25 protein-coding genes (1 of these 25 only partly in view) are annotated in these 56,294 nt (G+C 74.0%); 5 read left to right on the top strand and 20 right to left on the bottom strand.

Features of this window, described 5'->3' with window-relative positions; genetic code table 11:
* Positions 1–96: 96 nt before the first annotated feature.
* The 10 genes from ACIBK9_RS50990 to ACIBK9_RS50945 all read right to left on the bottom strand — a co-directional run bounded on the left by ACIBK9_RS50990 (position 97) and on the right by ACIBK9_RS50945 (position 38,543).
* Complete coding sequence (locus tag ACIBK9_RS50990; RefSeq protein ID WP_397166614.1) at positions 97–636, bottom strand: DUF1697 domain-containing protein; 540 nt, start codon at positions 634–636, stop codon at positions 97–99.
* Between the two features lie 5 nt (positions 637–641).
* Positions 642–1,703, bottom strand: a complete 1,062-nt coding sequence (locus tag ACIBK9_RS50985) for an NAD(P)/FAD-dependent oxidoreductase (RefSeq protein WP_358298241.1) — start codon at positions 1,701–1,703, stop codon at positions 642–644.
* A 108-nt stretch (positions 1,704–1,811) separates the two neighbouring features.
* Entirely contained in the window at positions 1,812–2,210 is a 399-nt protein-coding gene (locus ACIBK9_RS50980) for a DUF3224 domain-containing protein (protein WP_352327373.1), read from the bottom strand.
* A gap of 66 nt (positions 2,211–2,276) precedes the next feature.
* Positions 2,277–3,530 (bottom strand): beta-ketoacyl synthase N-terminal-like domain-containing protein, encoded by a 1,254-nt coding sequence (locus tag ACIBK9_RS50975; RefSeq protein ID WP_387665472.1) that lies wholly within the window; start codon positions 3,528–3,530, stop codon positions 2,277–2,279.
* On the bottom strand, positions 3,527–3,766 hold the full coding sequence (locus tag ACIBK9_RS50970) for a phosphopantetheine-binding protein (RefSeq protein WP_358298245.1): 240 nt from the start codon (positions 3,764–3,766) through the stop codon (positions 3,527–3,529). Before ACIBK9_RS50970 ends, ACIBK9_RS50975 begins: the two co-directional genes overlap by 4 nt.
* Positions 3,763–4,980: a hydroxymethylglutaryl-CoA synthase gene (locus ACIBK9_RS50965; RefSeq protein WP_358298247.1), complete on the bottom strand. Its 1,218-nt coding sequence runs from the start codon at positions 4,978–4,980 to the stop codon at positions 3,763–3,765. Before ACIBK9_RS50965 ends, ACIBK9_RS50970 begins: the two co-directional genes overlap by 4 nt.
* Complete coding sequence (locus ACIBK9_RS50960; RefSeq protein ID WP_352327369.1) at positions 4,977–5,213, bottom strand: phosphopantetheine-binding protein; 237 nt, start codon at positions 5,211–5,213, stop codon at positions 4,977–4,979. The genes ACIBK9_RS50965 and ACIBK9_RS50960 overlap by 4 nt, the downstream gene beginning before the upstream one ends.
* The gene (locus ACIBK9_RS50955; protein WP_364337106.1) at positions 5,200–6,123 is read right to left on the bottom strand and encodes an LnmK family bifunctional acyltransferase/decarboxylase; all 924 of its coding nucleotides are present in this window, start codon (positions 6,121–6,123) and stop codon (positions 5,200–5,202) included. The genes ACIBK9_RS50960 and ACIBK9_RS50955 overlap by 14 nt, the downstream gene beginning before the upstream one ends.
* Positions 6,107–26,320, bottom strand: coding sequence for an SDR family NAD(P)-dependent oxidoreductase (locus tag ACIBK9_RS50950; RefSeq protein ID WP_397166611.1), 20,214 nt, complete (start codon positions 26,318–26,320; stop codon positions 6,107–6,109). Before ACIBK9_RS50950 ends, ACIBK9_RS50955 begins: the two co-directional genes overlap by 17 nt.
* Positions 26,321–26,324: 4 nt before the next feature.
* Positions 26,325–38,543 (bottom strand): amino acid adenylation domain-containing protein, encoded by a 12,219-nt coding sequence (locus ACIBK9_RS50945; protein WP_397166609.1) that lies wholly within the window; start codon positions 38,541–38,543, stop codon positions 26,325–26,327.
* A gap of 98 nt (positions 38,544–38,641) precedes the next feature.
* Here ACIBK9_RS50945 and ACIBK9_RS50940 point away from each other — a divergent pair, with 98 nt between their 5' ends.
* Positions 38,642–39,376, top strand: a complete 735-nt coding sequence (locus ACIBK9_RS50940) for a thioesterase II family protein (RefSeq protein ID WP_397166607.1) — start codon at positions 38,642–38,644, stop codon at positions 39,374–39,376.
* Between the two features lie 13 nt (positions 39,377–39,389).
* Here the strand turns inward: ACIBK9_RS50940 and fabD are convergent, their stop codons facing one another.
* The 4 genes from fabD to ACIBK9_RS50920 are packed head-to-tail and all read right to left on the bottom strand — an operon-like array spanning position 39,390 to position 44,422.
* Positions 39,390–41,639, bottom strand: coding sequence for an ACP S-malonyltransferase (gene fabD, locus ACIBK9_RS50935; protein ID WP_397166605.1), 2,250 nt, complete (start codon positions 41,637–41,639; stop codon positions 39,390–39,392).
* A gap of 15 nt (positions 41,640–41,654) precedes the next feature.
* Positions 41,655–42,377, bottom strand: a complete 723-nt coding sequence (locus ACIBK9_RS50930) for an enoyl-CoA hydratase-related protein (protein ID WP_358298259.1) — start codon at positions 42,375–42,377, stop codon at positions 41,655–41,657.
* Positions 42,368–43,585: a hydroxymethylglutaryl-CoA synthase family protein gene (locus ACIBK9_RS50925; RefSeq protein WP_397166603.1), complete on the bottom strand. Its 1,218-nt coding sequence runs from the start codon at positions 43,583–43,585 to the stop codon at positions 42,368–42,370. Before ACIBK9_RS50925 ends, ACIBK9_RS50930 begins: the two co-directional genes overlap by 10 nt.
* Positions 43,586–43,588: 3 nt before the next feature.
* Positions 43,589–44,422 carry a DUF6039 family protein gene (locus tag ACIBK9_RS50920; protein WP_397166601.1) on the bottom strand — a complete coding sequence of 278 codons (834 nt, stop codon included), beginning with the start codon at positions 44,420–44,422 and terminating at the stop codon, positions 43,589–43,591.
* Positions 44,423–44,556: 134 nt separating this feature from the next.
* Between ACIBK9_RS50920 and ACIBK9_RS50915 the strand changes: the two genes are divergently transcribed.
* Complete coding sequence (locus tag ACIBK9_RS50915) at positions 44,557–45,840, top strand: cation:proton antiporter (protein ID WP_397166599.1); 1,284 nt, start codon at positions 44,557–44,559, stop codon at positions 45,838–45,840.
* Position 45,841: 1 nt separating this feature from the next.
* On the opposite strand, the gene ACIBK9_RS50910 is transcribed toward ACIBK9_RS50915, so the two are convergent.
* Both ACIBK9_RS50910 and ACIBK9_RS50905 read right to left on the bottom strand, forming a co-directional pair.
* On the bottom strand, positions 45,842–46,480 hold the full coding sequence (locus ACIBK9_RS50910) for a 4'-phosphopantetheinyl transferase (RefSeq protein WP_397166597.1): 639 nt from the start codon (positions 46,478–46,480) through the stop codon (positions 45,842–45,844).
* A 59-nt stretch (positions 46,481–46,539) separates the two neighbouring features.
* Positions 46,540–47,460, bottom strand: coding sequence for a nitroreductase/quinone reductase family protein (locus ACIBK9_RS50905; RefSeq protein ID WP_397166595.1), 921 nt, complete (start codon positions 47,458–47,460; stop codon positions 46,540–46,542).
* A gap of 160 nt (positions 47,461–47,620) precedes the next feature.
* Here ACIBK9_RS50905 and ACIBK9_RS50900 point away from each other — a divergent pair, with 160 nt between their 5' ends.
* The 3 genes from ACIBK9_RS50900 to ACIBK9_RS50890 all read left to right on the top strand — a co-directional run bounded on the left by ACIBK9_RS50900 (position 47,621) and on the right by ACIBK9_RS50890 (position 51,338).
* Positions 47,621–49,018, top strand: coding sequence for an MFS transporter (locus ACIBK9_RS50900; RefSeq protein ID WP_397166593.1), 1,398 nt, complete (start codon positions 47,621–47,623; stop codon positions 49,016–49,018).
* A gap of 32 nt (positions 49,019–49,050) precedes the next feature.
* Positions 49,051–50,115: an alkene reductase gene (locus ACIBK9_RS50895; protein ID WP_397166592.1), complete on the top strand. Its 1,065-nt coding sequence runs from the start codon at positions 49,051–49,053 to the stop codon at positions 50,113–50,115.
* A 488-nt stretch (positions 50,116–50,603) separates the two neighbouring features.
* Complete coding sequence (locus ACIBK9_RS50890; protein WP_397166590.1) at positions 50,604–51,338, top strand: glyoxalase; 735 nt, start codon at positions 50,604–50,606, stop codon at positions 51,336–51,338.
* 42 nt (positions 51,339–51,380) lie between these two features.
* Here the strand turns inward: ACIBK9_RS50890 and ACIBK9_RS50885 are convergent, their stop codons facing one another.
* The 4 genes in view from ACIBK9_RS50885 to ACIBK9_RS50870 are tightly spaced (each overlapping or abutting the next) and all read right to left on the bottom strand, a layout consistent with a single transcriptional unit that may run on beyond the window.
* The gene (locus ACIBK9_RS50885) at positions 51,381–52,679 is read right to left on the bottom strand and encodes a phenylacetate--CoA ligase family protein (protein ID WP_387665436.1); all 1,299 of its coding nucleotides are present in this window, start codon (positions 52,677–52,679) and stop codon (positions 51,381–51,383) included.
* Entirely contained in the window at positions 52,676–53,887 is a 1,212-nt protein-coding gene (locus ACIBK9_RS50880; protein ID WP_397166588.1) for a hypothetical protein, read from the bottom strand. Before ACIBK9_RS50880 ends, ACIBK9_RS50885 begins: the two co-directional genes overlap by 4 nt.
* The gene (locus ACIBK9_RS50875; protein WP_397166587.1) at positions 53,884–55,167 is read right to left on the bottom strand and encodes a phenylacetate--CoA ligase family protein; all 1,284 of its coding nucleotides are present in this window, start codon (positions 55,165–55,167) and stop codon (positions 53,884–53,886) included. The genes ACIBK9_RS50880 and ACIBK9_RS50875 overlap by 4 nt, the downstream gene beginning before the upstream one ends.
* A protein-coding gene (locus tag ACIBK9_RS50870) for an ATP-grasp domain-containing protein (protein ID WP_397166585.1) crosses the window boundary here: on the bottom strand, positions 55,164–56,294 show its 3' portion. Its footprint extends 72 nt past the window's final position; the window shows 1,131 of its 1,203 coding nt (coding positions 73–1,203); its start codon lies off the right edge, out of view; it ends in the stop codon at positions 55,164–55,166. The genes ACIBK9_RS50875 and ACIBK9_RS50870 overlap by 4 nt, the downstream gene beginning before the upstream one ends.

Here is a 56,294-nt window from a genome sequence, read left to right as displayed (position 1 = left end):
TCGACCGCACCAACCACCGCGCGAGCACCACCATCAACATCCTCACCGAACACCAGTTGACAGCAGCCCAAAGCCCTTAACTTCCCGGCATTGGGGCTAACCGGCGGTGGCCAGCTCGTGCAGCTTGGAGACGGTCTTCCAGTTGCGGGCGGTGGCGGTGACGCCGAGCTTCTTCTCCCAGAAGGAGTAGGACAGCTTGGTGTTGCGCACCCCGTCGGGGCACCAGACGTAGATCTCCTTGCCGACGTGCTTGAAGACGTCGGGCTTGAAGGCGTCGGGGTCGAGCGCCTTGATCGGCCCTGCGTCGGGCTCGTCCGACAGGAACGTGACGAGGTGCAGGGCGTCGTCGGCGGCGACGTCCCCGAGCGGGTTGGCCTTGAGGATCTCGCCCAGCTCGGCGCCCGTCCTGGCCAGGACGGGCACCGAGACGCCGAGGTCGCGGGCGAGCGCGGCCTGGATCTCGGCCGCCGCCGCCTCGGGGCTCTTCCCGCTGGTGTAGACGACGTTGCCGCTCTGCAGGTGCGTCTTGACGTCCTCGAAGCCGAGGCCCTCCAGCAGCTTGCGGAGCTCGGCCATGCTCACCATGTTCCGGCCGCCGACGTTCACTCCGCGCAGCAGCGCCACCTGCCTGGACATGTCGCTCAACCCCTTCTGCCCGCCACCGCCTGGGGACGGAACTGCCTGATGCGCTCGACCAGATAAGCCGCGTCGTCCTTTACCCACCAGATGAGCGCCGAACCGTAGGAGTGCTGGCACTGCATGCCGAGGACGTAGAGTCCGGGGGACGCGGTCACACCGCGGTCCTGCGTGATGCCGCCGCCCTCGTCCTGGACGGGCGCGTGCACCCAGGAGTAGTCGTAGCGGAAGCCGGTCGCCCAGACGACGGCGTCGACGTCGGCCGAGCGGCCGTCCTCGAAGCGCATCGTGCGGCCCTCGGCGTCGACCGTGCGGCCCACGAGCTCGAAGCGGTGCCGTTTGGCCAGCTTCTTCAGGCTCGGCCCGACCAGGATCGTCTTCTTGTGCAGCCGGTCGCGCTCGCCCATCAGCGGCTTGGCGATCAGCCCGAACTTGTCGCCCCACCAGTGCAGGCCCTTGCCCAGGAACCGGCGGCCGAAGTGCGGCAGCGGCGAGCCCTGCGACAGCAGCACGCGGCGGCCGGCGGCCAGCTCGGGCGCGATCTGGGCGCCGGAGTTCGCGGCGCCGACCACGACGACGGTCCCGCCCGGCACCTGGGACGGGTTGCGGTAGCGGCCGGTGTGCACCTGGTAGACCTCGGGGTCCAGCCTGCCCGCGAGCTCGGGCACCTTCGGCACCCGGTAGGCGCCGGTCGCGATGATCACCTGCGGCGCCTCGTACGTGCCCTTCGTGGTCTCCAGCCGGTAGCCGCCCTCGATCGGCTCCAGGGAGGTGACGCGGGTGCCGAGCCTGACCGGCAGGTCGAACTCCTTGCCGTACGCCTCGACGTAGTCGGCCATCTCCTCCTTGGTGGGGAAGCGGTTCTTCCGGCCGGGGAAGCGCAGGCCGGGCAGGGCACAGTACTCGGCGATCGTGAACAGCTCCAGGGAGTCCCAGCGCTGCCGCCACGCCTCGCCGAGCCGCGGTTCCTCGTCGAGGATGACGAAGGGGATGCCGGCCTGTTTCAGGTAGTAGCCCGCGACGAGCCCGCTCTGGCCGCCACCGACGACGATCACTTCAGTGTCCATGCGGCCATCGTCGCGCGCGGGCGCGAGGCGGTCTGCTCAACACTGAGCAGTTCCTGACATGCGAGTACGCGGAGCCCCCGGCCCCGCGTACCCGACTGCGTGCAGCGCCTACTTGAGGTTGAAGTTGAGGGTGACCTCCGCCGAGCCGTCGGTCTTGGAGACGTACCCTCCCTTGCCGCTCAGCCCCTTCAGCTCCTCCGTGCCGGAGTTCGGCACGACGGACCAGTCGGCCTTGGCCACGCCGCCGTCGAAGGTGCCCGTCGCCTGCAGCACGAAGGAGCCCTTCTTGCCGCGGACGCTCCCGACGACCTTCTGCAGGCCGACGAAGCTGGCCTCGGTGTCGCTGGCGTAGGCCATCAGGTACTCGGCCTGCCCCTCGCCTTCGATGTCGCCGGTCCAGGCATTGGTGACGTGGGCCTGAGTGAGCTTGGGCTGGCCCTTCTTCTCCTCGTAGGGCTTCTCGTCCCAACCGGTGATCTGGTACGAGCCCTTACCTTGGGTAGTCATGTCAGCTCCCTTTTTTGCTCTCTTTTTCGCTACCCCTGACCCTGGGCGCTATGCGTCGGCCGTCGGTCAACGCTCGCGTCCGAGGACGATGCAGGTGTTGAAGCCGCCGAACCCGAAGCTGTTGGACAGCGCGTAACGGATGTCGGCGGCCCGCAGCCTGCCGGGTGCGAGCCGGCAGTCGCGGTTGATCGGATGGCGCAGGTTCAGGTTGGGATGGACGAAGCCGCGGCGCATCTGCACCACGGTCGCGATCGCCTCCACCACGCCGGCCGCGCACATGCAGTGGCCGACCAGCCCCTTGGTGGAGTTGACCCACGGCCGGCCGAAGCTGTCGCCCAGCGCCCTGCGCAGCGCGGCCAGCTCGGCCACGTCGCCGCTGGGCGTCGCCGTGGCGTGGGCGTTGACGTAGTCGATGTCGCGCGGCCCGACGCCCGCGTTGGCCATGGCGTTGACCATCACCTTGGCCTCGCCCTCCTCGCGCGGGTCGGGCAGGCTGTTGGCGTCCAGCTTCAGGTCGTAGCCGCACAGCTCGGCCAGCGCCGTCGCGCCGCGCGCGGCGGCCGAGCGGGCGCTCTCCAGCACGACGCAGCCGGCGCCCTGGCCGGGCACGAACCCCTCGTGCTCCTCGTCGAACGGCCGGCACCTGGCCTGCTGCGGCTCCTCGACGCCGGCGACCGCCCCGAGCGTGGCCAGGCCGCGCTTCTCCATCGGCGACAGGTCGGTCATGGCGCCCACCACCAGGCAGACGTCCACCGCCCCCGACTCCACCAGCCGGCTGCCGTTGATGATGCCGACGTTGCCGCTGGCCGAGGCGCCGCCCACGGTGTAGCCCTCGCCCCTGATGCCGAACACCTGGCTGAGCGTGCCCACCCGGTCGGTGTCCATGAAGTGCAGCGCGAACCTGGCCGGAAGGTGGGCGGGGTTGTCCTCGTACTTGGGGTGCAGGTCGTGGGCGTAGCCGGAGCTGAGGTTGTGCCCGGCCACGACCAGGCCCATCCGCTCGGGGTCGGCGCGCGCCTCGTGCAGCCCGGCCTGCTCGTACGCCTGCATGGCGGCGACCAGGTCCATCTGCAGCGGCTGCGGCGAGCGGTTGGCCGCCCGCAGCGCGTTGCGCACGATCTCCTCGGGCAGGCGGCGGCGGGCCGCCACCGCCTCCCGGAAGCGGAAGCCCTTGACCAGGGCGGCCAGGCGCGGCCCGCCGTCGCCGGGGTCGGGCACCGGCCCGATCCCGCACCGTCCGGCCCGCAGCGCCCTGGTGAACGACGGGACGGTGGAGGCGATCGAGCAGACGATGCCCATGCCGGTGACGACGACCTTCATGAATGCCTCGCCAGCAGGTCCACCAGGGACCGGATGTCGTGCACCTCCTGGAACTCCGACACCGGCACGGTCAGCCCGAGGTCCTCCATGCTCATGGTGACCACGTCGGCCCGGTCGACGCTGTTCGCGCCCAGGTCGGTCAGGGTGCCCTCGGTCGTCACGTCGCCGGGCCGCAGGTCCGGCAGCACCCTCAGGACGTTCTGCTTGACGGTCTCGAAAATCTCCGCGTTTGTCATGGTGCCAGCCATTCGTAGGTTCGGTGGTAGTCCTTCGTCCCGGTGTTCACCAGGAGATCGCGGTCGAAGCGGGCGCGGGCGAGCAGGTGCTCGTACGCGCCCACGTCGACCTGCCTGTCCCGCTCCGGCACGAGGCAGGTCAGGGTCTCGGGCAGCAGCGCCGCGTACTCGTCGAAGCCGAGCTCGCAGCGGCCGTCCAGGTGCTCGCCGATCCGCATCGCGGCCAGCGTGCTCGCCGACTCCTCGTCCACCAGGCCGCTGAAGAACTCCGACGAGCAGCCCGAGCCGTAGGAGTAGAGGCCGACCCGGGCCGGTCCGTCCAGGGTGGCGTGGTCGATCAGGCTGGCCAGGGCCAGGTAGACCGAGCCGGAGCAGAGGTTGCCCACCCGTCTGGGGTAGGCGAGCGAGGGCAGCACCCGCCGCTCGAAGTCCTCCTCGACCGACGCCGTGCCGCCGCCCGACTCGCGCATCAGCTTGCGGTGCGCGGCCTTGACCATCCCGGCGAACGGGGTGTGCATGGCCAGATGGTCGAAGGTGGTGGCGAAGTCGGCGTCCTCGACCCTGGACCGGTAGCCGGCCAGGCAGCTCGTCAGGCAGTCGAGGTAGGCGAACAGCGAGCGGTCGGAGTCGGCGATGTCGAACGTCGGCCCCGGCCGGGCCGAGTCCATCGTCTCGTAGCTGTGGTTGCCGAACGCCCCCAGATCCAGGTCCAGGACGCGCGGCCGGTCGCTGATCAGCACGGCGGCCGCCCCTGCGCCCATGGCGGGCTCGGCGTAGGCGGCTCGCTCGTCCACCAGCGCCACGTCCGTCGCGATCACCAGCGCCTTCGCGCCGGGCGACACGCCCGAGGCGACGTACGCGGCGGCGAGCTGGACGGCCGCCGTGGCCGCGTAGCACGCCTGCTTGACCTCCACGACCCGGCAGCTCCTCGGCAGCCCCAGGTACTCGTGCACGTAGGAGGCCACCGACTTGCTGTAGTCGAGGCCGGACTCGGTGGAGGTGATCAGGATCTCGATCCGGTCGTCGCCGGCGATCGGCCGGGCGGCGTTGACGGCGTTGGTCACCGGGTCCTCGAAGGGCAGGCCGACCGAGCGGTTGCGCATCATCAGGTTGCCCAGGCGCTCGGCGTCGAGCCCGCGCCCCTCGAACAGCTCCGGCACCGGGATCTGGGCCAGGCCGCAGTAGACGTTGAGTGCCTCGATTCCGACGTTCACCTCACACGCTCCCACAGGAAGTCGACCAGGGCGTCGATGCTGGGCACGCCGCCGAAGGAGGACAGCGGCTCGCGCACGCCGAGCCGGTCGAGCACGGCCAGGATGATCTCGACCCGGTCCACGGAGTCCGCGCCCAGGTCCTTCAGGTGCGCCCGGCCGTCGATCTCGACGCCGGGCAGGATCTCGTCGATCGTCTTGTGCACGACGCCCTCGACGTGTTCACGCGTCGTCATCGGTGTCTCCCCTCCTGAGAACGCGCAGGGTGCTGACCGCGATCGTGCGGCCCCGGTCCTCCATGACGAGGTTGACGATCTCCTCGTTCTCGTCCTCCGGCGCCGGCCAGCACTCCAGGCTCACCCGCAGCACCGAGTCGGCGTTCGCGTTGCCCAGGTAGCACAGCCGCTGGTCGAGCACGACCCGCCGGAGGAAGTCGGCGACGCCGATCCCCCGGCTGCGCCAGAAGCGCAGCAGCACCCAGTCGACGATCGCGAAGTAGGAGGCGAAGTAGAGCAGGCCCACCCCGTTGAGGTCCCTGGACGGCTCCACCGGGTAGTCGGCGGTGAACGTGACCGGGTCGTCCGGTTTGCGGGCCAGGAACGTGCCGGTGCTCCGCGCGTGGCCGTAGATCTTCCGCGGCGAGTACGCGCCGGGCAGCGTCGGCAGGTGCTCGTGCCTGAAGTCCACCGGCGACGACTTGACCAGCCCTTCGTTGCTGCCGGGCGCGCTGCGCGAGATCCAGCGGTTGAAGGTCTCGACGTAGATGCAGCCGGGGTCGTCGAAGGCGTAGAAGCGGTCGGGGTCGAGCTCGCCCGTCCGGCCGCCGCCGCGGCCGATCCGGTGCAGGGCCAGCACCGACTCGCTGCCGAAGCCGAACAGCCGGGAGGTGACCTCCAGCTCGTCGCCGAACGTCAGCGCGTTGACGTGCAGGTCGCGGCTGCCCCTGACGTGGAAGTAGTAGAACGACAGGTACGTCGGGTCGCCGGCGGCGTTGCGCGCGTCGAAGGCGTTCGTGCCGCACAGCGCGCTGACCGTGTCCCAGGTCCAGTCGCCGACCTCGCCCATGAACAGCGAGCTGGGCCCGCACATCCCTGGCTTGACCAGCTCGGTCCTGGTCACGGTGCTGTCGTCAATTCTGTTCATCATGGAACTCGCAGATCAGCCGGTTGACGTGGTCGGGGCTGGTGAGCTGCGGGAAGTGACCCGCGTCGGGGATCTCCTCGTACCGGGAGTCGGGGATCAGGGCGTGCAGCAGGTGCGCGGTCTTGGCCGGGATGACGGTGTCGTACCGGCCCTGGACGATCAGCGTGCGCGCCCGGATCTCCGGCAGCCGGTCGTCCAGGTCCGGGCGTTCGGCGAACACGTCCAGGTAGCGCAGGCCGACCTGCGGGGCCATGCTCTCGGCGCGCAGCAGCAGCCGCATCAGGGCGTCCCGCCGCTTGCGCAGCCGCTTGGACCCGCTGCCCTCGATGACCCGGTCGAAGTCCTGGGTGGCCACCACCTCCAGCTTGTCGATGTCGCCGACCCGGTTGCCGATGCGGCAGGAGCTGCCGATCAGGATCAGCGACTCGGTGTCGTCGGGATGGTCGAGCGCGTACGCCAGGGCGACCAGCCCGCCGAACGACGCCCCGGCCACGTGCGCCGGGCCGCCCGCCACGTCGTGGCAGAGCCGGGCCAGGCCGCTGAGCGACAGGTCGGCGGCGGCCGTGGTCGCGCCGACCCCCGGGTGGTGCACGCTCGTCACCCGGTAGCGGTGGGCCAGGCCCTCGAACTGGCGGGCGTAGACGCCGGCGCCGATGTTGAACGGGTGCATGAGCAGCAGGGCCGGTCCTGAGCCGGCGCTGAACAGCTCGACGTCGCCGTCCGCGGTGGTGACGATCTCGTGCTCGACGTCGGGGTGGTGTTCGCGGAGGATCGCCAGGTTGGGGTTGTCGGGGTTGCTCGTCTTGGCAGCCCGGGTTTCGCTCTTCCGGCCTTTGGGACGGGCGGCCTGCGGGGCGTCGGCGCCGAGGAGGGCGCCCAGGCGGGCGGCGGCGTCCTTGGCCTCCTCGACGCTCAGGCCGACCGGCACCGCCAGGCGCACCACGCCCTCGCGGCCGAAGTGCGGAGCGCCCCTGATGCCCGTCTCACGGAAGATGCGCACGTGGTCGGCGTCCTTCAGCAGCACGCAGTGACCGCCGGGCGGGCCCTCCAGCGCGACGCCCGCCTCCGACAGGCCCTGCCGGAGCGCCGCCACCGCGTCCGTCCGGGCGCGGACCTGGTCGGCCACCGTCTCGCGGTCCTCCAGGGCGGCCGCCATGATCCGGCGGTTGGCCAGGCCGACGTCGCTGCCCCAGGTCTCCAGCCGCTCGGCGACCCGCTCGCGCAGGGCGTCGTCGCGGGTGGCGAGCAGGCCGCCGAACGGCACCCCGAAGTCCTTGGACAGGCTGATCGTGGCGCTGTCGGCCAGTTCGAGCAGCTCGCCGACGACCTCCCACACGTCCCGGCCGTCCGCCACCGCCACCGCGTTGTCCACCACGCGGGCGCCGTCGATCACCAGCGGGACGCCTCTTTCCGCCGCGGCCTCCTTGACCGCGCGCAGGTTGGCCAGCGAGGTCGGCGCGCCGCCGGCCGCGTTGTTGGCCACCTCCACGCAGACGAACGACACCGGCTCGTCCCCGGCCAGCTCCGCCTCCAGCGCCTCGACGTCGATCTCCGGGCCGCCGGGCAGCTCGACCGGCTTGAAGCCGTTGTCGGCCAGGCTCAGGAACCAGGTCGGGAACAGGCCGTTGTGCAGCACCCGCCCGCGCCGGCCCGGCCACGACCGGCACAGCAGCGCCTCGGCCGCCCGGCCGGAGCCCGTCGGGACGACGAAGGGGAACGGCAGGCCGTCGATCTCGGTGTCCGGGCGGGCGGCCGACCGTTCCGTCAGGCGCCGCAGCCGCTCGGCGATCCAGGGGGCGTCCAGCTCGGCCCAGGAATCGGTGATCAGGTCGGTGGTGACGTGGTGGGCGGGGACGCGGGCCGGCTCGCCGCCGTACCGGTTCAGCAGTCCGGCCATGTCCGGCATGTCCGCTGTCGGCTTGGCTTCGGGCTTGGCTTCGGGCTTGGCTTCGGGCTTGGCTTCGGCCGGCTCCTCGGTGGTGGCGGGGCGCAGGTCCGGGTCGGCGATCATGAGGATGATCTCCGAGACCGGCGTGCGGTCCTCCCCCTCCGGCTGGCACAGGTAGATGGGCACGTTCACCGGCCGGAACTTGTTCTTGAACTGGAAGTTCCCCTCGCCGAAGATGCCCGCCGAACGCAGCTCGTCCAGCGCCTGGCGCACGTCCGGGGCGGCGTTGGCCGACTCCTCCGTCTCCACGCCGAAGCTGGCACCGAAGCTGAACATCGTGCAGCCCTCCTCCACGAGCCGCTCGATGATCTGCACGATCGTGAACTCCAGCCCGCCGAGCGGCATGCCCTTGGGGTAGAACTCGACGTCCAGCAGGTAGCCGTTCTCCGACGGGATCTTCGTGATGACGACGGCGTTGGCCACCTCGTCGTCCAGGTAGGTGACGAAGACGCGGTGCCTGCCGTCCAGGCGGCCCTCCTCGATCTCCCGCCGGACGACCGACACGTACGGGTTGACCATCTGCTTGCGGCCGGCCCACTCGTCCACCAGCCCGGCCAGCCTGCGGTCCATCGCGGGGTCCTCGCCCGAGCGGTACTCGACCGTCCGGCACTCGCCGGCCTTGCAGAAGCGCCGCACCATGTAGCGCAGGCGTTCCATCCGGCCGCCCTTCAGCGTGAAGGAGCCCAGGTCGTCGAGCCGCTGCACGGCCCCGAACGGCGTCGCGCTGTACGGCTCCCCGGCCACCTCGCGCACCGGGAGGAGGGACAGGAAGTTCGGCCGCAGGCCGCGCGCCCGCGCGTAGGCGGTGTACTCCTCGACCAGCTCCTGGAAGTACTCCTCGGAGCCGGCGTAGCTCCAGGCCAGCAGGTTGCCGCCGTTCTCGGAGACGTGCAGGTAGCCCTTGCGCGCCGAGCCGATGAAGGCCAGCGGCGCGATGTCGCGTCCGGCCAGGCCGCCCTCCTTGGCGTGGCGGCGGTCGATGTCCGCGACCAGGTCCCGCAGGTCCGGGTGCCGGTGCAGGTCCCGCTTCAGCAGCACGGCCGGCTCGCCGTCGCGCGTCCTCGTCTCGAACGGGGCCGGTCCGTCCGGCTGCTCCGGGGGCTGTACGAACTCTGTGCCGCGCTCGTCGCGCAGGTGGGCGGCCAGGTCGGCGGGCGTGGGGTGGTCGAACAGGAGGGTCTTGCGCAGCGCGCCGACCTGCTTCTCCAGGACGCTCACCACGCGCAGCATCTCGAAGGAGGTCAGGCCGTTGTCGGCGAAGCTGCGGGCGGGGTCGAGCGGGCGTTCGATGATCGCGCCGACCAGGTCCGCGAGCTGGTCCTCCAGGGTGCCTGCCTTCCCTCGCGCCTGCCGCGGGGCCTTGGCTCGCGCTGGGCCGGGCTCCTGCGCCTGCTCGGGCGTGCGGGGGCGCTTCGGGGCCGGTTCTGCGGCCTTTTGCGCGGGTTTCGGGGCCGGTCTGGGGGCCGGTTCGGTGGTGCGCTTCGACGTCGGTTCGGTGGCGGGCTTCGGGGCGGGTTTCGGTTGCGGTTCTTGGGTGGGGGCGGAGTCGGTGATGGCTGATTCGACGGCGCGGGCCAGCCGGTCCACCGTGTCGTACTCGTACAGCTCGGCTGCCTGGAGGTCGAGGGAGAAGGCGGTGTTGATCGCCTTGACCAGTTCCATCCGGAAGATGGAGTCGAGTCCCAGCTCCTCGAAGGGAGTGTCCACGTCCACGCCGGCGGGGTCGGCGTCCAGGATCGTGGAGAGCCGTTCGCGCAGCATCTCCTCCACCCCGGCGGGCCCGCCGGCGCTTCCGGCGGGCGCGACCGGCGTCTCGTCCAGCCGCGCGGCCTCCGCCCGCTCGGCGGCGGGGGCCGGAGCGGGGGCGTCCGGCGTGCGGCCGCCCTTGGCGGCGCGCAGGCGCACCCTCCCGTCGCTGGTCCGCCGCACGACCGCGCCGTCCGAAGGCGCGGCGGACGGCACGGTGGAGGGCGCAGCGGCCGGGGCGGCGGCGCGGGACGGCTCGGGTGCGGTGAACCAGTGCTCGACGCGGGCGAAGGGCGGGCCGGGCAGCGAGACCCGCACCGGGCGCGGCCCCTGCCACAACCCCTGCCAGTCCACCTCGCTGCCGGAGACCCACGCCTCGGCGAGGTCCTCCGGCCCGGTGCCCCACGGCGCCGGGGCGTCCCTGCGGGCGGTGCCCCTGTGCACGCCCGCCGGTTCGCCGCTCAGCGCCCGTACCGCCTGCTCGCGATCGCTGACCACCACGGCGAGCCGTTCGGACAGGTGGCGGCGTCCGTTCTGGAGGGTCCAGGCGATGCGGTCGAGGCCGATCTCCGGATGTTCCCGGATGTACCGGGCGACGTTCCGCGCGTACTCCTCCAGGGCCTCCCGGCGGGCCGCCGACAGCACCAGCACCCGCGGCTCCCCCGCCTTCTCCGGCGGGGCCTGCTGCCGGTACGCCTCCAGCACCACGTGCGCGTTCGTGCCGCCGAAGCCGAACGAGCTGACCCCCGCCACCCGGTCCGGCCCGTCCCACGGCGTGAGCCGCGTGTTGATGGTGAACGGGCTGCCCTCCAGCCGCACGTACGGGTTGGGGCGCTCGTAGTGGATCGTCGGCGGCAGCGCCCCATGACGCATGCAGAGCAGCACCTTGAGCAGCCCGGCGATGCCGGCCGCCGCCTCCAGGTGGCCGATGTTGGTCTTCACGGTGGCGAGCGCGACGTGCGGGACGTCCGGCGCGGGCCGCCCCCGGTCGGCGTACAGCCGGGCGAACGCCTTCTTCATGCCCTCGATCTCGATCGGGTCGCCGAGCCTGGTGCCGGTGCCGTGCGCCTCGATGTAGCTGACGCGGGCGGGATCGACGTCCGCCTTGCGGTAGGCGTCGACCAGCACGCGCGCCTGCGCCTCGGGGTTGGGCGCGGTGAGCGAGCTGGCCCGCCCCCCGTGGTTGACCGCGCTGCCCCTGATCACGGCGAGGATCTGGTCGCCGTCCGCCAGCGCCGTCCGCAGCGGCTTGAGCAGGACGGCTCCGCAGCCCTCGCCCCGGCCGTAGCCGTCGGCGCGCTCGTCGAACGTCTTGCAGACGCCGTCCTCGCTGATCATCCCGGACTTGGCGAAGGCGATGTAGAGCCCCGGGCTGAGCGTCAGGTTGACGCCGCCGGCGATGGCCGCGTCGCACTCGCCGTCCTCGATGGCGCGTACCGCGTGGTGCAGGGCGACGAGGGAGCTGGAGCAGGCCGTGTCGACCGCCTCGCTCGGGCCGCGCAGGTCCAGCAGGTGGGAGACGCGGTTGGCCAGGATGCAGTCGGCCACGCCGCTGGCCGTGTGGGCCTCGACCGGCACGCCGTGCTCGCGCAGCAGGTCGTCGTAGTCGCACGCGGACACGCCCGCGAACAGGCCGGTCCTGGTGCCGGCCAGGTCGGCGGGGCGGTAACCGGCGTCCTCGACGGCCCGCCAGACGGTCTGCAGGAACAGCCGCTGCTGCGGGTCCATCATCGCCGCCTCCTTGGGCGAGATGCCGAACAGCGCGGCGTCGAAGGAGCGCACGTCGTCGAGGAAGCCGGCGCGGACGTTCGCCGTCTCGGGGTTCTCGCGCAGCTCGCGCCGGTCCTCGGGGACCGGGCGGGTCAGGTCGCGGCCCTCGGTCAGGTGGCGCCAGAAGTCGTCCAGGTCGGCGGAGCCGGGCAGCATGCCCGCCATGCCGATGATCGCGATGCCACCCGTCGCGGGCTTTTCCGTCGCACTCCCAGCCGTCGTGCCGGTCCCTGTGCTGGTCCCTGTGGTCGGTGGGTTGTCGGGGGCGGTCGGGGAGGCCCCGGCGCCGGGCCGTGGGGGCGAGGTCACGGTCTCCGGCGCCGGGCCTGGCTCGGCGTCCTCCTGCCGCCCGGCGGGGGCGGCGGGAGGTTCTGCGGCGGGGGCGGATGGGGTGGCGGGGGCGGGCGAGGTGGTGGCGGGGGCGGGTGGGGTGTGGGCGGCGGCGATCTCGGCCGGGTGCTCGGCGAGCAGGTGGTCGCAGAAGGTGTTCAGGTCGGTGGCCTCGAAGAGCACGGTCGGCAGCAGGTCGAGCTTGTACCGCTCGTTGACCTGGTCCACCAGCTCGGCCATGGAGATCGAGTCGAACCCCATGTCCATCAGCTCGGCGTCGAGGTCCACGTGCTCCTCGCCCACCAGCAGGAATCCGGCCGCCGCGCGACGCAGCTCCGCCCGGACCGCCTCGATCAGATGGTCGTCGGACCCGGTCGTCTCCGTCGCGGACATGGGCTCACTCATCTCCATAACCTCGGATTCGGGGTTCGCGGGCGGCTGGGACCGTTCGGGGGCGGGCTCGGCGGGGCCTTCGACCACGGCGAAGCTCGTCTCGGCTCCGGCCAGCCCTCGGGCGAAGGCGGCGAGCCCGGCGGCGGTGCTCATCGGGACGCTGCCCCAGCGGCGTTCGAACAGCCGGCGGGTGGCGTCGTCCACCTTCATGCCGCCCTCCTCCCACAGCGGCCAGCCGACGGCGAGCGTCCTGCCGTGCCCGAGCCGCGCGCGCCGCTCGGCGAAGTGGTTGAGGAAGGCGTTGGCGTAGGCGTAGTCGATCTGCCCGATGTTGCCGGTCTCGGCGGCCACCGACGAGAACAGCGCCAGGAAGTCCAGCGGCTGGCCGCGCAGGGCCTCGTCCAGCAGGACGGTGCCCAGGATCTTGGGCTCCAGCACGGCCCGCGTGTCCTCGGGACGTTTGCGCACGGCCCGCGCGTCCCGGTGGATCCCGGCGGCGTGGATGACGCCGTGGAAGGGGCCGTACCGGTCGCGCAGGTCACGCAGGTCGGCGGCCGAGCACACGTCGGCGCGCACGTAGACGGCGGGCAGTCCGGCGATCCGGCGCTCGATGTCGTCGCCGGGCTCGGAGCGTCCGGTCAGGACCAGCTTCGCCGCCCCGCGCCCGGCGAGGAAGCGGGCGAACGCCAGCCCGATGGCCCCGGCGCCGCCGGTGATCAGGTACGTGCCGTCCGGCCGGACGTCCAGCCCGGGCGGCGGCGGCTCGTACGGCTCCATGCCCTTCACCAGGCGGACGCCGTCGCGGTAGGCGACCTCGGAGACCCGCTGCTCGGGAGCGGTTCCGGCGGCGGGCGCCCGCAGCTCGGCCGCGACCTGCGCCGGTGTGGCGCCGGTGACGCACACGCCGCTGAACGCCGTGTGCTCCAGGGCCAGCGTCCTCAGGGCGGCGGCCAGGGCGGTGTGGTGCGGCTCGCCGGTCGCGGCGGACACCACCACCCTGAGCGGGCCCCCGTCGCGCAGGACGGCGGTGGCCGTGCGCAGCAGGGCGTCGAAGGCGGCGGTCCCGGGGAACGCGTCCGAGGGGGCGATCACGATGGCGTCGGGCGTCCGGCCCAGGTCGCCGAACTGTCGGGCGGCGTGTTCGGGGGGATCGTCCGGTGGGAAGGCGTCGCCGGGGCGGAGTTGGGCGCCGCCGAGCGCTTCGGCCAGCCGGTCGTCGTCGGTGATCACCAGAAGGGCTTCCGGTCCCCTGGGTCCTTCGGGGAGTGCGGCGGGTGTCCAGCGGGGCCGCAGGTAGGTGCAACGCCCGTCGGCGGCCTCCCCCGCTCCCTGATCGGACACCGGCCCGGCGGCGAGCTCGGAGCCCGTCTGAGAGGCGGCCGCGTCGGCGGGCATCGGCTGAGGGGCCGGAGGCCGGGGCATGGGGCTGGGTCGGTCGGCAGGGGTGGTGGGGAGCCAGTAGGGGCGGCGGTCGAAGGGGTAGGGCGGGAGGGTCACGCGGCGCGGGTGGGGGGTGGGCCAGTTGGCGGCCCAGTCCACCCGGGCCCCCGCGACCCATCCGGCCCCGAGCCCCTCCGCGCCGTCCTCCGGCGGAGCCTGGCCTGCGCCGGGCTCCGCCGTCCCCACGAGGACGCCCTCGGCCTCGCCGTCGCCCGCGAACGAACGCAGCCGGGCGGCCAGCTCGTCCAGGGTGGCAGCCCGGACGGCGAGCCGTTCGGGCAGCTCGGCGCGGCCCACCTGAGTGGTGTACGCGAGCTCCGCCAGCCCCGCCCGCCCGCTCGCCGCGACGTCGGCGACCTGGCCCGCCATGGCGCGGAGCTGGTCGCGGGTACGCGCCGAGAGCAGGATCACCTGCTCCCCCGCGTCGGCGGGCTCCGGCGGCGTCCCGGCGGTGGGCACGTACTCCTCCAGGACGACGTGCACGTTGGCCCCGCCGGCGCCGAACGAGCTGACCCCGGCCCGGCGCGGGAACGTCTCGCCGTCCAGGAAGGGCCGCTGCCAGTCGGTCAGCCGGTCCGGCGGCCGGAAGGGGGACGCGGTGAAGTCGATCTTGGGGTTGGGCGTCTCCAGGTTCGCGCAGGGAGCCACCTGGCCGTGCTGGAACTGCAGCAGCACCTTGGTCAGCCCGGCGATGCCCGCCGCCCCCTCCAGGTGCCCGATGTTGGCCTTGACGGAGCCGACCATCCGGTCCACGCGGTCCCCGTCCGCGAAGCCCTGGGAGGCGAAGGCCCGGGTCAGGCTGGCGATCTCGATGGGGTCGCCGAGCGCGGTGCCGGTGCCGTGGGCCTCGACGTACGAGATGGTCCGCGGGTCCAGCCCGGCCCGCCGGACCGCCTCGGTGACCAGGTCGGCCTGGGCGCTCGGATTGGGCACGGTGTACCCGGCGGTCTTCCCTCCGGCGTTGGCGAAGGCGCCCTTGATGACGCCGTAGATCCGGTCGCCGTCCCGCTCGGCGTCGGCCAGGGGCTTGAGCAGCACCGCCCCGACGCCCTCCCCCGGCACGAACCCGTCCGCCGCCTCGTCGAACACCTTGCAGGCGCCGTCGGCGGCGAGCATGTTCAGCGAGCAGAGCGCCACGAAGTGGGCGGGGTGCAGGATCAGGTTCACGCCGCCCGCGATGGCCTGCGCGCACTCGCCGCGCCGCAGGCTCTCGCAGGCGAGCTGGACCGCGGTCAGCGACGACGAGCAGGCCGAGTCGACGGCGAGGCTCGGCCCGCGCAGGTCGAAGAAGTACGACACCCGGTTGGCGATCGACCAGTACGCCGAGTGCGCCCCCGCGAACCTGCCCTCCGGCCAGCCCTCGGCCGCCGCCATGCGCCCGTAGGAGCCGTACATGGTGCCGACGAAGACGCCGGTGCTCGGCTGCCTGGTGTGCTCGCTCAGGTAGCCGGCGTCTTCGAGCAGGGTCCAGGCGGTCTCCAGGAACAGGCGTTCCTGCGGGTCGGTGATCTCGGCGTCGCGCGGCAGGATGCCGAAGAAGGGCGCGTCGAACTGCTCCACGCCCTCGATGAAGCCGCCCCACTTGCTGTAGGTGCGCTGCTTGCGTCCGCGTTTGGGGTCGTACAGGGCGTCCAGGTCGAAGCGGTCCGCCTCGGTGATGCAGTTCGCGCCCTTCGCCAGGTTGCTCCAGAAGGCGTCCAGGTCGGGGGAGGCCGGGTAGCGGCCGGTCACCGCGACCACGGCGATGTCGAGGGCCTGCGCGGCGGGCTCGCGGCGCGGCGCGGGCCGCGCCGGCTCCTCCGGCGCGGGTTCCTGGCCGAGGGCCGCGCGCAGGCGCTCGCCGTGCTCGTTCTCCAGGTACGCGGCCAGCTCCTCGATCGTCAGGTTCTCGAACAGCAGGGTGGACGGCAGCGGCCCCAGGTCCTGCTCGAACCGGTGGATGACGTTCTGGCTCACCAGCGAGTCGATGCCGAACGTCTCGAAGGTGGCGCGCTCGTCCAGATCGGTGCTCCCGTACTTGAGCACCTCGGCGAACACCCGCTTGACGTAGCCGCGGGCGCCGGTGCCGGGAGCTGTGGCGGCCGCCGTCTCGCCCACCAGGACGCACTGGTCGAGCTCCGCGACGGGCGTGCCGGGGATGCCCAGGGTGCGGGCGGGGGTGAGACCGGCGTCCCGGAACGCCCGCTGCCATTGCGGCGCGCCGAGCAGCGGGCTGTGCGGCAGGCGCAGCTCCTCGTCGGTGAAGCGCCACCAGCCCGGGGTCAGCCCGAACGTGAGGGTCAGGAAGTCGGCCGCCCTGGTCACCTCGTTGACCAGCAACCGTCCGCCGGGACGCAGCAGCGCGGCGGCGTTGCGCAGCGTCCGGCCGACGTCGGCGGTGGCGTGCAGGACGTTCGTGGCCAGCACGACGTCGTAGGTCCCGGGTTCGAAGCCCTGCTCGGCCGGGTCGCGTTCCACGTCGAAGAGGGCGAGCACGAGGTCCGGGCGGCGCGCGCCGAACTCCCGCTCGCCGTGGCGCAGGAACCCGGGCGAGACGTCGGTGTAGGTGTACTCGACGTCCTGGCCTTCGAGGGCGTCCAGCACGAAGCCGGTGCTCGCGCCCGTACCGGCGCCGATCTCCAGGACGCGGCGGGGGCCGCCGCGGGCGACCTCACCGGCCAGCAGCCGGTTGAAGTGGTCCGAGACCGCCTGCCCCTTGTAGACCTGCTCGACCAGGCTCATCGAGCCGCCGGGGAACAGCACCTCCATGGGGTCGCGCTCGCCCGCCAGCACGCCGGGCAGCGCCTCGACGCAGGCGGTCAGCAGCTTGACGTGCGGCTCCAGGTCGGGGAAGCGGGCCAGCACGTCCGCCGGCGACGTCTGCGGCGCGGGCCCGTCCAGCAGGTCGAACACGGCGGCGCGCAGCCGTCCGCGGTCCGCGCGCACGTTCTCGACGGCCCTCACCCGGTCGGCCGACCGGTGCAGCAGCCCGCGGGCCAGGTCGTCCAGAGCGGCGAACGCCGTCCGCGCCCGTTCCAGCTCACCGGGCTCGCCGGTCCGGCCGGGCTCAGCGGCGGCGTCCGGGGTGCGGACGCCGATGTGGGCCAGGCCCTTCGGCTCCGCCTTGACGACGAGCGCCTGCCGCGCGCCCGAGCCCAGGACGGACGCCAGCGCCGCCATGCCCTCCTCCGGCTCGATCGAGCCGATGCCCAGCTCGGCGAACCGGCCGTCGTAGCCGCCGCCGGAGACCGCGCCGACGCTGCCCCAGTAACCCCAGTTGATCACGCTGACCGGCCGGTCGGACAGGCTCAGCGCGTAGGCGTCCTCGAACGTGCTGGCGGCCGCGTAGTTCGCCTGCCCGCCCACCTCGACGAACGAGGCCGCCGAGGAGAAGTAGGCCAGGAAGTCGAGCGGCAGGCCCGCCAGCGCCTCGGCGAAGACGGCGGCACCGGCGACCTTGGGCGCGAGCACCTGGGCGAACGCGTCGTCGTCCATGTTGGCGAGCGTCATGTCGCGCAGCACCAGAGCGGCGTGGAAGGCGCCGTGGAGCTCGCCGAACCGCTGCCGCGCCGCCTCGACGGCCCTGCCGAACGCGGCCCGGTCGGCCACGTCGGCCCGCAGGTACACGGCCTGGCCGCCGAGCGACTCGATCTCGGCCAGCTGCTCGCGGATCTCGGGGCTGATCTCGCGCCGCCCGACCAGGGCCAGCCGCGCCCCCGCGGTGGCGGCCAGATGCCTGCTCAGGGTGCGTCCGAGGCCGCCGGTCCCGCCCACGATCAGGTAGGCCCCGCCGTCCCGGTACGGACTGCGTCCGGCGGTCAGGGGCAGGGGTTCCAGGGCGCGGAGGTGGCGGTGGCCGTCGCGGAGGGCGACCAGCTCGTCGGCGCAGCTCTCGGCGCGTACCAGGCGGGCGAGGTCGGCGGGCGGCTGCGGCGCGGCGCCGACGTCGATGACGGCGACGGTCCAGTGCGGGTGCTCGGCGGCCACCGCCCTGGTCAGTCCGATCACACCGGCCGCGTGCGGGACGATCTCCTCGTCCCCGACCCGCACGGCTCCGGCGACGACCACCTTCACCGTGGGGCTCCAGCCGCCGCGCCCCTGCTCGGAAAGCCGCTTGACCAGGCGGAACACGTCATGGGTGGTGGGGTCGTCGGCGGGCGGGCCGCTGCGGTCGGGCAGGGCGAGGACGTACACGGTGTCGTACCGTTCCTCCGGCGTCGCGGGCGAGGCGAGCGGGGCCAGGCGGCCGTCCTCGTGGGTGTCCAGGAGGGCGCGGGCCAGCGGCTCGGCGGCGGGGGTGTGCAGCACGAGAGCCCGGCCGCCGCCCGCACCGGGCTCGGTGGCGGCCTCGGTCCGGCGCCAGACGGGGGCGAAGATCATGCTGTCCGCCGGGCGGCTCGGCCGGGTCCGCAGGACGACCCCCCGGAACTCGGCCCTGACCCGCCCTGCGGCGTCGGCGAGGCGGACCGTGTACCCGTCCCGGCCCTCGTCGGTCACGTGGGCGTGGGCGGGGCCGGTGATCGGGCCGTCCAGCTCGGCCGACTCCACGCTGAACGGCATCGCGGGCTCACCGCCCTCGGGACGCAGCGCCGCGACGGTCTGGAGCGCGCCGTCCAGCAGCGCCTCCCAGCGCGCGCCGTCGCGCAGGACGCCGAGCGCCTCGCCGTCGCCGACGCGGACCTCGCGCAGCACCCGGAACCCGGGCCCGTAGTGCAGCCCGGCGCGGTCGAAGGCGCGGTAGAGGTCGTCGGCCGGACGGCTGTCCGCGCAACGGGCCTCGACCTGGGCGACGTCCAGCCGCCCGAGTGCGCCGTCGCCGGTCCGCAGGGTGCCGCGGGCGTGCCCGTCCAGCTCGAAGCCGCCGTCGTCGCGCACGACCACGTCCAGGGCGCGGGCCTCGCGCACCTCGAACGGGCGCAGCCACCGTACCCGCTCGAAGCGCACCGGACCGGACAGCCCGCCGCGCTCGGCGGCGATCGTCAGGAAGGCCACGCCGGGCAGCACGGGGGTGCCGCCGATCCGGTGGTCGGCGACCAGCCGGTCGTCGGGGCGGATCCACGTCCCGGGGGCGGGCCCGGCGAGGTGGTCGTCGCCGGGCCCGGCGGGGTGGTCGTCGCCGCCGATCCAGTGGCGCCGGTCGTCCGCGAACGGGTATCCCGGCAGCGGCACCCGCCGCCCGCCCGCCGTCAGGTCGTCCCAGGGGAGGTCGTCGCCGCCGGTGTACCGCTCGGCGAGGCGTCCCGCCTCACCGCGTGCCGGGCGGGCGCCGTCGCGCAGCTGGCCGCGCAGGTCGGCGAGGTCCCCGGCCACGTACGCGCACCGGGCCCCGGCCAGGTGCGGCCTGCCCACGGCGAGCGTGCGGGCGACGTCGCGCACGTCGAGCTCCGGGTGGGCGTCGAGGTGGCCGGCCAGTCCGGCGCGCAGCCGGGCCAGGGCCTGCTCGTCCGAGGCCGACAGGGGGACGACGACGTCCTCGCGGCCGCCGGCCCGCGGTTCGCGGGAGGGCGGCTCGGCGACCACGACGTGGCAGTTCGTCCCGCTGAAGCCGAAGCTGCTCACCGCCGCGACCCGCTCGCCGGAGCGGCCGGGCGTCCAGGGCGACAGCTCCGTGACCACTTCGAGCGCGCCGTCCGCGAAGTCGATCTTCGGGTTGGCCCGGACGAACCCCGGCGACGGCGGCAACTGCCGATGCCGCAACGCCAGCAGGGTCTTGAGCAGCCCGCCGATCCCCGCCGCCATAGTGGTGTGGCCGACGTTCGCCTTGAGCGAGCCGATGCGGCACGGGCGCTCGCGGTCCGCGCCGAACACCTTCGCCAGCGCCTTGACCTCGATCGGGTCGCCCAGCTCGGTCCCGGTGCCGTGCGTCTCGACGTAGTCCACCGCGCCGGGACGGATCCCGGCCCGCCGGTGCACCTCGGTCAGCAGTTCCGCCTGGGAGGAGGCGCTGGGCGCGGTGATGCCGTTGCTCGCGCCGTCGCCGTTGACGCCGCTGGCCCGGATCACGCCGTGGACGTGGTCGCCGTCCGCCAGCGCCCGGTCCAGCCGCTTCAGCACGACCACGCCGACGCCCTCGCCCAGCACGATGCCGTCGGCCGACTCGTCGAAGGGCGCGCAGGTGCCGGTGGGCGAGAGCATCCCGGCCTTGCTGCACCAGATGTGCATCCTCGGGGTGTTCATCACCGCCACCCCACCCGCGACCGCCGCCTCGCACTCGCCGCGCCGGATGCTCTCGCAGGCCAGGTGCACGGCCACCAGCGAGGACGAGCACGCGGTGTCCACGGCCATGGTCGGCCCGCCGAAGTCCAGCAGGTACGCGATCCGCGCGGGCAGCACCGAGGAGGCGTTGCCGAGGAAGGCGTGCCCGGTGTCGTCGCGTCCGGCCGCCGCCAGCAGGCCGGCGTAGTCGCCCGCGCCGCAGCCGACGAAGCACCCCCACGGTCTGCGGCCGGACCTGGCGGCGTAGCCGGCGTCCTCCAGGGCGTGCCACGCCTCCTGGAGGAACAGCCGCTGCTGCGGGTCCATCGTCTCGGCCTCCAGGGGCGAGATGTTGAAGAAGGCCGCGTCGAAGGCGTCGACGTCGGTGAGCATGGCGGCCCACTTGCTGTACGTCCGGCCCGGCGCCATGCGGTCGGCGTCGTACACCCGCGAGACGTCGAACCGCTCGGGGGGCACCTCGCGGATGCTGCACCGGCCGTCCGCCAGGTTCCGCCAGAACGTCCGGAGGTCGGGCGCGTCCGGGAACCGCCCGGCCATGCCGATGACGGCGATGTCCCCCTCCCGGACAGGCGCCTTCTCTCGTGCGGGGGTGGGCTCCTCACGGGCGGGGGGCTCTTCGGTGGGCCTCACCGCCTCCAGGGTGACCGTGCCGGTGTTCGCGGGAGGCTCGGCGGTCGTGGTGTCCGGCTCGGCGCGGTCGCCGTCGAGCGAGGGCAGCCGGACCTGGCCCGCCCGCTCCTCCGGATCGCCCGGTTCGGGCGTCTCGTCCCGCTCGGCGGGCGTGGGTTGCCTCGGTACGGAAGGTCGCTCCTCCGGGACCGGCTGCTCGGGGGCGGGACGTGGCGGAGGCACGGTCAGCCCGTCGGCGGCCACGGCCTCCCGTACGGCGTCCACCAGAGCGGGGACGGTCGGGTGGTCGTAGACGGCGACGGAGTCCAGGTCGAGCCCGAAGCTCCGGTTCAGGTCCCGGACGATCTCCACGGCCCCGATCGAGTCCAGCCCCATCTCGCTGAAGCTCAGCGAGTCGTCCACCTCGTGGGCCTGAAGGTAGAGGTGGCTCATGAGCGTGCCCTCGATGACCCGCCGCACCTCCCCCGGCTCAGGCCCGCCCCTCGCAGAACCCCCCTTCACGGGACGGGCCTTCGGTGACGCGCTTCTGCCCGTGTCCGCCTTCGGGGCGTCGCCTCTGAAGGTGTCCACCTTGGCGAAGTAGTCGTCGACGCGGGCCAGCGACTCCTCCCCCAGCACGCGCTCGTGCATCCCCGACTCCCCCGCGATGACGGCGGTCAGCCGGTCGAGCACCCGTCCGGCCAGCTCGGACTTGAGCGCCCGCAGGGCGGGCAGCGGCAGCGCGGCGATCGAGCGGGCGTGCCTGAGCGCCGCCTTCAGCACGGCGTCCTGCGGCAGGACGGTCACCCCGGCCCCCCGCCGGGCCAGCTCCTCACCCGTCACGGACCGGCCGGTGTAGAGCATCTCGTGCGCCGCCGACCGGCCGAGCCGCTCCTCCAGGATGTACGTCGCGCCCATCCCGGGCGTGAAGCCGAACTTCATGAAGTTGGCGCTGTAGACCCCCTCGGCCGCCATGATGACGAGGTCGGCGAAGAGCCCGAAGGCCAGCCCGCCGCCCGACGCGTGCCCCTGGACGGCGGCGACGACCGGCCGGTCGCACCGCAGCAGCCCCTCGTACAGGAAGGGCACGTCCGTGAAACGTCCTTCGCCGCCCGCGAGGGTGCGCAGGGCCTCCGGGGTGGCGCCCATGCTGAAGACGTTGCCGCTGCCGGTGAGCACGACCGCCTTGACGTCCTCGCGCCCGGCGATCTCGGCGAACGCGGCCTGGAGGTCGTCGATCAGCTCCCTGGTGAACATGGACGCGCCGGCCCCCATCACCACCAGCGCCACCCCGTCGGGCAGCACCTCGAACCGCAGCCCTTCCCCGTCCGGCACGAGCTCCACGGCCTGCTCCTCCGGCGTCTCCACGGCGGGCGGCCCGGTGGGTGACTCGAACAACGGCTCGGCAGGCGGCTCGGAGGTCGTGGTGGCGCGCTGCCAGCGGCCGAGCCAGCAGCTCTCCTCCTGGAACGGGTAGACCGGCAGCGAGACCAGCCGCCCGCCGTCGTGGCACTCGCGCCACGGCACCTCGGCTCCTCCGGCCCAGGCGGCCGCCACCTCTTCCAGCCGTCCGGCCCGGAACAGCCGGACGCAGTCCGCCGCCGACGGCGTGCCGTCCTCGCCGCCGGAGCCGGTGAAGACGCCGGGGCCGGGGTTCGCGCCCGCCGCGTACGCCTCCAGCCCGTCCCGCAGCTCGGCCGCGTCGCGCACGACGAGCGCCAGCCGCTCGGCCATGCCGGTCCGTCCGACCTGCGAGGTGTAGGCGAGGTCGGCCAGAGCCGTGCCGGGCCCGGCCAGGTCGGCGACGGTGTCGTCCAGCGAGAGGCCCTGTCCGAGCTGGATCAGCGCGGCCGGGTCGAGGCCGAGGTCGCCCAGCGAGTCGGCCGGGTCGAGCTGGTCGGCGGGGATGCCGAGCAGCGCGGCCACCCGTTCGACGGCGCCCCGGGAGCTTGAGAGGGAGCCGTCCGCCGTGGCGGTCTCCGCCAGGAAGCGGGTCCAGGCGCGGGCGTAGTCGCGCAGCGCCTCGGGCGTACGGGCGGAGAGCACGACCAGGCAGGGCCCGTCCGCGCCCGGCCCGGGAGCGGGCTCCGGCGCCTCCTCGACCAGGACGTGCGCGTTCGTGCCGCCCGCGCCGAACGCGCTGACCCCGGCCCGCCGGGGCGTGCCGTCCGCGCGGGGCCAGGGTTCGAGCGCGCGCTGCACGTGGAAGGGCGTGGCGGCGAAGTCGATCTTCGGGTTGAGCTCGTCGGCGTGCAGGGACGGCACGAGTTGCCCGTGCTGGAGCTGGAGCAGCACCTTGGTCAGCCCGGCGATCCCGGCCGCGCCCTCCAGGTGGCCGATGTTGGACTTGACCGAGCCGATCGCGCAGTCCGCGCCCTCCGGCAGGGCCTGGCGCATGCCCTCGACCTCGATCGGGTCGCCGAGCGAGGTGCCGGTGCCGTGCGCCTCGATGTAGCCGATGCTCGCCGGGTCCCAGCCGGACCTGCGGATCGCCGTGCCGATGAGCTGGGCCTGCGAGCGCGGGCTCGGGACCGTGGCGCCGCTGGTCCGGCCGGTGTGGTTGACGGCGGTGGCGGCGATGACGCCGTAGACGTGGTCGCCGTCCGCCAGGGCCCGCGAGAGCGGCCTGAGCAGGACGGCCCCGACGCCCTCGCCGGGCACGTACCCGCTGCCGCCGGCGCCGAAGGCGCGGCACCGGCCGTCCTCCGACAGCCAGTGTCCCTGGGCGAGTTGCAGGTACTTCTGCGGGTGGACGGTCGCGTTCACGCCGCCGGCCAGGGCGAGGTCGCACTCGCCGCGCCGCAGGCTCTCGACGGCCAGGTGCACGGCGGTCAGCGAGGAGGAGCAGGCGGTGTCCAGCGCGATGCTCGGGCCGTGCAGGTCGAGGGTGTAGGAGACGCGGTTGGCGATGGAGGCGTGCATGGCCGTGGGGGCGACGCCGCCCTCCCCGCCCTCGACGAGCTGGTAGTGGTTCCACATCACGCCCGCGAACACGCCGACGTTCTGCGCCGACAGCGACTCCGGCGGGTGGCCGGCGTCCTCCAGCGCGTGCCAGCAGGTCTGGAGGAACAGCCGTTCCTGCGGGTCCATGCGTTCGGCGTCGCGGCGGGAGATGCCGAAGAAGGCGGGGTCGAAGCGGTCGACGCCGTCGAGGAAGCCGCCCCACTTGCCGTACGTCCTGCCACGGGCGCCCTTCTCGGGGTCGTAGATCTCGTCGTGGTTCCAGCGGTCGTCCGGGATCTCCTCGATGCAGTCGCGTCCCTCGGCCAGGTTGCGCCAGAAGGCGCGCAGGTCGGGGGCCTGCGGGTACCGTCCGGCCAGCCCGACGACCGCGATGGGCTCGTCGCCGCGCACTTCGCCGGGCTCGCCGCCGCCCGCCGCCCGCGCCTCCGCGCGGGGCGTGGCGGCCGCGGGCCGGGAGGCCGGGCGGGGCGAGGGTTGCGGCGGGGCGGGCGGCAGCAGCGTGGGGACGCGGTCCGCGTCGCCGTGCAGCACCGTCAGGACGTCCTCGCTGCCGCTCAGGGCGCGGTCGAACACGTCGAGGGCGGCCTCGGTGGGCAGCGGGACCATCCCGGTGGCCGTGCGGGCGCGCTCGACCGTCTCCGGCCCGACCCGCATCCCGCCCTCGGCCCAGTACGGCCACGCGATCGCCAGGGTCCGGCCCGGCCGGTCCCGTCGCGCCGCCCGCCGCCGGGCGAACTCCTCCAGGTACGCGTTCGCGAAGGCGTAGTCGGCCTGCCCCGGGTTGGCCAGCGACGCCGACACCGACGAGAACACCACGAAGCAGTCCAGGTCGTCGTCCTTGGTCGCGGCGTCCAGGTGGCGCACGCTCAGGGCCTTGGCCGCCACCACGGCCTCGATGTCGGCGGCCCGTTTGCCCGGGTAGAGCCCGTCGCGGTTGACGCCCGCGCAGTGGACGACGCCGTCGATGCGGCCGTGGCGCGCCCGGACCGTGGCGAGGGCGCGCTCGACCTGGTCCGGGTCGGTCAGGTCGGCGGAGATCTCGGCGTTCCTGCTGATCGGCACGGCCGTGGCCTGGTGGCGGCGTGCCAGGTGCTCGGCGAGGAGGCGGCCGATGCCGCCCGTCCCGCCGGCGATCACGTACACGCCGCCCTTCCTGATCGGGACGCGCCCGCCGGGCTCGGGCTGCTCGGGCGGCTCGACCGGGAGCCAGCGGCGCACCAGGCGTTCGCCGTGCTCGTAGCGGATCTCGGGCTCGGCGGAGGCGTCCCGCAGCACGTCGGCGGAGGCGGAGACGTCGGAGGAGGCAGGGGCGTCAGCGGAGGCGGGGGCGGGGGCGAGGGCGTCGGCGGGGTCCAGGCGGATGCTGCGGCAGCGGATCAGCGGGGTCTCGGCGGTGATCGTCCTGGCCAGCGCGCCGACGGCCTCGTGGGCGGGGTCGTCGCCGGCGTGGGCGTAGGTGAGGGTGACCGGCCGCTCCGGCTTCGCGGCGAGGACGGCCTTCGCGGTCTCCCAGACGGCCAGGCACGGGTCGGCGGGCTCACCCGGCGTGGCCCGGATCACCAGGTGCCGCGAACCGTCGTACCGGGCGCCGGGGGTGATCTCGCGGTACTCGCCGGGGTCGTCGCCGTCCTCGGGTTGCGGCACCCACACCTCGCGGAAGCAGCGCGTCTCGCCCGGCTCGGGCTCCGGCTCCCCCGGGGTGAGGTCGTAGGCGGAGGAGAGGTGGGCGGCGAGGCTGTCGATGTCGCCGTACTCGAACAGCAGGGTCGGGTAGAGCCGCCGCCCGACGATCTTCTCCAGCCGTTCGCTGATGTCCACGAGCGTGACCGAGTCCAGGCCGAGGTCGTAGAAGCCGGTCCCGGTGGGCACCTCGCCGGGCGGGCGGCCGAGCGGCCCGGCGACGAGCTCGCGCAGGCGGCCGACCAGGTCGCCGGAGCCGTTGTGGCCGGTGGCGGACGGCTGCTCCGGGCGGGCCGGGTCGTCGAGCAGCCGCTCGATCAGACGCGGCGACCTGATGCGCTTGCACGACAGCCCGCCGAACCCGGCGACGAAGCGCCCCCGCTCGTCGTAGAGGCCGAAGTCGTTGGTGATCACGTCGCCGGACGGCGCGATGCTCTCCGGGCGCGGCGCGTACACGTGGAAGGCCGGGCCGAGCCGCCGGGGCGCGCGGAACTCGGCGATGTAGACGGGGATGAACGGCTCCCGCCCCGACGCCTGGGTCTGGCCCAGCCCGGCCAGGGTGGCCGCGTCCAGCCGGGCGGGGTGCAGGTGGAAGCCCTCGTGGCCGGGGGCGGGCGCGTCCTGCCGCAGCTCGGCGAGCAGGTAGCCGTCGCCGTGGTGCAGCCGTCCTGCGCATTTCATCGGGGCGCCGTGGCTGATGTCCTCGGCCCTGGCGCGGGCGTACAGGTCCTCCATGTCGCCGTGCCGCCGGGCGCCGCGGCGGAGGGCGTCCAGGTCGATCGGGCCGGGCTCGGGGCCGGTCGGCGTGCCCACCTTGCCGGTGAAGTTCCGCCGCCAGCCGGACAGCGGCGTCCCGTCCCTGCTCCAGCGGCTCTCCGCCCGCACGTCGGCGCCGTCGACGGTGACGCGGATCTCCCGGTCGGCCTCCGGCTTGGTGACGATCGCCTCGGTGAACAGCACCTCGCGCAGGACGATCTCCCCGGGGTCGCGCCCGGTCGCCATCAGCGTGCGGAACACCAGATCGAGGAACGTCACCCCGGGCATGACGGACACGTCGTGCACCCGGTGGTTCCGCATGATGAAGTCGGTGTGCTTCAGCGTGGTGTGACACTCGATCGCGGGCATGGAGTCAGCGCCTCCCCGTGGTGATGTTCAGGTCGAGCAGCGAGCTGGCGTCGTCCGGCGGACCGGGATCGCGACCGGGACCGGTGCCGGTGCCGGAGGCGCCAGCCGGAACCGTGTCACGGGCCGGGGCCGGGTCGCGTTCCAGCCACAGGCGCCTGCGCCGGAAGACGGGTGCGGGGGCGGGCTCGCGTTCCGGCCGCACGCCCGGCGGCGGGTCCGGCTCGCTCAGCACGAGGTGCGCGTTGGTGCCGCCGAGCCCGAACGAGCTCACGCCCGCGACCCTGGGCGAGGGCCAGTCCCGCGGCTCGGTGGCGGGCTCGAAGGGCGAGGCGGCGAAGTCGAAGCGCGGGTTGGGCCGCTCGCAGGACAACGTCGGCGGGATCCGCCCGTGCTCGACGGCCAGCGCCGCCTTGATCAACCCGGCGATCCCGGCCGCGCTGAGCGTGTGCCCGATGTTGGTCTTCACGCTGCCGATCGCGCACGTTCCCGGGTCGCCGCCGCCCTCGGCGAACACCCGCGTCAGGGCGCGCAGCTCGATGGGGTCGCCGATGAGCGTGCCGGTGCCGTGCGCCTCGATCAGGCCGATCTCGCCCGGCGTGCGGCCGGCCGCCTCCAGGGCCCGGCGGACCACGTCGGCCTGGGCCTCGGGGTTGGGCGTGGTGACGCCCATGGTGCGGCCGTCGTTGTTCACCGCGACCGCCTCGATGACCGCGTGCACCCGGTCGCCGTCGGCCAGCGCCGCGCGCAGCGGCTTGAGCAGGACGACCCCGCACCCCTCCCCCGGCACGAACCCGTCGGCGCGCTCGTCGAACGTGTGACACCGTCCGGTGGGCGACAGCGCCTTGGCCGCGCTGAGCTGGAGGTAGTCGTTCTCGTCCAGGAGCACCTCCACCCCGCCCGCCAGGGCGACCTCGGCCTCCCCGGCGAGCAGGCTCTGCGCGGCGAGCTGCACGCCGACCAGCGAGGAGGAGCAGGCGCTGTCCACCACGAGGTTGGGGCCGCGCAGGTCGAAGTGGTGGGCGACCCTGGCCGCGATGAAGTTCTGGTCGGAGGCCAGCCCGCCCGGCCGGACGCCGACCCGGCGCCCGTAGTCGGACATGCGGGCTCCGGCGAACACGCCGGCCCGGCGTCCGCGCAGTTCGGCGGGGTCGTAACCGGCGTCGGCCAGGCAGGCCGCGCAGCACTCCAGGAACATGCGGATGGCCGGGTCGAGGGCGCGGGCCTCGTCCTCGCCCAGGCCGAAGTAGTCGTTGTCGAAGTCCTCGATGCCGTCGACGAAGCCGCCCCACTTGCTGATGCTGCGGCCGAGGGCCGGTTCGGGCGAGTACAGCTCGCGGTGGTCCCAGCGGGAGGCGGGCACCTCGCGCACGTCGCACCGGCCCTCGGTGAGGTTCCGCCAGAACGCGGCCACGTCCGGGGCGCCGGGGAACCGGCAGGCCATGCCGATGATCGCGATCCTGCGATCCTCGGCGCCCGGAAGGGCAGACCCGGAGGCGCCGCCCGGCGCACTCTCCCGGCCCTCCCTCCACGCGCTCGTCTCGGGGGCATCCGGGAGAACGGCGGTCGGCTCGGGAACGTCCGGACGGTCGGCGTCCGGCTCGGGGACGTCCACGCGGTCGGCGGCCGGCTCGGGGACGTCCACGCGGTCGGCGGCCGGCTCCGGAACGCCGAGGCGGTCGCGGAGCTGCTCCAGCGTCGGATGGTCGAGCAGCAGCGACGGCTCCAGGCTCTCCCCGAGCCGTTCCTCGATGCGCTGCACCAGCTCGGCCAGCATCACCGACTCGACGCCGAGGTCCCCGAACTCCGCCGTCGGGTCCAGGGCGTCCACGGGGATGCCGATCGTCTCGGAGAACAGCACGGCCAGCCAGTCGGGTCCACCGGTCCACGCCGGCTCGGGAGCCGGGCGGGCGGTGGCCGGGCGGGCGGTGGCCGGGCGGGCGGTGGCCGGGTGGCGGTCCGCCCGCTCGGGGAGCCGGATCAGCGCCGGGACGTCCACGGACGCGCCGGACGGCGGGCACGGCAGCACGGTCGCGCCGCGCGGCAACCCGATCACCCGGTCCAGCACCCGCAGCCCCTCCCGGTCGCCGAGGGACGCGAGCCCGACGGCCTCGCCGACGTTCGGCTTGCCGCGCGCCCCGCCGGACTCCCGCCACTGCGGCCAGTCGACCGACCGGAACTCGGTCCGCCCGGACCGCCGCCTGACCCCGGTGCAGTAGTCGAGGAAGGCGTTGGCGGCCGCGTAGTCGGCCACCCCGGCGGCCAGCGCGGGCACGGCGGCGCACACGGAGGAGAAGGTGACGAAGAAGGCCGGACGGTCCCCGGCGCACGCCTCGTCCAGCGCCTCCAGGAGGTCGGCCTTGGGCGTGAGCACGGCCCGCAGGTCGTCCTCGGACTTGTGGGCCAGCGACGGACGGCCCTGGCTGGAGCGTCCCGCGCAGTGGACGACGCCGCCGATCGGGCCCAGCTCGCGCCGCACGCCGTCCAGGAAGGCGGCCACCCCGGACGGCGGCCCGGTGTGCACGACCACCCGGGCGCCCGCGCGTTCCAGGTCGAGGACGGTGGCGACGGCCTCCTCGCCGGAGCCGTCCCACTGCTCGCGCGGCGGCAGCGGACGCGCGCCGAGCAGGGCGAGCCGGCGCGCGCCGCGATCGGCCAGGTGGCGGGCCACCAGCGCGCCCAGCCCCCTGGTGCCGCCGCTCACGACGTAGACGGCCGCGGGGTCGAGCCGCGGCTCGGCGTACGGCGCGGACAACTCCCGCAGATCGGGACGGAACCGCTCACCGTCGCGGTAACAGACCTCCCCGTACGGCTCGGCGGCCGCCCATTCGGCGCCGATCTGCGCGGCCGTGGGCCGGTCGCTGTCCAGCACGGTGGCCGTGACCGCCGGGTACTCGGCGGCGAGCATCCGCACGAACCCCGCCATCCGCGCCCCCGCCAGGCTCGGCGACGCGCCGCCGAGGTCCAGCAGGCCGCTGGTGACGTGCAGGATCCGGAGCGGGCGGCGCCGGGCCAGGGCGTCCCGCAGGACGGCGAGCCGGTCCAGCTCGCCCGCCGGGTCGGCCTCGCCCAGGTCGCGCAGGTCGATCCAGCCGGTGAACTCCTCCGGGACGGGGTCGCCCGCGCCCACGGGCACGACCTGGTCGCCGAGCGAGCGCGCCAGCTCCTCGGAGGCGTCGCCGAACAGGCACACCACGGTCCCGCCGCCGAGCGTCCCGGGGTCACGGGCAGGCTCCCCGGACGGCGCCCAGGTCCGTTCGAAGAGCGGCGTCTCGGCGACGGCCGGTTCCGGGGCGCCGGAGGCGGGTTCGAAGGGCCAGCACCGCATCCGGTCGAACGGGTACGACGGCAGGCCCACCAGCCGCGCGCCCGGCGGCGGCGTCCAGTCCACGTGGCCGCCGTCCACCCAGTGCCGCCCCAGCTCCAGCAGGTCGCCGGGCCGTCCGGACAGCTGGTCGCCGGACCACCCGGACGGCGGGGCGCCGGGACGGGTCCGGCCGCGCAGCACGTCGGCGGGCTCCGACCGGGCGAAGCGCTCCAGCCGTTCGCACAGCTCCGCCACGTCCGCGACGACCAGCGCGAGCCGTTCGCGCAGCGGTTCCCGTCCGATGCGGAGGGTGTGGGCGACGTCGGCGAGACTCTCGGGCGTCGCGCGCAGGTGGCCGGCCAGCCGGCCCGCCATGGCCCGCAGCCGCCGCTCGTCGTGGGCCGACAGCACGATGAGCTGCGGTCCGTCGTCGGGCGTGCCGGTCACGGTGGGCGTGCCGGTCGCGGCGAGCGTGCCGGTCACGGTGGGCAGGGCGGTCGCGGTGGGCGGGGCCTCTTCGATCACCGCGTGGGCGATCGTCCCGCCGGCGCCGAACGAGCTGAGGCCCGCCCGCCGGGGCGCGCCGCCGGGCCCCTCGGGCCAGTCGGCCGCCTCGCGCTGCACGCGGAAGGGGATCTCGTCCCAGGCGATGTCCGGGTTGAGCTCGTCGGCGTGCAGGGAGGGCACCAGCCGCCGGTGCCGGAGCTGGAGCACGATCTTGGTGAGCCCCGCGATGCCGGCGCCCGACTCGACGTGCCCGAGGTTGGACTTGACCGACCCGATCGGGATGCTGCCCGGCGCGGCCCCCACCTGCCCGAACACCCGCATGAGGGCGTTGATCTCGATGGGGTCGCCGAGCGCGGTGCCCGCGCCGTGGCATTCGAGGTAGCCGATCCCGGCGGGGTCCACGCCCGCGTCGGCGAGCGCGCGGGCGACGAGCTCGCCCTCCTCGACGGGGCTCGGCACCACCCAGCCGTTCGTCCGGCCCGAGTGCACGACGGCGGTTCCCCTGATCACGGCGTGGATGCGGTCGCCGTCCGCCTTGGCCCCGGACAGCGGCTTGAGCAGGACGACCCCGGCGCCCTCGGCGGGCACGAAGCCGTCGCCGCCCGCCCCGAAGCTGTGGCAGCGCCGGTCACCGGCGGTGAGCCGCATGCGCGCGTGCTGGACGAACTTGTTCGGATGCAGGTTGAGGTTGACGCCGCCGGCGATCGCCAGCTCGCACTCCCCCTGGCGCAGCGACCGGACCGCGAGGTGCAGCGCGGCCAGCGACGACGAGCACATCGTGTCGACCGACATGCTGGGCCCCTTGAGGTCCAGGTGGTAGGAGACGCGGTTGGCCACGCCGCCGAGCGTCGCGCCCGTGTCCTGGGGCTTGCCGCGCAGGCTCTGCTCGACGCCGAAGAAGGGGTACTCGTTGTACATCACACCCGCGTAGACGGCGACGTTCGAACCGTGCCGGTCGCGCAGGCGGGTGCGGGGGTAGCCGGCGTCCTCCAGGGCCTCCCAGGTGACCTCCAGGAAGACGCGCTCCTGCGGGTCCATGAGGGCCGCGTCGCGCGGGGTGATGCCGAACAGCAGCGGGTCGAAGTCGGTGACGCCGTCGAGGAAGCCGCCCCACATGAGGTCCACGGGCCAGCCCTCGCGGGTCCTGTCGGCGGGGACGCGGGAGAGCGAGTGCCGCCCGGCGGCCAAATTCTCCCAGAACGTGCCCAGGTCGGGGGCGTCGGGGTAACGCCCGGCGATCCCGATGACGGCGATCACGCCGTCATCGGCGGTGTCGGCGGCTTTGTCAGGGTTGTCGGTGGATCGGTGGGGCTGGGGCGTCGGCGGGGCGGGGGTTCTGGCGGACAGGGCGGCGGCGACCCCCGCCAGGTCCTTGTGCTCGAAGAAGAGCGTGCGCGACCGCTCGCCCAGGTCCCGCTCCAGCCGCGCGTTGAGCTCCACGATCTGGGACGACGTCAGCCCGTACTGCTCCAGCGGCACCCGCGTCCCCAGCCGGTCGGCGTCGATGCCCGAGACCTCGGCGTAGACGCCCTTGAGGTAGTCCTCCATGTCCCCGGCGGCGGCCTCCGACGCGACCGGCTCCGCCCGTTCGATCCAGTACGGCTCGGCCTCGAACGGGTAGGCGGGCAGCGCGACCCGTCCGGGCGGCTCCGGCCAGAACCGGGCCCAGTCGACGTCCTGACCGGCCACCCAGGCGGCCGCCGCCTCGGCCTCCGCGCCGGTCGGACGCCCGCCGGAGCCTCCGGCGAGCACGGACGGATGCGCCCTGCCCGCCGCGAACGCCTCCAGCCCCTCCCGCAGCCCGGCCGCGTCACGGCAGACGACGGCGAGCCGGTGCGCGAGGGCGGCGCGCCCGGTCTGGGTGGTGTAGGCGATGCGGCGCACGTCCCGCTCCCCGGTCTCGGCCAGGCGGCGGGCGGCGGCCACCAGCCGTTCCGGGGTCGCGGCGGACACCAGGACGGCGTGCTCCCGTCCGTCCTCGGCCGCGCTGCCCGGGGTCTCCTCGGGAAGGGGCGCGCGGACGACGGCATGGGCGTGCGTGCCGGTCGCCCCGAAGGCGTTGATCAGCGCCCGCCGCTCGCCGGTCCACGGCTGCGGCTGCTCCGGCACGGTGACCGCGTCGGTGGGCGGCTCGGCGAGCAGAGTGGGCGCCAGCCGTCCGTGCCGGAGCTGCAGCAGCACCTTGGCGAGCTGGGAGGCGCCGGACGCGGCTTCGAGATGGCCGATGTTCGGCTTGAGCGTGCCCGCCGCGACGGGCTCGGCCCGCTCGCCGAAGACCTCGGCCAGCGCCTCGGCCTCGGCCGCGTCGGCCAGGGCGGCTCCGGCCGCCGCGCACTCGACGTAGGAGACGTCGCCGGGACCGGCGCCGGCCCGCTCCAGGGCGCGGCGCATGGACGCCGCCATGGCGTCGGCGCTCGGCGCGGTGAACCGCCCGGTACGCCCGGTGTGCGCCACCCAGGTGGCCTCGACCACGCCGTGGACGGCGTCCCCCGCCCGGACGGCGTCCGCGACGGGCCGCAGCAGGAAGGAGCCGACGCCCTCGCCGACCGTCCAGCCGGGCCGGTCGGGGTCGAAGGCGGCGGCGCCGGCCTCCTCGGCCAGCAGGCCGAGGCCGGCCAGCAGCCCGGCGTGGTAGGGGTCGGCGAGCAGGTTGACGCCCGCGACCACGGCCGCGTCGCAGTCGCCCGTACGGATGGCCTGGGCGGCCAGGTGCAGGGCGGTCAGCGTGGACGAGCACGACGTGTCCACGGCGATGCTCGGCCCGGTGAAGCCGAAGAAGTACGAGACGCGGTTGACCATGTCGGACGCGGTCGCCGAGACCACGGCCGGGCCGCCCGCGCGCCAGGCGGCGGCGCCCGCGTGCTGGTAGTCGTGCCACATCGAGCCGACGAAGACGCCCACCCTGGGGGCGGTCGCGTGCAGCGAGGCGGGGGTGTGACCGGCGTGCTCCAGGCACTCCCAGACGCTGTGCAGCAGGAGCCGGAGCTGCGGGTCGAGCGTCGCGGCCTCCTTCGGCGAGACGTGGAAGAGCAGGCTGTCGAAGCGGTCGATGTGCTCCAGGTAGCCGCCGGGACGCTCGCCCCTGGGGCTCGGGCCCAGGCTGCGGGTGCCGGTGCTGAGGTTGCGCCAGAAGCCGTCCAGGTCGTCGGCGCCGGGGTAGCGTCCGGCCATGCCGATCACAGCGAGCCCGGCCTGCCGCTCCTCAGGCGCCGGGTCCTCGTGCCGGGCGGGCTCGGCGCGGAGGGCCGGTTCCGTCTCCGGGGTGGAGAGCACGGGGGTGGAGAGCACGGGGGCGGAGAGCACGGGGGTGGCGAACACGGGGGTGGCGTCGCCGGTCGCGTACTCGGCGGGGCCGCCCAGGAACGCCTGGAGGAAGCGGTGGCCGTCGTCCAGGTCGAACTGGTCGCGCACCTGGTCGAAGGCGACCTCGCCGATGGGACAGAGCCCGATGCCGCAGGCCGCCTGGCCGGTCATCAGGAGCTGGCCGAGGTAGCCGGCCTCCAGGGTCAGGTAGCGCAGGCTCTGCTCGCCGTACAGGGGCTCGATGCCCTTGGTCTGGCCGATGAGGTAGAGGCTGAAGCCGGCGCGGTCGTACAGGTCGCGGTTGTAGACGAAGTGGGCCGTACGGTCGAGCTGCGGGCGGCCGTTCACGAGCTGGAGCGCGTGCTCGACCGGGTTGTAGTAGTAGATCCCCTCGGCGACGCCGCTGATCGCGCCCTTGGCGACGTGCAGGTACGCCTGCACGGCGTAGGTGTCCCCGGCCGACGGGTACAGGTGGCGCGCGCGGTCGCCGAGCCGCCGTTCGCACAGCAGCCCGAGCAGCCGGCACAACGACCGGTACGGCAGCGAGCCGGGCGCGAAGTCGCGCACGCTGGCCCGCCAGGCGTAGTGCTCCTCGGGCACGTCCAGGCGGTCGAGGCGGATGAGGCTGGCGTCGGGCTCCAGCGGGCGCAGGTTCCATCGGCCCGCCTTGAACGCCTCCCGATCCTCGGGCGAGAAGAAGTCCACCTCCCCCGGCCCGTCCGCCTCGATGTCGGCCCGCACAGGCTGCTCGACGGGCTTCTCGGTGGCGGGCTTCTCCGTGGTGGGCTTCTTCGGCGCGGGCTCGTCGGTGGGGGCGCCGACGACGGCGGCGATGCCGGTGACGGTCGGGTTCTCCAGCAGCAGCGCCACCGGCACCCGCCTGCCGTACCGCTTCCGCAGCGCCTTGGAGACCTGGACCATGGTGAAGGAGGTGACGCCCTGGTCCCACAGGTCCTGGCCGGGATCGACCTCCTCGACCCCGATCAGCTCGGCGAACAGCTCGGCGATCTCCGTCACCGTCCGCCCCGCCACCGCGGGCTCGGGCTCGGGTTCCGGCTCGGGCTCGGGGGCGCGGTCGGTGGGCGGCCACGGGAGCGCGTCCCGGTCCAGCTTGCCGTTGGCGGTGGCCGGGAACGTGCTGACGAACGCCACGTGGTTGGGCACCATGTACGCCGGCAGCGTCCCGGCCGCGTGCGCCCGCAGCTCCCCGACGTCCGGCTCCGCGCCCTCGGCCATCACGTACGCGACCAGCTTCCGCTCCCCCGACCGGTCGTCGCGGGCCAGGACGACGACGTCCCGCACGCCCGGATGCTGCCGCAGCCGGTGCTCGATCTCGCCGAGCTCCACCCGGAACCCGCGGATCTTCACCTGGTTGTCGGCCCGCCCGAGGAACGTGATGTTCCCGTCGGGCAGCAGCGCGGCCCGGTCGCCGGTCAGGTACATGCGCCCGCCCGCGAACGGGTCCGGCACGAACCGCTCGGCGGTCAGCTCGGGCTGGTTGCGGTAGCCGAGGCTCAGGCACCTGCCGCCGATGTACAGGTCGCCCTCCTCGCCTTCGGGGCAGGGCCGCCGGTCCTCGTCGAGGATGTAGTAGAGGGCGTCGTCGATCGGCCGCCCGTACGGGATGCTCCGCCACGACGGGTCGACCTCGCCCACCTCGAACCAGTTCGACCAGACGGTGGCCTCGGTGGCCCCGCCCAGGCTGACCACCCGCGCCCGCGGGAAGGTCGCGCGCACGGCGTCCGGCAGCGGCAGCGGCGTGTAGTCGCCGCTGAGGAAGACCAGCCGCAGGTCGCCGGTGCCCTCCCCGCCCTGCCGCTCGGCCAGCAGCGGGGCGAGCTGGTTGAGCGTGGTGGGCGCGGAGTTCCAGAACGTGATCGGCTCGTCGATGAGCACGTCCAGCAGCAGTTCGGGGTCGCGCTGCTGGCCCTCGTCGGCGATGTAGAGCGAGGCGCCCCGGCCGAGCAGGCCGAAGATGTCGAACACCGACAGGTCGAAGCCGAGCGAGGTGACGCAGAGCCCCACGTCGGAGGCGTCGAAGTCGAAGGTGCGGTAGCACCAGTCGAGCAGGTTGAGCAGCGGCCGGTGGCTGACCTCGACGCCCTTGGGCTTGCCGGTGCTGCCCGAGGTGAAGATCACGTATGCGAGGTCGTCCACGGTGCCGGCGAGGGGCGGGTCGCCGCGGTCGTCGCCGTCGGCGTCCAGCTCGACGGCGCGCACGCCCTCGGGCACGGCCCAGCCGGGCGTCTGCGCGCAGGTGAGGACGATCCCGGCGGCGGCGTCGTCCAGCATGACGGCGGCCCGCTCGTCGGGCAGGGACGGCTCCACCGGCAGGTAGGCGCCGCCCGCCTTGTGTATCCCGAGGACGGCGGCCACCATGTCGGGCCCGCGGCACAGGCGCACGGCGACCACCGTCCCCGGCCCCACGTCCAGCTCCTTCAGCCGCCAGGCGACGGCGTTGGCGCGCCGGTTCAGCTCCCCGTACGTCATGGTGCCGCCGGCGTGCCGCAGCGCGACCGCGTCGGGACGGGCGGCGGCCTGCCGCTCAAACAGCCGGTGCGCGGGGCGCAGCCGGTCCTCGAAGGCCGCGAACAGCTCGGCGAGGTCGGGGAACTCCGGCTCCAGCGCGTCCCAGTGGTAGTGCAGCCGGTCGCCCTCCCTGATGACGATGCAGTCGAGCGCGACGTCCGGGGTGTAGGTCATCCAGGGCCCGGCCTCGACGCCGTCCGGCAGGGAGTGGTCGGTCAGGTCGAGGGTGCTGGTGTAGACGACGGGGAAGGCGTAGGCGCGGCGGCGGCGCTCCTTCATGACGTGGCCGCGCAGCGTGGCCAGGCCGGTCAGGGCGCCGTTCGCGGCGTCGGCGGCGATCCGGTCGGGGTAGGACTCCGCGTCGGTGACCCAGCTCAGGGCGGTGTGCTCGCCGGGTCGCCGCGGCTCGGACTCGGCGGTCCAGCGCACCACGGACACGCTGAACGGATCGGCGAAGCGCCCGCGCAGCGCGCCGGCCAGGGCGGCGAAGACGGTCTCGTCGGACACCGCGGCGACGCTGCCGCTCAGCCGGACGCGGCGCGCGGGCGTGGTGGCCAGCTCGGGCCCCGGCGGCAGGTCGCGGAACCGCTCGTCCCAGTAGCCCCCTTCGCGCGGACGCTCCAGGGCGGCCGGGGCCTCGGCGGGCGGCCGCGGCTCGGCGGACGGGTCGGCGTACAGCCTGAACAGCTCGCGCAGCACGATGTGGATGCTCCGGCCGTCCAGCACGGCGAGGTCGACGGCCGCGTGCACCGTCTCGCCGCTGACCCGCAGCTCCCAGTGCGGCCAGCGGCCCAGCGGGAACGCCCGCCCGGCCATCTCCGCGGCCGTCTCCCCCGCCGTCTCCCCCGTCTCGGCGCCGGGGATCTCGGGGATGTCCCAGTTCTCCGGCGCGTGCGGCCTGACCCGCAGCGTCCCGTCGTGGGTGACCTCCGAGCGCAGCGCGTCGTGCGCGGCAACCAGGCGCAGCCAGGCCCGTTCGAGCCGGTCCCGGTCCAGGTCGCGGACGTGGAAGCTGTGGTGGACCTGGCAGCCGTCGTAGGGGTGCGAGCCGCCCGCGCGGGCCACGTAGTACGCCTTCTGCAGCTCGTTGAGCGGCCGGATCTCCTCCTCGCCGGTGTCGGCGGCCAGGGCGCGCAGCGCGTTGGTGAAGCGGGCGAACAGGGTCTCCGGCTCGCCGGGCGCGAAGCAGCCGGGCACCAGGTCCCAGCGCACCCGCAGCTCGCCGTCGTGCTCCCACATCTGGTGGTCGAGCGCGACGCCGGAGGTCTGGCTCAGCGCGTACGTCACCGGCGGCACGGCCTCGTCGGGCCGGGCGTCCAGCAGGCTGGTGAAGACGACGGGCAGCGCCGTGCGCTCGCGCAGCTCCCGCATGACGGTCACGCCGGGGACGCCCGCGTGGCCGAGGTCGCGCCACAGCCGCCGGTGCACCTCCTGGACCGCCTCCGGGAGCGGCTCGCCGAGCGTGCTCTCGGCGGCGAACACGGCGGTGCCGGTGAACGGCCCGACCACCTCGTCCACCTCGCGCGGCAGCCAGGCCCGGCCGGTCGTGGTCACGGCCAGGGAGCAGTCCTCGCCCCTGCCGACCGTCTCGGCGAACAGGGTCAGCACCAGGGCGGTCGGCGAGACGTCCAGCTCGGCGGCCCTGGCGCGCAGGGCGCCCCACTGGGCGGCGGTCAGCGAGCCGGTCAGCGCGGAGCGCGGCGACCCGTCGGGCACGCCGGCGGCGGGGCCGGGCGGCAGGTCGGCCAGGCGTTCCCGCCAGTAGTCCAGGTCCTCCTGGTGGCGGGGGCCGCGCCGCTGGGCGTCCAGCGCCAGCAGGCAGTCGCGGACGGACAGCCCGCTCTCCTCCAGCGTGTGGCCGGGGTCGCGGTAGCAGCGCCACCAGTCGCGCAGCAGCACGTCGAGCCCGCGGCCGTCGGTCACGCTCGCGTCGATGCCGAAGTGCACGGTCCCGGGCGTGGTGACCTCGACGGCGAACGGCGGCCAGACGCCGGGCTCGTGACGCCGGTGCGCGAGGCGTTCGCGGGCGCCGGGCTCGTCCACCGGCAGGTCCCAGGAGGGGGCCCGTTCCAGGATCCGCTGGGTGCCGTCCTCGCCCAGCTCCAGGCGCAGGGCGTCGTGGTGGTCGACGACGCGCTGCCAGGCCGCGCGCAGGCGGTCGGGGTCCACGCCGGGCACCTCGAACTCGCGGTAGACCTGGCAGCCGACCGGGTCGGGGGTGGCGTCCTCGTCCGCGCCCATGACGTACGCCTGTTGCAGGGGCGTCAGGGGGAACGGCTCGTGCCGGTCGCCGGGGGCCGGGCTGATCTCCGCCACGGTCACGGGGGTGTCGCGCTCCGCCGTCCCGGCCAGCTCGGCGATCCGCGCGGCCAGCTCGGCCGGCGTCGCGCAGCCGCCCAGCCGCTCGACGGGGAGGTCCAGCGAGAACTCCCGCTGGATCTCGAACCACACCCGTACCGCGGAGATCGAGTCGAGTCCGCTGTCCTTGAGTGAAGCGTCGGGGGTCAGCTCCGCACCGCCGGGCAGCACCTCGGCCAGCAGGCGGATGACCGTCTCCGTCACGCGCTCGTCGTGCTCCATGGGCCTCCTCCCTCACTGCGACGCTAGTGAGGACGACGGGCGCTGCCTGCTCAAGACTGAGCAGGCGGCGCAAGGCGATCGGCCGTAGCTTTCTGACCATGCCTGGTTCCTGGATAGCGGGCGGCGAGCCCCGAGCCGACGCCCGCATCAGACTGTTCTGCTTCGCGCACGCGGGAGGCGGCTCGGCGCTGTTCCGCAAATGGGACGACCACCTGTCGCCGGACGTCGACGTCTGCCCGGTGGTGCTGCCGGGGCGCGAGTCACGCCTGCGCGAGCGGCCCTACAACCGCATGGAGCAGCTCGCAGGGCCGCTGTCGGAGGCCATCGAGCCGTACACCGACCGGCCGTTCGCGCTGTTCGGGCACAGCATGGGGGCCGTGGTGGCCTGGGAGACGGCCCGCCGCTTCCCGCCCGCGGTGCTGTTCGTGTCCGGACGCCGCGCGCCGCACCTGCCGACCCGCCGCCGCCGCTTCACCGACCTGTCGGAGGACGAGCTGCTGAGCGAGCTCGGCAAGCTGAACGGCACGCCGTCGGAGGTGATGGACCAGCGCAGCCTGCTGGAGGTGTTCCTGCCGGGCCTGCGCGCCGACTTCGAGCTGAACGAGTCGTACACGCCGCTGCCCGGCCCGCGTCCGGACTGCCCGATCTCGGCGCTGACCGGCGACGCCGACCCGGAGGTCGACCCGGACGAGATCAGCGCCTGGGCCGAGGCCACCGGCGGCGGTTTCACGTTGCGCGTGTTCGGCGGCGACCACTTCTACCTCAAGGGCCCGCGGCCCGAGGTGCTGACGGCGGTCCAGGAGGACCTGAACCGCCATCTGCTCAACGTCTAGCCGTCCTCAGCGTCTAAGCGTCCTTGGACAGGTCGCGCAGCCGGGCTTCGAGCAGCCCGGCTGCGGCCTCCATCAGCCGGTCGGCGATGACGTCCACGTGCCTGGCCCGCCAGTCGGCCAGCTCCGTGCCCGCCACCCACCGGTTGAACGCGCCCATCGCCGGCCCGCAGTGGACCTGGTAGTCCACCTGCCGCCCGGCCTCGCCGCGCAGCGCCAGCCTGATCGTGTGCACGAAGTACCAGCGGAAGACGAGCGCCATCCGGTGCTTGGGGTCGCGCTCGGCGCGGGCCAGCTCGGCCGGCCGGCGCGCGGCCAGGAACGCCCGGGTCTCCTCCCACACCTCCTCGAAGGAGCGGCGGAAGAACTTGTCCTGGATCGTCCGCCTGGTCCGCTCGTCGATCTCCTCCAGCGAGCCGTGCTGGCGGTAGAGCTGGTAGAGCTTGTTGGCGCGGGCCGGGAACAGCGTGCCCTTCCTGGCGACCTGCACCTGCGCGCCCATCTCGAACATGTCGCCGGCCGGGGCGTAGGCGGTGTCCTGCACGTCGAGCCCGGCCAGCAGGTCCTTGACGGCGTCGGACGTCCCGGCCTGCGGGGTGCACTGGTTGACGCTGCCGGTGACGATGAAGTCCGCGCCGAGCACGAACGCCGCGGCGGCCGCCTCCGGTGCGCCGATGCCGCCGGACGCGCCGACCCTGATGCGCCGGGCGTAGCCGTGGGCGGCCATCTCCTCGTCGCGCAGCCGCAGGATCGCCGGCATCAGCGCGTACGGCGAGCGCCCGTCGGTGTGCCCGGCCGAGTCGGCCTCGACGCAGACGTCCGCGCTGACCGGCAGCTCGGCGGCGACCTCCGCCTCGGTCGCGCTCAGCGCCCCCTCCCGGACGAGCCGGTCCAGGACGGACTGCGGGGCGGGCCGCATGAAGGCGGCGGCGACCTCCGGCCTGGACACCTTGGCCACCACGTGCCGGACGGCGACCGGCCGCCCGGCCGGGTCGCGGTGCGCGCCGCTGTAGCGGTAGCGGACGAGGGGCGCGGTGATGTGCGGGTAGGCGGCGGCCTCGACGTACCGGACGTCGCGGCGGAGCAGCAGGTCCACCGTCTCGCGCTCCAGGCCCTCCTCGTCGAAGCCGTAGAGCAGGTTCACGCCGTAGGGGCCGTCCGGGCCGAGGGCGGACTGGACTGTGTCGAGCGCGTCGGAGATCTGGTCCAGGGTGAGGCCGCCCGCGCCGAGGAAGCCCATCAGCCCGGCCCGGCCCATCCTGATCACCAGCTCGGCCGAGGCGATGCCCTTGAACATCGACCCGGCCAGGTAGGCGTGGCGGACGCGGTAGTCGGCGCGGAACTCGGCCGAGCCGAGCACGATCCCGGCCTCCCGGACGGCGGGCGCCTCGACCGGTTCCCGGACGGGGGGCTTCTCGACCGGCTCCTGCTCGGCAGAGGGCTCGGGCGGGTGGCGGCGGGTGACCGTCCACAGCTTGGTGAGCACGTCGCCGGGGCCGATCTCCTCCAGTTCGGAGACGCCCTGGGCCATCAGGTAGCGCAGCCCGTCCACCCACCGCACCGGGTTGCAGATCTGGCGGCGCAGCAGCTCGGCCGCCTCGCCGGCCCGGTACGGGCGTCCGGTCACGTTGGAGACGACGGGCACCCGCGGCTCCTCGATGCGGACGCCCTCCAGCGCCTCGGCGAAGGCGTCGGCGGCCGGTTCCATGTAGCGCGAGTGCGAGGGCACGCTCACGCTCAGCGGCACCCACTTGCCGGGGCCGCCGCGGCTGAGCGCGTCCAGCTCTTCCTTGGGCCCGGCCAGGACGACCTGTTCCGGGGAGTTGTAGTTGGCGATGTCGACGCCGGTGCCCGCCACCAGCTCCTCCAGCCGTTCGCGGTCGGCGCCGAGCACCGCCGCCATGGCGCCGCCGCCCGCCGCGGACATCAGCTCGCCGCGCCGCTTGACCAGGCCGAGCGCGGTCTCGAAGTCGAAGCAGCCGGCCGCGAACAGCGCCGCGTACTCGCCCAGGCTGTGCCCGGCCAGGTAGTCGGGCCGGCCGCCCTCGTCCTGCCGGGCGAGGAAGCTCAGCGCGTTGACCGTGAACAGGGCGGGCTGCACGTAGCGGGTCTCCCGCAGCCGCTTGGGGTCGTCGCACAGCTCGGCGACGGAGTAGCCGAGGATCTCGTCGGCGCGGGCGCACAGGTCGGGGTACCGCTCCAGGACGCCCGCGCCCATGCCCTTGCGCTGCGACCCCTGCCCGGGGAAAACCCACACGACGGACATCTGGCGCGTTCCTCTCTAGCGTTCCCAGGGGAATCTCTTCTCGGTCGCGTAGTCGACGAGCCTGCGGCGCACCTCGGGGCTGGACATGAGCCGGCCGAACTCCTTGACCGCCACCTGCTCGGTCTCGTCCGACAGGATCCACAGCTCGCGGAAGTAGCGCTTCATGTCCGTGACGATCGACCGGTCCAGCTTGGTCAGCCGGTAGGCCAGCCGCCGCACGAGCGCCTCCGGGTCGTCCGACACCTCGTCCACCAGGTGGAAGGCGGCGGCCTCCGCGGCGCTCACCGGCTGGGTGCTGAGCGTCATCGCGTACGCCTTCTGAAAGCCCGTGCGCCGGATCAGGAACGGCAGCACGCAGCACGGCAGCAGCCCCCACAGCGCCTCGGGGAGGCTGAAGGTGCTGCGCTCGCTGGCGAAGACGAAGTCGCTGGCCGCGGCCAGGCCGACGCCGCCGCCGGCCACCCGGCCGTCCACCCGGGCCACCACCGTCACGGGCGTCTCGGTGAAGCGGCGCAGCAGGCCGTAGAACGCCCGGCCGCCGTCGGCGACGTCGCTGCCGGCCGCCTCCTCCAGGTCCATGCCGGTGCAGAAGACGCCGTCGCCGCCCTCCAGCAGCAGGATGCGGCAGCCGGGCGCGCGCTCGGCCTCGTCCAGGGCGGCGCCCAGCTCGTCGATGGCGCGGTCGTCGATCGTGCGGCTGCGCAGCCGGTGCCGCAGGGTCGCCGAGGTCAGCTCCATCTGTACTCCCGGTGGAAGTCCGCGATGCGGTCCAGCACCAGCAGGCCGCGACCGCCGAAGGCGTCCTCGTACAGGTCGCCGTACGGTTTGGGGTCGAGCACCGCGTCCCGCACCCCGAAGGCGCGGTCGGCGCTCAGCTCGGTCAGCGCGTCCAGCTCCGCGACGCCGATCTCGCGCCGCTCGTCCAGCGCCCGGCCGATGCCGCTGCGCCCCTGGGCCGGGATCACGCCGCTGTAGAACTCCGACGCGCAGCCCGACCCGTACGAGAACAGCCCCGCCCGTTTCGGCGCGTCGAACGCGCCGTGGTCGATGAGCGAGCACAGCGCCAGGTAGAGCGCGGCCGAGTAGGTGTTGCCCACCCGCACGCCGTAGGCCAGGGACGGCGCGACCCGCGCCGCGAAGTCGGCCTCGATCTCCCGCGCCCCCATGCCCTTGAGCTTGCGCAGCAACATCCGGTGCGCGCCTTTCACCATCCCGGCGAACGGCGTGTGCAGCGCCAGGTAGTCGAAGGTGTCCACGATGTCGGCCCCGGCCACCCGCCGCCCGTAGGCCGCGAAGCACTCCTCGGCGCAGCGCATGTACGCCAGCAGCGACAGGTCCGGATCGACGGCGTCGGTGTCGTGGCGCGGCCGGGCCGTGTCCATCACCTCGAAGGTGTGGTAGCCGCTCGCGCCGGGGTCGAGCCGCAGCACCCGCGCGTCCGCGCCGACCAGCATCGCCACCGCCCCGGCGCCCTCGGAGGGCTCCCAGTAGGTGGACTTGGCGGTGCCGCTGGCCGCGTCCGTGGCGATGGCCAGCGCCTTCACGCCGGGGATCGGGCTCGCGCCGACGACGGCGGCGGCGCACTGCAGCGCGGCCGTCCCGCCGTAGCAGGCGTGCTTGACCTCGAACGAGCGGCACGCCGGGTTCAGCCCGAGGTGGTGGTGGATGTAGGTGCTGATCGGCTTGCCGAAGTCGAGGCCCGACTCGGTGCCGACGACCAGCAGCTCGATCCGGTCCTTCTCCTCGGGGGTGAGCGCGTCCAGCAGCGGGCGGGCGGCGTTGACCGCGTTGGTGACCGGGTCCTCGCAGGGCAGGTTGACCGAGCGCTGCTCCATCATCAGGTTGCCGAAGCGGTTCACGTCCAGGCCGCGCGCGTCGAACAGCGCGCGGACGTCCGTGTACGCCCTGCCGACGTACGCGTTGATCGCCTCGATCCCGAGAGCCATGGCCTAGGGCACCATCAGGACGTCGTGGATGCTGGTCGGCACGAACAGCCGGTCCCACTGCCCGCCGCCGTGCCGTTCCGGGACCCGTTCCACGTCGTAGACCTCCTTGCGCATGCCCTCGCCGCGGTCCACCTCCTGCACGGCCTGGTAGTCGTCCAGCTCGCGCAGGTGGATGAGGGCGTGCAGGCGGTCCTGCCGGCCCCACGTCTGCTCGTAGATGAAGGCGGTGGCGCGGCCTTCGAGGTTGGCGTTGAGGTAGCGGGACCAGTCGTAGAGGAACTGCCGTCCCTCCTCGCGCAGCTCGTAGCGCGCGTCGGCGGTGCGCAGCACGATCGCCCCGGCGGTCGCCGAGTTGAGCTGCTCCTGCTGCGTGGTCTGGTACGTGGCGGGCGGCACGAACGTGCCGGGCACGTCGTGCACGTCGTCGGTGAACCCGTGCTGCGGGCACATGACGGTCTCCTGGAGACTGCCGTGCACGAACATCTTCTCCCAGTTGCCGCCGCCCTTCTTGGGCAGCCGGTCCTTGAGCGAGATCTGCTGGAACGCCTCGTCGTGGTCCACCATCTCGATGAGCTTGCTGTACTTCTCGGGGGACTTCATGTGCACGAACCAGTGCAGCCGCTCGCGTACGCCGAAGACCTCCTCGTAGCAGAAGGTCGTGGCGACGCCGGCCTGGGCGCGGTTCATGTAGTCGAGCAGGTCCACGCTGAAGTCGCGGCCCTCGCGGGCCATGCCGTACTCCAGCATCCCCACGCGGTGGATGATCAGGCCCGCGTTGCCCGAGTGCAGCAACTGGTCGGGGGGCAGGGTGGTCTGATACTGCGCCGGCTTCGTCATGCCCCGAATGTCGCCCACGGGGGCGGGAAGCTCCGCTCAATATTGAGCAGGCCCCCGGCGCGCCCGTCGCGGGCGGGCTCAATATTGAGCAGCAGGACGGCGGCCCGATCGGCCTAGCCTCTCCTGTGCCTGACATGCCTCTGGGAGCCCACGAACTGCTGGTCTTCATGCTGCAGCTGGGCCTGCTCCTCGGTCTCGCCGTCCTGCTCGGCCGGCTGGCCGTGCGCCTGCGCATGCCCGCCATCGTCGGCGAGCTGACCGTGGGCGTGCTGCTCGGCCCGTCGCTGCTGAGCCACCTCGCCCCCGCCCTGAAGTTCACCCAGCTCCACCTGCTGGACGCGGTGGGCCAGGTCGGCGTCCTGCTGCTGGTCGCCATCACCGGCGTCCAGCTCGACTTCGGCCTGGTCCGGCGACGTGGCGCGACGGCCGTCAAGGTGAGCGTCGCCGGTCTGGTCGTGCCGCTGGGGCTCGGCGTGGCCGCCGGTTTCCTGCTGCCCGCCTCCCTGCTCGTCGAGGGCACCAGCGTGACCGTCTTCGCGCTGTTCCTGGGCGTGGCCACGTGCGTCAGCGCCATCCCCGTGATCGCCAAGACGCTGACGGACATGAAGCTGCTGCACCGCGACGTCGGCCAGCTCTGCCTGACCGCGGGGATGGTGGACGACGCGTTCGGCTGGTTCATGCTCTCGGTCGTCTCGGCCATGGCGACCACCGGCGTGCGCACCGGGCAGATCGTGTTGTCGCTGGTCTACCTGGTCGCGCTGGTGCCGTTCGCGCTGTGGGTGGGCCGGCCGCTGGTCCGCTGGACGATGCGGGCGGCCACCCGCTCGGACGAGCCGGGCCCGGCCGTGGCCGCCGCCGTGGTGCTGGTGCTGCTGGCCGCCGCCGGCACGCACGCGCTCGGCCTGGAGGCCATTTTGGGGGCGTTCGTCTGCGGCGCCCTGATCGGGCGGTCCGGCCACGCCGACGCCGCGTGGCTGGCCCCGCTGCGCACGATCGTGCTGAGCGTGCTCGCGCCCCTGTTCTTCGCGACGGCCGGCCTGCGCATGGACCTCACGCTGCTGTCCAGGCCGGACGTGCTGGCGGCGGCCGGGGTCGTGCTGGGAGTGGCGATCGTCGGCAAGTTCCTGGGCGCGTACCTGGGGGCGCTGCTGAGCCGGTTGAGCGCGTGGGAGGCGTTCGCGCTGGGGGCGGGCATGAACGCGCGCGGCGTCATCGAGGTGATCGTGGCGATGGTCGGGCTGCGCATCGGCATCATCGACACGGCGATGTACACGATCGTGATCGTCGTCGCGATCGTCACCTCGCTCATGGCGCCGCCGATCCTGCGCGTCGCGATGAGACGCGTCGAGCTCACCGCCGAGGAACGCCTGCGCCGGGCCGAGCACGAGCAACTGGTCGAGCCCGGCCGCCGCGGCTGACCTAGCGGGGGACGACGATCGCCGTGGCCAGCAGCCCGGGGGCTGCCGTCCAGCGGCCCGCGAACTCCGCCAGCGGCGCGTCCGGCGGCAGCAGCCTGGCGCGGAAGCGGCCGTCGAGGGAGAAGGCGAGTGAGCCGTCGTCGAACCCCAGCCACTCGCCGGTCAGCGGGAACCACGCCTTGTAGACCGACTCCTTGGCGCTGAACAGCAGCCGGTCCCAGCAGGTGCCGGGCCGCAGGTCGCGCAGCTCGCGGACCATCGCGGCCTCCTCGGGCCGGGCCACCATGCGGAAGACGCCTTCGGGGAGCGGTTCGTGCGGTTCGGCGTCGATGCCGATGCTGCGCACGTCGCCGGCGTCGGCCACGGCCGCCGCGCGGAATCCGGCGCAGTGCGTCATGCTGCCCACCGCGCCCGCCGGCCAGCGCGGCGCGCCGCGCCGGCCGGGGACGATGGGCGCGGGCGGGATGCCGAGGGCCGCCAGGGCCTCGCGGGCGCAGTGGCGGACGGTGGCGAACTCGCGCCGGCGTTTGGCGACCGCCTTCCTGACGGCGTGCCGCTCCTCGGGGAAGAGCCGCACGCCGGGCGGGTCGCCGTAGGCGGTGGAGACGGCGACGTTGTCCGGGACGAGCGTCTCGATCATCGAGTGTCCCTCCTCCTGGGCCGGCGGGTGCCCCTCCGTCTACCCAAAGGCCGCCGTCGTCACCGCTCTCCGGCGAGCGGTTCGAGGACGAAGACCGGGATCAGGCGCTCGGTCTTCGTCTGGTAGTCGGCGTAGTCGGGGTAGGCCGCCACCGCCCGCCGCCACCAGGCGTCCTTCTCCTCCCCCGACACCTCGCGCGCCCGGTAGACGCCGGTCGCCGTGCCGTCCTGGAGCTCGACGACGGGCTCGGCGAGCACGCTGGCGTACCACTGCGGGTTGACCGGGGCGCCGCCCAGGGACGCGACGGCCGCGTAGCGCCCCTCGTGCTCGACCCGCATGACCGGCGTCCTGCGTAGTTTGCCGGTCTTCGCGCCCCGGTAGGTCATCAGCACGACGGGCCGGTCCTTGATCGTGACGCCGTCGGTCGTGCCGGTGCGCATGATCTGCTCGACGTGCTCGCGGACCCAGTCCGACGTGCTGGGCTCGTACTCGCCGGTCGGCCCCTGCACGGTCCGCCGCGCCGCCTCCGCCGGGCCGTGCCGCCGGCCGGGGCGGTTGTCCACGTTGTCGGTGAGGGTGTTGATCAGGGCGGGCAGCCCGGCCACCGTCTCGGCCGGCAGCCCGGCCACGGTCTCCTCGGCCAGGTCGACCCAGAGCCGCTTGACCTGCTCGGCCAGCGCCCGGCCGCTGTCGGTGAGCTCGACCACGCTGGCCCGCTTGTCGGACGGCGCAGGCGTGCGGCGGATGTGACCGGAGGCCTCCAGCTTGCGGCTCATGAGCGTCACGCTGGGCGGCTCGCACCCCAGCGCCTCGCTGAGCTGCGCCTGGATCCTCGGCCCGGTGCGGGCGAGTTCGAGCAGGAGCGCCTCCTGCCCGGGATGCAGGCCGAGCGGGGCCAGCAGGGCGGCGGCCCTGGCCCGGTGGCGCAGGCTCAGCAGGCGGATCGCCTGGTTGACGGCGTCGGCTTGCGCGAAGTCCATGATCGCTCCTTGACGGAAATTAGTTATCTGCATAATAGTTATCCGCGTAACCAAATTCTACACGGCCGGGGCACGGCCCGCGGGAGCCGGGACCGTCCCTGGCGCGGCGCACGCACGCCGCGCGTCCACGGCGGCGAAGCAGACAAGAACGGAAGAACCCATGACGAGCATCGGCACCGCCGCCCGGCGGGCCACCCCACGAACCATCCCGTCCTGGCTGATCCTGGCGCTGGCCTGCGCCGGCCAGTTCATGGTCATCCTGGACGCCTCCATCGTGAACGTCGCCCTCCCCGCGATCCGCGCGGAGCTCGGCTTCACCCCCACCGGGCTCGCCTGGGTGGTGAACGGCTACCTGCTGGCCTTCGCCGGCTTCATGCTGCTGGGCGGCCGGGCCGCCGACCTGTTCGGCCCGCGCCGGACGCTGGTCGCCGGGCTGCTGCTGTTCTCCGCCGCCAGCCTGGCCGCCGGCCTGGCCACCGCGGCGGAGGTCCTGGTCGCGGCCCGCGTGGCACAGGGCGCCGGGGCCGCCATGATGGCCCCCGCCACGCTGGCCGTGATCAACACGTACTTCACCGAGCCGGGCGCGCGTGCCAGGGCGTTCGGCGCCTGGTCGTCCGCGGGCGGCGTCGGCGGGATGATCGGCGCGGTGGCCGGCGGCGCCATCACCACCGGCCTGTCGTGGCGCTGGGTCTTCCTCATCAATGTGCCGGTCGGCGCGCTGCTGATCGCCGTGGCCCTCGCGGCGCTGGTCACCGTGCAGAGCGCGCGGCGCGAGCCGCTCGACCTGGCCGGCGCGGTCACCGCGACCGCCGGCCTGGCGGCGCTGGTCTACGGGGTCATGCAGAGCGCCGAGCACGCCTGGTCGTCCGGACGGGTGCTCGTGCCCGTGCTCGCCGGCCTGCTGCTGCTCGCCGTCTTCGTCGCGGTCGAGGCGCGCTTCGCCGGAAGGCCCATGCTGCCCCTGCGGCTGCTCCGGATCCGGGGGGTGGCCGTCGGGAACGGCATGCTGCTGCTGTTCGGCGGGATCACCATCGCGATGTGGTACTTCACGTCGCTGTTCCTGCAGAACGTCCTGGGCTTCAGCGCGCTGCTCGCGGGGCTCGGGCAGACGCCCGCGGCGGTCACGTTCATGCTGGTCGCCCGGGCGTCCGCCGCCCTGCTGCCGCGGGCCGGGGCGCGGGCGCCGGTGCTCGGCGGCGGCGCGCTGTTCGTCGCCGGGTTCGGCTGGCTGTCCCTGGCGCAGGCCGGCAGCGGCTACCTCACCGGCGTCCTCGGGCCCACGCTGCTCGTCGCGGCCGGCATCGGGCTGACCTTCCCCACCCTCATGGCCGCGGCGACCGCCGAGGCGCCCGAAGGCGCGGCGGGCGTCGTCGGGGGCCTGGCCAACACCACCAGCCAGGTGGGCTCGTCGATCGGCCTGGCGGTCCTCGCGACGGCCGCGGGCGCCGCGGGCTCGCCTGAAGCCCTCGCCGACGGCTACGGCCTGGTCTTCCTCATCGCGGCCGGGCTCGGCCTGGCCCTCGCGGCGGGCGGCTTCCTGCTGCCGCGCCGCGCCTGACCCACCCCACCCCTTCCACCAAGGAGACCTCCATGTCCCTCGCCTTCGATCCGATCGCCGTGGGCGGCACGAAGCTGGCCAACCGGGTCGTCATGGCCCCGATGACCCGCAGCCGCGCCCGCGACGGGCTGGTGACGAGCCTGACGGCGCAGTACTACGCCCAGCGCGCCTCCGCCGGGCTGATCGTCACGGAGGGCGTCCAGCCGTCGGTGATCGGCCAGGGCTATCCCTTCACGCCGGGCCTGCACAGCGCCGCGCAGGTCGCGGCCTGGCGCGAGGTCACCGGCGCGGTGCACGCGGCGGGCGGCAAGATCTTCGCCCAGCTCCTGCACACCGGCCGGATCGGCCATCCGGTGCTGCTGCCCGAGGGAGAGGTCCCCGTCGCGCCGTCGCCGGTGGCCGCGCGCGGGCAGCTCTTCACGCCCGACGGCGTCAAGGAGTTCGTCACCCCGCGCGAGCTGACGGAGCCCGAGATCGAGCGGACCGTCGCCGACTTCGCGAACGCCGCCCGCAACGCCGTCGAGGCCGGCTTCGACGGCGTGGAGCTGCACGGCGCCAACGGCTACCTGATCCACCAGTTCCTCGCCCCCGGCACCAACCGGCGCACCGACGGCTGGGGCGGCTCGGCGGCCGGGCACGCCAGGTTCGCCGTGGCGGTCGTCTCCGCCGTGGCCGGCGCGATCGGCGGCGACCGCACCGCGTTGCGGATCTCCCCCGGGATGCCGAACAACGACATGCACGAGCCCGACCCGCGGCCGGTCTACGAGGAGCTGCTGGGCCGGACGGCGGAGCTGGGGCTGGCGTACCTGCACGTCATGGAGGCCGCCGACCGGGAGCTGACGCGTGCCCTGCGGCGGCTCTTCCCCGGCCCGCTCGTCCTGAACCCGCACACCGGCGACCGCCCGACCGGCCCGGAGGACCTCGCGCTGATCGAGGACGGCACCGCGGACCTGATCGCCTTCGGCCGGCTCTTCCTCGCCAACCCCGACCTGCCCCGCCGTCTGGCGACCGGCGCGCCGCTCAACGCCCCGGACCCGGCCACCTTCTACGGCGGCGACGCCGCGGGCTACACCGACTACCCGGCCCTGCCCGCCTGACCGGCCGGGCGCGGGGCGCGGACCCGCCCCCCTTTTTGATCTTCAAGGATGCGGCCGGCCGGAATTTCGGTCGGCCGATAAAGCGGCTCCCTTGCGGAGAAGGCGGTCGGAGGCGGTGTCAAGGAAGGTCCGCGCCCCACGCCCCGGCGGCGATTGGCCCGGACCCGCGCGAACAGGACGCCACCAGCCTCGATGCGCGCCTCCACCCTCCGGAGTCACCGAAACGTGATCGGCGCTCTTTTCCCACGCATTATTCGCCTCGCGCATGATTCAGTGGAAAACAATTCCTCGGCGAATTCAGGGCGGGCGGATCGCCGGAAATTCGCCGCCGCCCGATCGCTATTCAAATGATTCGGGAAAAGCGCATTGTCCGATCAATTGCGTCCCGGAATTCAGCGGGTGAGGCCGCGGGACCGTCATGGAACGATCCATATGCGAGAGGCCGCCGGAGATGCCAGCATCGTCGGATGACCCGAGAGGTGGAATCCATGAGCGAGCCCGCGATCCGTCCCAACGAGACGACGGTTCCGGTGCTGCCCTGCCCTTCCCCCGAGCAGACCCTGGAGTTCTTCGAGGCGCTCGGGTTCACCGTCACCCACCGGCAGACCCGGCCCTACGTCTATCTGGCGATGCGCTGGAGCGGGTTCGACCTGCATTTCGGCCCCGCGCCGAAGGACTTCGACCCCGCCAGGGACGCGACCGGGGCGTGCCTGGTCCTGGTCGACGCCGTGGCGCCGTACCACGCCGCGCTCGTCGCGGCCATGCGCCGGGCCTACGGCAAGGTGCTGAGCTCGGGCCTGCCGCGCATCACCCGCTACCGGCCCGGCGCGTCCAGGTTCACGCTGATGGACCCGTCCGGGAACTCGATCATGTTCATCCAGCGGGACGAGCCGGCCGAGCTGGAGTACGGCGGCTCCACGAAGCTGACGGGCCTGGCCAAGGCGCTGGACAACGCCCGGATCCTGCGCGAGTTCAAGAACGACGACCTGCAGGCCTACCGGGCGCTCAAGTCGGCCGTGCGCCGGCACGGCCCGCAGGCTCCGGCGGCCGAGCGGGCCATCGCCCTGTGCCACCTCGCCGACCTCTCCTCGGCGCTCGGCGAGCCCGCCGAGCCGTGGCTGGCCGACCTGCGCGGCGTCGAGCTCACCCCCGACGACAGGCGCCGCGTCGAGTCCGAGCTCGGCCACCTCGCCGACCTGCGCGAATGGCTCGGGCCGAGCTGACGGCGGGCAGACCGGCGGCGAACGGCCGGGCCGCGGCGGGCGTCAGGAGGCGGGGGTGTTGTGCATGATCTTGACCATCCGCACCTTGCCGTTGGGCTCCGGGGTGATGCTGTCCACCGTGCGCGCGGTCACCTCGAAGTCCTTGGCGACGGCGGCCACGGCGTCGCGGACCCGCCCGGCCAGGTCGGCGGGGGCCGACGGCGAGGGCACCAGCAGGATCTCCACCGCGCCCGGCCGGTACTGGAGCACCTGCACGCCGCGCACCCCCGCCGTCGGCATCACGGCCGGGTTGGTGAGGAAATTGGCGTGCACCGTGCGCCCGTCGGCGGCCACGACGCGGTCCTCGGTCCGTCCCTGGATGCGGCGGATGATCGGGGTGTGGAAGGCGCGGCACGGGCAGTCGTCCGGCTCGATGAGCACGCGGTCGCCGAGCCGGTAGCGGATCAGCGGCATCGCCTCGGCGTGCAGCCGGGTCACCAGGACCTCGCCCTCGCCGTCGGCCAGGGACACGCCGCCGTCGTCGTGCAGCACCTCCACCACCACGTCGGCCGAGCGCAGGTGCATCGCGCCCTCGGGGCAGGTGCGGCCGATCGTGTACGCCTCCACCGAGGCGTACACCTCGTGGCCGCGCGCCCCGAAGTAGTTCAGCACGTGCTCGCGGGCCTCGGGGGTGAGCGTCTCGCCGGCGAAGATGACGGTGTGCACGCGACGGTAGGCGATCTTCCTGCGGCGCAGCTCGTCCACGAGGGTGACGATGCAGCCGGGGAAACCCCACAGGAACGTCGGCCGTCCGCGCAGGAACGCCTCGACCTGCTCGTCCAGGCTGCGGCTGGTGTTGACGTGGACCGTACGGGCCAGGCCGAGCCGCTGCAGCCGGTGCGGCCGGAACTCGCCCACCCGGAAGTAGCCGATCCGGTCCCAGGGACGCAGGCCCGAGGCCAGCAGGTCCTGGAGGTAGGTGGCGCGCAGGTAGCCGAGGTCGCCCTCGGAGTAGAAGGGACGGATGGGCACGCCGGAGGAGCCGCTGGTGGGCGCCTCGCGGGTGTTGTCGGGGGTGAACCCGGCGGCCATCAGCTCGGCGGGCGGCAGGTCCCGCAGCGTCGTCCGGTTCAGCATCGGCAGGGCGGCCAGGTCGGCGGCGGTGGACAGCGCCGCCACGGCGTCGGCCGGGAACACGCGGCGGTAGTACGGCACGTTGGCGTGCGCGTGACGGACGAGCCCCGTCAGCAGCCGGTCCTGCACGACCTGGAGCCGCGCCGGGTCCATCCGGTCCCGCGACCGCGCCAGGTACAGGTTCCGCACCACCGGCACCACCGGGATCGTGCTGGGCAAGCCCTTCATGAGGTCTCCTTCTTCAGCGTGGCCAGCATGACGCCGCCCTTGACCACCTCGCCCGCGCAGTACGCCAGCAGCGCGCCGAACGCCGTCGCGGCGGGCACCAGGAACCAACCGGCGGCGGCGACCACCGCGAACTGCAGGCACGCGGCCACCGCGGCCAGCCGCCGTCCCCGGTCGTCGGTGTTCTCCACCAGCAGGAACGCGGGCAGCACGGCCACCGTCAGGGCCGCCTCGGCCAGCAGCGCCGCGCCGGTCGCCACCATGCCCCGCTGGCCGCCCGCCAGCACCACCCCGAGCACGACCACCGCCAGGGCGCCGGCCGGCACGGCGGGCGCGAGGATGCGCCGCGCCATCCGGCGGGCGCCGGCCTCGCCCGTGCCCTCGATCCAGACCGCCACCCGCGGCTGGAGGATGCGCAGCAGGTACGACACGCCCATCACGACCACCGACAGCGCCACCGACCACACGTAGAAGACGCTGGTCTGCTGCGCGTCGCCCAGGTGCGCGAAGTACGCGAAGGTCACCGAGGTGGCCGCGACCGCGGTCACCTCGCCGACGCTGAGCAGCGCCGCCGCGCGCACGGCCGGCCGGTAGGCGCCCTTGTCCGCCTTGCCGGAGCGCCCGCGGATCAGCCCGGCCGCCAGCACGGCGTTCAGCACCGCCAGCACGCCGACGTGCAGGGCCAGCAGCGCGTTGGCCCGCATCCCGGTCAGGGCCACCAGCCCCACGCCGGACGCCTGCGCGACGGCGAGCGTCAGGTAGGCGAACACGTCGGCCCGCGCCCGCCCGCGCAGCCGGTTCAGCGCCGCCATGACCGCGCAGCAGCCCAGCCCGCAGGCGTAGGCGGCGGCGGCCGCGTACCGGGCGGGCGCGCCGCCGGGGTCGGCCGCCGCCAGGGCCAGCCAGACGGGCACGGCCAGCGCGAACGGCGTGGCCGCCAGCAGCATGAACAGCGGCCGCAACGTCTGCCCGCCGCGCCGCGGCACCAGCGCCAGCGCCGCCTTCTCGATGCCGCTGGACGTCAGCGCCAGCAGCCAGCCGGACACGCCGTTGGCGGTGGCGTACAGGGCGAACTCGTCGGCGCCCCAGAGGCCGAGCAGCACCAGGTTGGCGGTCCACAGGGCGGCGCGGAACGCGCCGCGCCCGGCGAACAGGGCCGCCGTCACCGCCACGAGGCGTGGCGGCGGCCTGCGGCGCAGGCTCACGGTCACGGGCCGGCCTGTGCCGACTCGACGAACCTGCCCTTGCCGCCGGGGGTGAGCGTGACCCGTTCGGCCTGCTCGAAGCGCACCTCGACCGGGCCGCCCACCTGCTTGGCCAGACCGTCCCGGTAGGCCGCGGCCACCTCGTCGAAGTCTCGGCCCGCCTCGGGGACCAGGTGGACGGTGACGTTGCCGTCGGCGTCCTGGCGGACCATGCTCTCGGCCACGCCTGGCGTCCACATGGCCAGCGACAGGAACGTGGCCGTGTAGACGCGGTGGCCGCCGGGGAAGGTGATGTAGTCGTCGGACCGGCCGCCGGTCACCCGCATGCGCATGAACCGGTTGCCGCAGCCGCACTCCCCCGGCACGATCATGCCGCGGTCGCCCAGGCGGTAGCGGATCAGCGGCATCGCCCGTTCCCTGAAGTGGGTCACCACGACCGCGCCGTCCTGGCCGTCGGGCACCGGCATGCCGTCGTCGTCCACGATCTCCAGGCGGACGCGGTCCTCGTCCACGTGCATCGCGCCCCGGTCGCACTGGGTGGAGACGGTCAGCACCTCGTAGGCCGAGTACTCGTCGTACACCGGCACGCCGAAGCCGTTCTGCAGCAGCTCGCGCACCTCGTCGGTGAGCAGTTCGGAGTCGGTCATGACCATGCGCAGCGTGCGCCGCAGCCGGGCCACGTCGGCGGGCGAGGCGGCGCGCAGCAGCCCGCGCAGCACCACCGGGTAGCCCATGATCAGGTGCGGGCGCACCTTCAGCACGTCGGCCAGGATCTTCGCGTCGCCCTGCCCGGCGCCGATGACCGTGCGCGGGAACAGGCCGAGCCGCTGGAACCAGCGCAGCGGGCGGGGGAACGGCTTGATGTGCGCGATCCGCCACCACGGCCGGTAGCCCGACAGCAGGAAGCGGCGGAAGATGGTCGCGCCGTGGTAGCCGTAGGCGGCCACGTCGTGCCGCACCTCCAGGACGCGGCCCGTGGTCCCGCTCGTACGGTCCAGCCGGTAGTCCTTGGTGCTCAGGCCGGGCGTGTGGAAGCGGGACAGGTCGCCGTCCAGCACGGTGGCCTTGTCCAGGATCGGCAGCTTCGCCAGGTCGGCCAGGCTGTGCAGGGGCACGTCGTAGCGCGGGTCGGCGTAGTGCGGCACGTGCGCGCGGGCGAAGGCCAGCAGGTCCCGCAGGCCGTCGAGGGTGAGCCGGTCGGTCTCGGCGCGCGGGCGGCGGATGGCGCGGAAGGCGTCCACGACGTGCCGCACCTCCCGCACGGCGACGCCCAGTCCATGGCTCACAGGCCGTCCCCGATCTCGAAGCGGAGCAGCCCGGTGGCCTCGGCCAGCACGCCGGCCAGGGCGTCCCGGCCGGAGGCGGCGGCGGTCAGGTAGCCGAGCTTGGCGCCCGCCCGCGTGTAGCGCTCCACGTGGTCGCCGGGGGCGGCGGCCAGCACCAGGTCGACGACGCCGGGCAGCGCCCTGACCTGCTCCTCGCCGTCCACCCGGACCAGCTTCCCGTCGCGTTCCGCGTTGAGCACGCGGACCGCGCCGTACCGGGTCGCCGCCGGGGTCAGGGACGGCGTCTCGCCCATGGCCGACAACACGTACTGCTCGACCACGTCCACGCCGTGCACCAGGCCCAGCAGCTCGGCCAGGCCGTTGCCGCCCAGGCGGGCGCCCATCTCGACGAGCACGACCTCGCCCGTCCCGGTGACCAGGACGTCGGCGCTGAGCGGCCCTTCGCGCAGCCCGGTCTCGGCGCAGACGGCGTCGAGCATCGGGCGCACGGCGTCGGTGACGTGGTCCGGGCCCGGCATGGTGTGCTGGACGGTGATGAACAGCGGCGGCGGGGTCAGCTCCCGTTCGGCCAGGCCGATCAGCGCCACCTTGCCGCCGATCACGAACGCCTCGGCCGTGTAGTGGGCGCCCTCCAGGAACTCCTCGGCCACGACGCGGCCGGACAGCGACCACTCCCTGGCCAGCCCCACGGCCTCGGGCAGCTCGTCCGGCGCGCGGCACAGCGACACGCCGCGGCTGCCGGAGGAGTCCACCGGCTTGACCATGAGCGGGAAGCCCAGCTCAGGGGCGTCGCGCAGCACCTCCTCCGCGGCGCCGCTCACGTGGCGGGGGCCGGGCAGGCCGAGCCGGGCGCACATCGCGCGGAACCAGCCCTTGTCCACCGAGCCGCGCACCGCGCCCTCCGAAAGCCCGCACGGCAGGCCGAGCCGGGCGGCCAGGGCGAGCTGCGAGGGCAGGTTGACGTCGCTGGCCGGGGAGACCACGCCGGCCAGGTCGTCGCGCTCGGCCAGGGCCCGCGCGACCCGCGGCACGTCGCGGGTGCTGAGGTCGAGGAACTCGTCGGCGTGCGCGACGCCGGGGGCGTCGGCCCGCATGTCCACGCAGATCGTGCGCACGCCGAGGCGGGC

It is taken from the genome of Nonomuraea sp. NPDC050227 (genome assembly GCF_044459705.1).
Taxonomy (GTDB): Bacteria; Actinomycetota; Actinomycetes; order Streptosporangiales; family Streptosporangiaceae; genus Nonomuraea.
The sequence above is the reverse complement of the archived record's forward strand: the minus strand, read 5'-3'. Positions and strand labels throughout refer to the sequence as shown.

Excerpts from the sequence above, each read along its gene's own strand:
- ACIBK9_RS50990 (WP_397166614.1), bottom strand. The coding sequence starts at position 636 with ATGTCCAGGCAGGTGGCGCTGCTGCGCGGAGTGAACGTCGGCGGCCGG.
- ACIBK9_RS50985 (WP_358298241.1), bottom strand. The coding sequence starts at position 1,703 with ATGGACACTGAAGTGATCGTCGTCGGTGGCGGCCAGAGCGGGCTCGTC.
- ACIBK9_RS50980 (WP_352327373.1), bottom strand. The coding sequence starts at position 2,210 with ATGACTACCCAAGGTAAGGGCTCGTACCAGATCACCGGTTGGGACGAG.
- ACIBK9_RS50975 (WP_387665472.1), bottom strand. The coding sequence starts at position 3,530 with ATGAAGGTCGTCGTCACCGGCATGGGCATCGTCTGCTCGATCGCCTCC.
- ACIBK9_RS50970 (WP_358298245.1), bottom strand. The coding sequence starts at position 3,766 with ATGACAAACGCGGAGATTTTCGAGACCGTCAAGCAGAACGTCCTGAGG.
- ACIBK9_RS50960 (WP_352327369.1), bottom strand. The coding sequence starts at position 5,213 with ATGACGACGCGTGAACACGTCGAGGGCGTCGTGCACAAGACGATCGAC.
- ACIBK9_RS50955 (WP_364337106.1), bottom strand. The coding sequence starts at position 6,123 with ATGATGAACAGAATTGACGACAGCACCGTGACCAGGACCGAGCTGGTC.
- ACIBK9_RS50950 (WP_397166611.1), bottom strand. The coding sequence starts at position 26,320 with ATGCCCGCGATCGAGTGTCACACCACGCTGAAGCACACCGACTTCATC.
- ACIBK9_RS50945 (WP_397166609.1), bottom strand. The coding sequence starts at position 38,543 with ATGGAGCACGACGAGCGCGTGACGGAGACGGTCATCCGCCTGCTGGCC.
- ACIBK9_RS50940 (WP_397166607.1), top strand. The coding sequence starts at position 38,642 with ATGCCTGGTTCCTGGATAGCGGGCGGCGAGCCCCGAGCCGACGCCCGC.
- fabD (WP_397166605.1), bottom strand. The coding sequence starts at position 41,639 with ATGTCCGTCGTGTGGGTTTTCCCCGGGCAGGGGTCGCAGCGCAAGGGC.
- ACIBK9_RS50930 (WP_358298259.1), bottom strand. The coding sequence starts at position 42,377 with ATGGAGCTGACCTCGGCGACCCTGCGGCACCGGCTGCGCAGCCGCACG.
- ACIBK9_RS50925 (WP_397166603.1), bottom strand. The coding sequence starts at position 43,585 with ATGGCTCTCGGGATCGAGGCGATCAACGCGTACGTCGGCAGGGCGTAC.
- ACIBK9_RS50920 (WP_397166601.1), bottom strand. The coding sequence starts at position 44,422 with ATGACGAAGCCGGCGCAGTATCAGACCACCCTGCCCCCCGACCAGTTG.
- ACIBK9_RS50915 (WP_397166599.1), top strand. The coding sequence starts at position 44,557 with ATGCCTCTGGGAGCCCACGAACTGCTGGTCTTCATGCTGCAGCTGGGC.
- ACIBK9_RS50910 (WP_397166597.1), bottom strand. The coding sequence starts at position 46,480 with ATGATCGAGACGCTCGTCCCGGACAACGTCGCCGTCTCCACCGCCTAC.
- ACIBK9_RS50905 (WP_397166595.1), bottom strand. The coding sequence starts at position 47,460 with ATGGACTTCGCGCAAGCCGACGCCGTCAACCAGGCGATCCGCCTGCTG.
- ACIBK9_RS50900 (WP_397166593.1), top strand. The coding sequence starts at position 47,621 with ATGACGAGCATCGGCACCGCCGCCCGGCGGGCCACCCCACGAACCATC.
- ACIBK9_RS50895 (WP_397166592.1), top strand. The coding sequence starts at position 49,051 with ATGTCCCTCGCCTTCGATCCGATCGCCGTGGGCGGCACGAAGCTGGCC.
- ACIBK9_RS50890 (WP_397166590.1), top strand. The coding sequence starts at position 50,604 with ATGAGCGAGCCCGCGATCCGTCCCAACGAGACGACGGTTCCGGTGCTG.
- ACIBK9_RS50885 (WP_387665436.1), bottom strand. The coding sequence starts at position 52,679 with ATGAAGGGCTTGCCCAGCACGATCCCGGTGGTGCCGGTGGTGCGGAAC.